Here is a 55,125-nt window from a genome sequence, read left to right on the forward strand (position 1 = left end):
CGTTGTGAACAGACGCTCGAGGTCCGCGTCGAGAGCGTCGAATCCGCCTCGGACGGTGCGCACCGCGAACATCAACCGCGCCAGCGGGTTGCGTTTGCCACGCGCCGCCCGTGCGTCCTCCGACGACCAGGCCGCATCGGAGTCGAGGCCTATCTCACGGACGTCGCCCACCCCGGTCGCGCGCGCGAGGCCCGACAGGTTCGGCGGGACGAGCACACTGACGCGGTGACCCCGCTTCTGGAGTTCGAGGGCCAGGCAGATGCCGGGCTGGATGTCGCCCCGGCTGCCGTACAGGACGATCGAGACGTGTCGGGCGGTCACCAGAATCGATGCCCGATCCGCCACGCGGTCAACTCGTCCGCGATGAGCGTGCGCAATCCGTCGGGGTCGCCGAAGTCGTCGGGGTCGATGCCGAAGAAGGTGAGCGTGACGGTGTCGCCGTAGGTGACCGCCCACGCGGCGATCGCCGGCCCGCGGACGCGCCGCTCCTGCGCCGGCATCCCCTGCATCACCGCGCGGATGGCGAACCCGGACGCCGTCCGACCCCCGATGCGCAACGCCGAATCCGGAGTCGTCCCCAGATTCGACACAGTCGTGTCGGGTCCGGGGATCCCGCGCATCAGCCGGCCGATGAGTCGCCGGGGCAGCATCCGGACGATCGGCTGCAGGTTGTCGGCGACCTGATCGGCCCCGGAGTCGGCATAGTCGACGAAGGCCCGCTTGCTCGATGACCGGATGGTGGTCAGGTCGGTGTCCGGTTCGACGGGGTCGGCGAGCCGGATCCACACCCCGCCCGACGCGTTGGCCCGGTTGTCGTCCTCACCGTCACGCGTGCTGACCGCGAGACACACCTTCATCGGACCGGTGATCGGACGGCCCGAGCGATGCACGATACCGGCGAGCAACGCAGTGAACAGCGAGTTCCCGGTGCCACCGTGCTCGGCGGCGCGCGCCGCCCACTCGGTTGCCGAGACGTCGACAGTCGCCAGCGTCGTGTCCGGGTCGGGCCCGGACCGAGGCCGCCCCGAACCGGTGGTGTGCGACGCGCGCGGAGCGGATCCGGTATCGGCGGGCTTCGACGCCCGGGCCTCGCGGATCAGGATCCGCACGGATCGCGCCGCCGCACGCACCGAGGCCGCGGCGTCGGCGGCGTCGATGCGGACCACGTCCCAGAAGGGTCCACCGTCGGCGGCGGCGGGAAGGCTCGCGGTCCGGCCCGCCGCGGCGTCGGCCACCAACCGGTACAGACCGTGGCCGTCGGTGATCATGTGGGAGGCGAGCAACGACACCGCGCGACCGCCGCCGCGGATCCGCGCCGAGTCCAGCTGCCAGCCGATTCCTCGCACCGGATCGAGACGACTCGCCCGGAGCACCGCGTCGGCCCACTGTCCGACGCCGTCCGCGTCGACGACCTCCACGGGCGCGGTAGGGACGGGCAGTGGCGACCGTACCCAGCGGTGCCGGGCGAAGGGGACCCGACGGCGGGACACGGCCCGGTGCAGCGGCCCGGCCGCCAGTCCTGCGCGCAGCGAGTCGATCGCCGCGTCCCCCGGGTCGTCGTCGAAGACCCAGGTGATCTGGATGGGGGCACCCATCCCGAACAGTTCGGCGACGAGCAGATAGGACTCGTCGGGCCCGGTGACACGAAGGACCTCGGCGGGCCGGGTCTCGATTGCAGTTGTCGTCACGTCTTCTCCTCGGCTTCACCAGATCTCATGAGGCAACCCCCATGCCGTCAGTTCCCGGTCGAGCAGGTCGGCGACCACGGCGTCGGAGGAGAAACTCGTCTCGTCGCACCCGAGCACGGTGAACGTCACCTGATCCCGGGTGCGGACCAGCCACGATTGGACGCCGTCGCCGAAGCGCTGCCCCGCCGAGGCGTCGACCCCCTGCGCCATGCCGCGAAAGGCGACCTTGCGCGCCGACCTGCCACCGAGCACCGTCGCCTCCGGCGGTACGTCGCCGAGGTTGGAGATCACCGCGTCGGGAATGCCGTTGCCCGCACTGACGATCTTGACGATCACCGCCGGCGGCAGGAACCAGGCCAGCGGACGCAGGTGGATGTGTGGCGCCCGGCGGCCCTCCGACAGACGGACGAAGGCCGCCTTGCACGCGGACCGGATACCGCCGAGATCGCCGCCCGCGACCGGCTCGTCGGTGAGATACACCGACACGCCCGCGATCGGGTTGGACCTGGTGTCGTCCTCGCTCTCCCGACGGTCGACCGGCACCCCGACCTTGATCGGATCTGGCAGCGGCGCATGGCCACTCGAGCGGAGCAGACCGCTGACGACCGCGATGAACAGGGTGTTGGCGGTGCCGTCGTGTTCGGTGGCGACCCGGTCGAAGTCGGTTGCCGGGATGGTCGCCGTCGCCCACGTGAAGTCTGCGGCCGGCGAGCGTTCGGCGATCGGTGCGCGGACCGGCCGCGGGTCGGGTTCGGCTCCACCGCTCTTGCGCCGTTCGAGTGCCGCCCGCGCGATCCCGGTGACGACCGCGACGGCCTGCGATCCGGCGTCCACGACGTCGCCGGCCCGCCGGCGACGCCACGAGACCGTCGGGAAGGGGGTCTGGCCGGCCGCTGCGGTTCCGGAACCGGACTCCGGGTCGAGCGGTACCTCCGATGCCGCAGCGGCCTCGGCCGCGGCCGCCAGCATGCCGCGGCCGTCGGTGACCACGTGCAGGGCACACAACGACACCACCGTGCCGCCCGACGCGGTGGGAACCGTTCGCAACCGCCAGCACCGCCCGCCCTCGGCGTCGAGGGGAACCGAGGACATCTCGCCGGTCGCCCAGTCGTCGATCTCCGCCTCCGACACCGGCCGGCTGTCGGCTGCCAGCCCCGGGGCATCGGGCGCGGCGACCCACCGCGGTCGCGCCCCGACGACCCCCGGCACGACGAGCATGCGGTTCAGACGCCCCCGTGCGAGGGCCGCGTTCATCGACGCCAGGGCGTCGACGGAGACCTCGTCGTCGAACACCCAGACCAGCTGGAGCACGACCGACCAGCCCAGCGCCGGCGTGACGAACCAGAACGGCGCGTCCTCAGAGGTCAACCGCTCTCCCCGGAACGCCGACCCCCGGGCGCGCAGCCGCGCCGCGACGCCTCGCAGACCCTGACCCGCCCCCGGCTGCCCGGCGTCGGGTTGCTCTGCCATGCGCGACCCCATCGTCGTCATACGTCCACCTTTGTTCCGCTGTGCACCTGTGGGCTCCGCGAGTGCGGCTCCCCCGTGCTCGACCTTCTCACCGAACCCTCGATCTCGCGCACGGCATGCCCGAGGGCAGCGTCCTCGTCGACCAGGACAGCACGTAGCCGTCCCGCCCGACGGGCGACCGACGGGTCGAGCATCGATCGAACGGCACCGCACAACCGATCGACGTCCAGGCCATCCCGCGCGCGGGCCATCGGCATGGACACGCCGACTCCCAGTCGTTCGAGTTCGGCGCCCCAGAACGGCTGATCGGCGCCGTACCAGCAGATCACCGAGGGCCGGCCCGCGCGGAGAACGGCCGCGGTGGTGCCGGCGCCGCCGTGATGGACCACGACCGCGCACCTGCCGAAGACGGCCCGATGATCGACCTGCGACTCGATGCGCACCGCGGCCGACTCCACCCCCGCCCGCACGTCCGCATCCAACTCGGTCCAGCCCGCACACATCAGCACACGGCGACCGAGCCGGCGACCGAGTTCGGCGACTGCCTCGAGTGTGGCCTTCTGCCCCCGCAGCGGCATGCTGCCGAAGCCGACGTAGATCGGGGCGTCGCCGGCATCGAGCCACTCCGTCAGCGCCACCGCCCGCGCCTCCGCACGAGCCGCCGGCGTAGCGGACCCGGAACCACCGATCCCGCGGCGTACCCCGGGGGATCCGAGAAACCCGACCGAGGGCCGGGGACGCCTTCTGCTGTCGGATGCCCACCCCGGTTCCGAATCGACTCCGAAGAGCGGATCATAGGCCTGCAACTCCACACCCGGCGCGGCGCGCAGGCGCGCGAGGAAACATCTCGACGTCGCCGGCAGCCCGAGTCGGGTTCGCAATCGGGCGTCCCGCCCACGGGTCAGGAGGGTGAACGCGGCGTCGTACACGGCCCATTGGATCCGGATGGAACGCGAGCCGCCGCCGACGTGACCCGGCACCGGACCGACCTTTCTGTTGCGCCGGACCGGCGCGTGATGCACCGACACCAGGGGCACCCCCGCCCCCTCGGCGAACGCCAGGGCCGGCTGTTCGGTGACCAGCCCGGTGACGATCACATCGGCACCGGCGACAACCTCGGCCATGTCCGTGACGAGCTGGTCCCATCCCACGTTCCGTAAGGACAGCACCGCGCGGAACCGTCGGATCGGATTGCGTCCGGCGCTCGTACGCGCGCTGGTGACCGTCTCGATATGAGCGCGCGTGTCCATTCCCAGGGCCATCACGTCGACGCCGCCGACACCGCTCGTCCACCCCTTCGCGGAATCGGCGAGGTTGGGCGGAACCCCCAGACAGACGTCGTGCCCGCGTCGGGCGAGTGCCCGCGCCAGGATCGTCGCCGGTTGTACGTCCCCGCGGGTTCCGTTGATCACGAACGCGATTCTCATGCCGAGCACCTCGTGATCCGGGTCTCCGACCCCGCACTGATCCGCGTCTCCGACCCCACCATGATCCGGGTCTCCGACCCCGCGCCCCGATGACCGAGCGTGTCTAGAATCGGTCCCGATCCACCGGCGACGCGGCGGTGACGAGTTGTTCCATCCGGCCAGACAGACACGTGAGGGGTCCGACGTTGAGGTTCGTGATCGCGGTCAACGGCAGTCGCGGCGATGCCCAGCCGGCTGTCGCTCTCGCCGCGGAGTTGCTGGGCCGCGGTCACCAGGTCACCCTGGCGGTGCCGCCCGATCTGGTCGAGTTCGGCAGCGGCGCAGGGATTCCCACCACGACCTACGGTGAGAGCACCCGCGCACTGCTCGACTCCGGGCTGGTCCGGGCGGACATGCGGTCGAAGAACCCGCGCACCCGGTTGCGTGCGGTGTCGGCGATGTCGGTGCGCGGCGGCCGGATGATGCAGCAACGGTTGCTCGAGCTCGCCGACGGAGCCGATGCGATCATCGCGACCAGCGCCGGCCAGGAACGTGCCCACAACGTCTCGACGGTTCTCGGCATCCCACATATTCCGTTGCACTACTGCCCTATTCGACGCAACAGCGCTGTCTCCCTGCTGGCGCATCTCGGATTCGACGCGCCCGCGGTGATCAACGACCTCAGCTGGCGTGCCGCCGAACGTGCGCTGTGGCTGGCCACCCGATCGGCGGAGAACACCCTTCGCGCCGATCTGGGCCTGTCCCCACTGACCGTGCCGTACGCGCATCTCGTCGCCCGCACCGGCGTTCCGGAGATCCAGGCCTACGACGCGGCCCTCTTCGACGGGCTCGCACATCAGTGGGGGCGGCGCCGACCGCTCGTCGGATTCTTCACTCTCGCTGCGGCACAACGCGCCGGAGTGGGCGACGCCGGCCTCGACGGGGCATCGGGGGGCGGAACACTCACCGACTGGCTCGACGCGGGCGACGCTCCGGTGTACGTCGGCTTCGGCAGCATGCTCCCCGCGGACCCGACGGCTCTCGCGGATGCATTCCGAACCGCCGCCGACCGCCTCGGCGTCCGATTGCTCGTGGCGGGCGGATGGAGCGGATTCATGTCCGACGCAACCACATCCGATGAATCCGTCCGAGTCGTCGGGCACGTCGACCACGACACCGTGCTCCCACGTTGCCGTGCCGCGGTCCACCACGGTGGCGCGGGTTCGGTCGCCGCCGGCCTGCGCGCGGGCCTGCCCACCCTGGTCACCTGGGTCGGGGCAGATCAGCCGATCTGGGGACGGGTGCTCACCAATGCCCGGGTGGGCGCCGCCTTGCCGATGGCGCGGGTGACGGCGGAGTCCCTGGTACCCGCGCTCACCCGGATCCTGGATGCGGACATGGGCCTGCGGTCCGCCGACCTCCGCCGCCGCCTCACACCACCTGGTGTGGCCGTGGGCTCGGCGGCCGACATCGTCGAGGAGACGGTCGCCGATCCGATGATGCGCGGCCGCGCCGGTTGACGCGGGTGCGACTCCGGCCGGACCGCGACTAGGGAAGAACTCGACCGGGACCACCGCCCCGCAACAGATTCCGCGGGTGCAATCGCCCCGTCCGGGAGTCGTAGGACCGCAGGAGCACGAGCCGTAGCGCGTGCGCGACCGTGATCGCGGGCACGTACACCGCCACCGATCCCGCCGCCAGCCCGAATCGACGGTGCAGCAGAAACGTTCTGGGCAAGAAACTCATGTAGCGCACGAACGGCACCATCGGGGTCTCCATCCGGCGCGGCGAGACCCCCACGGTCAGCGAGCGGAGAAACGCGTTGCGTCCGCCCGCGTCACCGACACACAGCCCCATGTCCACATCCTCGAAGATGTTGCGACGCATGCTGACCCGATCCCGAATCGCCGCCCAGGTCGCCCGACGCAGCACCATGTTCGATCCGTAGAGCACGGGCACCTCGGTCACCGGCCGCTCACCCCGTGATCTGTTCAGCGGATGCAGACGCGTCTTCCATCGATCGAACCTGCCGGCGAGGGGCACGTCATAGGCCTCTCCCCGCCCGCACAGAGCGGCCCACTCACCCACGTCGTCCGCGGCGAAGAACTCCACGATCGTCCGGGCCCAGTCCGGCGGCACCCGGGTGTCGGCGTCGATGCGGGCGATGAGTTCGCCGGTGGCGGCGTCGAGTCCGCAGTTGCGTGCGTACACCAGGCCCTGGCGCGTCTCACCGATCACCCGAACCCGGTGGTCAGCCGAACACCATGCGTCGATCACCGCCCTGCTGCCGTCGGTCGAATTGTTGTCCACGACCACGATCTCGGTGATCCGATCGAACTGGGCGGACAGGCGGGCAAGGCACTCGCCGATCGTGTCCTCCTCGTTGTAGACCGGGACCACCACCGAGAAGGTGATCGACGGGACGGCCGTCGGCGTATCGGCGCCCGGGACGAAACCCGGCTGCGGAGAACCCAGGTGGGCCGGCGCACTCAAGATGTCTGCTCCTTACGATCGGTTCGGCATCGGCGTCGAACGCTCACGTCCGCCGCATATAGGTGCGCAGGGTCACCGGCACCACCACGGCGAGGACCGCTGCCGCGCCCGCGAGCGTGTAGACGATGTCGGTCCCGACGTTCTCGCCGGCGGCCAGTCCGCGGGCCGCCGTGACCAGATGGGACACCGGGTTCGCCGACGCGCAGACCTGCATCCACCCGGGCATGGTGTCGATCGGGACGAGTGCGTTGGACACGAACGTGATAGGCATCAGCACCAGCATCGAGACGCCCTGAACGGTCGACGCCTTGTCGAGCAGGACGCCGAGGAGCGCGAAGATCCAGCTCAGCGAGAACGCCACCACGACGATCAGGACGCAGGCGAGGGCGACACCCACGGGGCTGGCCGGCCGGTACCCCATGATCACCCCGACGCACACCGTGATGGCCGAGGCCACCACGTAGCGCAGCGTGTTGGCCACCAGTGCACCGGCAAGCGGTGCGATGCGGGCGATCGGCAGCGACTTGAACCGGTCGAAGACCCCCCGATCGAGGTCCTCGCGCAACTGCACACCGGTCACCACCGACGCCGCGACACACACCTGAACCAGTACGCCGGGTATCAGCAGCGGCAGGTAGCCGACAACGTTCCCGGCGATCGCGCCGCCGAAGATCGACGAGAACATGACCGTGAACACGATGGGGAGCACGATGACGTCGAACAACTGTTGCGGGTTGTGCTTGATCTTGAGCAGGCCCCGGTGGGTCATCGTCAGCGACTGCATCACCGCGGCGGTCGGCCGAACCCGGTCCTGGGGGTCCGGCGGGGCGTCGCCGGCGGCGAGTGCGTTCGGTTGCAGTGAGCCCGTGGTCATCCCAGCGCTCCTGTCGTATCCAGCCGACCCGCAGCGCCCGGCCCCGCTCGCGAGGGGTCACCCCCGTCGGTCAGCGCGAAGAACACCTCGTCGAGGGTCGGACGCACGACGTTGACCGCAGTCAGCGCGATCCCGCGCCCGCGGAGCGCGCCGAGGATGTCGGCGAGCGGGTCGATGTCGGACATCGGCAGCACGACGACCCCCTCGTGCCGTGCGATCGTCGCCTCGCCGCCGGAGGCGAACGGCGCACACACCTGGGCCGCCTCCCCCAGATCGTCCGCCCGGGCCGGTTGCAGTCTCACACTCATGTCGCCGACGCCGGCTTTCAGTTCGTCCGCGGTTCCGTCGGCGACCACTCGGCCGCGATCCATGACCGCGATGTGATCAGCGAGTTCATCTGCCTCGTCGAGGTATTGGGTGGTCAGCAGGACGGTCGACCCGCGTGCCACCATCTCGCGCACCGTCTGCCACATCTGCGCCCGCGTGCGGGGATCGAGTCCGGTGGTGGGCTCGTCCAGGAACAGCAGTCGGGGTCGTGTGATCAACGACGCCGCCAGATCGAGGCGCCGGCGCATCCCGCCGGAGAAATGCCCCACCCGCCGGGTGGCGACCGCGCCGAGCCCGAACTCTTCGAGGAGTTCGTCTGCGCGCAGGCGGGCACGGCGCCGTGACGACCCGACCAGTCGACCGAAGATCATCAGGTTCTCGCGGGCAGTGAGATCTTCGTCCACAGAGGCGTATTGGCCGGTGACACCGATGAGCGACCGGACCGCCGTCGCCTCCGCGACGACGTCGTGCCCGAAGATCCGCGCGTCGCCGCCATCGGGACGCAACAGCGTCGCGAGCATGCGCACGGTGGTGGTCTTGCCGGCGCCGTTGGTTCCCAGCAGGGCGAACACACCACCGGAGGGCACCAGGAGATCGACCGCGTCGACAGCGCGCGTGCCGCCGAACTGCTTGGTCAGACCGTGGGCCTCGATGGCCGGGACGGTCGTGGACATGGCACCCCCGATGCGTGTGGTCGACTTCGGCCCCACGGTAGGTGAGCTCGGCAGGCGCCGCAACGTGACCGGCACCGATATTCCGTGCTGCCCGGCAACGGTTTTCGTCGTCACCTGCGTCTGCCTTCGCATTCCCGCGGACGACGCCCGGCCGAGGCGACTCCGTGTCATCAGTTCTTTACATGAACGCAACGAATCCCGGCCGCGCGCGATGGCAAACACCCAACCCGATGCGAAACATGCAGCCACACACCCGACTTCCCCTCATCCGGATTCGACGACCGACGCCACCTCGCCGGCCTCGGTGATGAAGGTCACGCGCTGCTGCCACTGCACGTGTCCGTTGTGGGCACTTAGGCTCGCTACAGACACAGGCGGCTGCGATGCGATCCGTTCGACCGGTGAACCTCACCGACATCATCGGACAAGTCGTGTGCGTGCATCGGGGTACGCACGTTTCCTGTTGTCTCAGATCAGAACTCATGGGGCCGGGGGGCCATGTCAGCGAGATTCCTGGCATGGTGTCGCGGCCCGGGAACGGATGACCGACGCAATGGACGACCGCCGATGAAGTTCACCGAACTGTCCGACTACCCCGTACCGGCTGGGACGGTGACGATCTGGACGCCCACCACCGGTGCGGATTCCTCGGGCTGGCAACCCGATCCACGACCGTTCACCTATGACCAGTCCGCGTCCATACGGCGTTCGAGCACGGGCGAGGTGGATGAGAACTCCTGGCTGGGAGCGATTTTCGAGATCGACGACGAACTCGACGACGACCACTTCGAATCCTGCCTGCGTCAGTGGCTCACCCGTCACGAAGCCCTCCTCTCGACAGCCGATCCCGCGGCCGACGAGCTGCATGGAGGTCGCCGCACCTACCGCGGTGCCCACCTCGACGTGAACGCCGAGGAGGCCGGTGGATTCGACTCGGGTGACGACATCCGCGAGCTGCTGACCGAGATCTTCGACGCCCGACTCGCGCCGACACGCTGGCCACACTGCGTCGTGGCCACCGTCGACTCCTCACGCAAGGGCTTCACCGTGGTCTTCGCCGCCGACCACGTGGTGATGGATGCCTACTCGATCCTGTTGAGCATCAGCGAGATCCGCCGCCTCTACACCTCCACGCGGCACGGCGTGGCCGCCGAGATGGCCGACGTCGGAAGCCATCTCGACTTCAGCGTGCACGACCGGGCGGTCGGGCTCGGACTCACCGGCGAACACCCCGCCGTGTCGCGGTGGCGCGCCTTCCTGGACAGTTCCGCGGATGCTCCGGGATTCGACCTCCCGCTGGTCCGTCCGCACCTCGAGACCCGGGACCGTGCGCGCACACCGCGCCAGCGCGGCATCTCCGAGTACGTCGCCACCGATCACCAGGCGACCTTCATGAGTTCGGCGGCCCGAGCGAGCGGACACGGCACACAGACGGCGGTGTTCGCCGCCCTCGCGGTCACCCTCCGCGCTCTCACCGGCCACGACACCCTGCGACTCACGATGCCGATGCACACGCGATCGGAGGCGCGGTACGCGGGATCGGTGGGCTGGTATGTCGGGCTCGCCCCTCTCGAGGTCGACCTCGCCGGCTCCCAGACCTTCGACGACGCCCTCACCGCGACCGCGGGCGCCATCGATGCGGTTCGTCACCTACCGTTCTTCCCCTATCAGCGCATCGTCGAATTACTCGGCACCGGAGGAGAACCCGAGTTCGTCGTGTCGTACCTGGACATCCGCCACGTTCCCGGAGCCGCCGAATGGGACGCGGCGCACGCGCAGATCCTGCGGGGCGGATCGCGTTCGGATCGTGAGGTCTACCTCTGGATAGCTCGGGTGCCGGGCGGGATCACGGTGTCGGCGCGCCATCCCGGCCACGACCCCGCCGACGCGAGCATGCGCGACCTCGTCGCGACCTATGCGTCCGTCCTGCGGGCGATCGCGACCGAGGGCACCGGGCACCCCCTGGCCTCCTACACCCACGCGACCTTCGCCGGCGCCACCGCCATCGACGATGCCCGCCCCGCATGATCGACGAGAGGACCCGATGAGAATCACGGCAATGGGCAACTGGCGCCCACAACCGGGAACCGCCGTGCGCTTCGACCCGACCGCGAGATGCCGTGCGGCCGCCGTGGCCACGCCCGCCCAGGCGGCTCCGGTGACCTTTCTGGCGCAGAATCATGTCCGCGGAGCCGCGGTGGCCCGAGCCGCGGGGCGTACCCATCGCGGGTACCTGGGATCGGGCACCGAGATCGACGGCGACCTCGACACCGCTGCGCTCGGCCGCGCCCTGACCCTCTTCGTCCGGCGACACGAGGTGCTGCGCACCTGGTTCGAATGCCACGACGCAGAGGTGACCGCGCATCTCCTCGACCCGGCCGACATCGAGTTCGCGGGGCACGTCGACCGCGAGCTGGCGACCGCCGACGACGTACACCCCTATCTCATCGATCGATTCGACCGTGAGACCCCGAGCGATGCCTTTCCCGGTTTCGCTTTCGGCGCGATCAGCCGCCCCGGAGGTTTCGCCATCTTCCTGGCGTGCGACCACGCCCTCTCCGACGGCGCGTCGCAGGCCCTCGCCCTCGACGAGATCGCGCAGATCTACGACGAACTGACCCGGACCGACGAGCACGACCACCCCGCGACGAACACCGCGGCGCCGACTGCCGGAGGCTACTTCGCCTACGCCGCAGCCGAGGCAGAGTCGACCGCCGCGCATCTCGCCGGATCTCCCCAGACCCGGGCCTGGCAGGACATCTTCCGCCGGCATGACCTGCAGATGCCGCGCTTCCCCCTGGACCTGGGCTTGGGCCCCGGTGAGACCGCACAGGTCACCGGCGTCGAGGTCTCGCTGCTCGATCGGCCCGGGATCGTCGCCTTCGATGCCGCATGCCGCGCGGCGGGTGGGCGCTTCGTCGACGGCATCTACGCAGCCATCGCCATCGCCGATCGAGAGTTGGCCGGCAACGACGACTACTACGGCATGACGGTGTTCAACACCCGTGCCGCGCTCGACGGATACGCCACCGCTCAGGGATGGTTCTGCACCTTCGCACCGGTCGAGTTCTCCGTCACGGGCGCATCGACCTTCGCCGAACTCATCCCGGCGGCACACGCGGCCCGCCGGCGCGCGCGCGACCTCGCCACCGTCCCGGTCGCAGCCGCGCTCGCCGCCATCGCCGCCGCCGGAGCCACCCCGGACGAGATCATCACCGCTCCGAATCTGCTGTCGTACATCGACTTCCGATGGTTCCCCGGAACGTCACGGGAAGCCTTCCGGCGCGGCGCGCTGTTCACCGGGGAGGGGCGGACCGCGAACGCATCGGCATGGATCAACCGCGACCACGACGAGCTGTACCTCGGCAGTCAGATCCCGGGCACGCCGTTCGCGAAGTCGGTGGCGCGTCGCTACTACGACCATCTGCGTGAGATCGTGACCGACATCGCCCGCGCAGGCGACCGTCGGATCGGCGGACCGGCGGCGGGTCCGCGGCCCGGTCCCGCCGCGGCGACGACGCTACGACGGGGAGCGTGAGCCGGCGTGCACGTCACCACCATCGATCGCTACTTCCCGGCTGCGGGCGAGCTGCTGTCCTGGACCGTGGACATCTCGGCCGCCAGGCCCGCGATCTCCGACGTCCCACCGTCGTTCAATCAGGCCGTACACCTGGCCGCCGCCGGGGAGTCGAGCACCTGGCTGGCGGCCGCGTTCACCGTCCGCGGACGTGTGGACCGGACGGCCCTCGGGGCCGCCTACCACGCCCTCATCACCCGACACGGCACCTTGCACTCGGCGTTCTCGCCGGGACCCGGGGGCGTCCGGCGACATTCGTACGATCCGCGCGACCTCGTCCTGCGTATCGACACCGTGATCGACACGACCTCCGGCGCCGCCCTGCGTGAACGACTCCGCGACAGCCTCGACCGCGCATGTCACCCCTTCGGCCATCCCGCGTACCTGTTCGCGGCGATCGACCGCGACGACGCGTCCACGATCATCTGCGGATTCGACCACTGCCACGTGGATGCCTACTCGATCTCCATCGTGATCGACGACCTGCACCGCCTGTACGACGAGTGCCGTCGCGACGGGGACGCCATCGATTCTGCGCGGCCGGCGATGAGCGGCAACTTCGTCGATTTCTGCGCCGCCGAGTCGCAGGCACCCCCGGTCGCACCGGCCGATCCCCGGATGCGTCAATGGCTCCGGTTCTTCGACGACCGCGACGGCGCCCTGCCCACCTTCCCCCTGGATCTCGGCGTCGCGCCCGGTGCGACCGCCGCGCAGGCCACCGAGGTGCGGGCGCTCCTGGGACCGGCGGCGACGGAACGCTTCGCCGCTCTGTGCCGACGCAACGGCGCGAGCGTGTTCGGCGGGACGCTGGCCGCGATGGCCGACTCGGTACGCCGCCTCGGTGGCGGACCCGAACTGCCCCTACTGTTCCCGATGCACACGCGGCGGGAAGAGAAGTGGCGCGATGCCGTCGGCTGGTTCACCACCAATGCTCCTCTGCGGGTGGTGGGTACCGGCGATCTGGTGGACACGATCCGGCGTACCGGACCCGAGTTGCGCCGGGCGGTGGCGCTCGGCGAGGTGCCCGTTCCGCAGGTCATCGAGGCGATGGGCGGGCTCCGTCGTACCCGGGCCGACATCTTCATGGTGTCCTATGTCGACTACCGCGCGCTTCCAGGCGCGGAGCGGCACCAGGCCATCGAGGCCCACCACATCTCGAATGCGACCACGGCCGACGACGCCCAGTTCTGGATCTCGCGGACCGGCGACGGACTCGCGCTGCGCGCCCGGCACCCCGACACGCTGACTGCCCACCGCACCATTCGGGCGTTCGCCGACGAGCTGGTGCGGACGATGCGCGCGGGCGTCGAACTCGCGGATCCCGCAGACGGCGACGTCGTCGGCCTCTGAGCGCCTAGCGGATGGTCGCCGCTGCGAGAGCCGGCAGCGCGGCGGTGATCAGGGCGAGCAGTTCGTCCCGGGTGAGGGTCTCCGCGCTCGTCGTCTCGGCGGTGAGCCAGCGGATCGTCGTCTCCTCGACGAAGGCGATCCAGCCGTGCACACTCATCACCACGATCGGGGTCACCTCGACCCCGAAGACGGGTGCATGGTCGAGAACCCGGCCGACCATCACCTCGCGGGTGCGGTCGAAGACCTCCCGCATCGCGGCGTCCGAACTCGACGCACCGCGGATCAGCGCGGTGTATGCGGTGCGATTCTCGCTCACGTAGTCGACGAATGCTGCCATCGACGCCGACAGGATCGCGATCGGATCGCCCAGGGATCCGTCCGGCTCGGTGCGGGCGAGCATCCGGTCCGCCTGGGCCTGGGCGATCGCGACGTGGAACTCCTGCTTGGAGGCGAAGTAGTGGAACAGCAGCGCCCGCGACACGCCCGCGGCATCGGCGATCGCGTCTATCGTGATCTCCTCGAGCGGCCGGTCGCCGACCATGGCCAGGCCATACTCGATGAGCTGGTCGCGACGCGCCTCGGGACTCATGCGGGTGCGCTTGTGCCCGGCGCGCCGGTCACCGCCATCGCCGCTGGTCGTCTTGTCGCTGATCGTTTTGTCGCTGATCGTCTTGTCGCTGATCGTCTTGTCGTTGGTCACCGACACTGTGCACTTCCTCGTCCGCTGGCCACCGGCCCAGACTACTCCTATTGAGTGTCGTTCAATAGCTATTGACACGTGTTCAGTACCACCTTATGGTGACACCATGACAACGAACGATGTAGAGATCGCCATCATCGGTGCCGGCTTCTCGGGTCTGGGCGCCGCGGTCCGCCTCAAGCAGAACGGTTTCGACGACTTCGTCCTCCTCGATCGCGGCCGCGACTTCGGCGGGACCTGGCGCGACAACACCTACCCCGGAGCAGCCTGCGACGTGCCCTCGCAGCTCTACTCCTTCTCGTTCGCGAAGAACCCCACCTGGTCGCGCTCGTACTCTCACCAGCCCGAGATCCACGACTACATCAACGGGGTCGCCGACAAGTTCGACATCGCCGCCAAGGCCCGCTTCGGTACCGAGGTCACCCGGACCGAATGGAACGAGGAGGAGGGCCGGTGGATCATCGACACCCTGCAGGACGGGAAGACCGACCAGGTGCGTGCACGGGTCCTCGTCGGCGGCGTCGGGCCACTGTGTGAGCCCAACCTCCCCGACATCGAGGGCATCGAGTCCTTCGAGGGCAAGATCGTGCACTCCGCCCGCTGGGACAACGACCACGACTTCGGCGGCCAGCGAGTCGCGGTCATCGGCACCGGTGCGTCGGCCATCCAGCTGGTCCCCCAGGTCGCCAAGGTCGCCGGCCGCCTGGACGTGTACCAGCGCACCGCACCCTGGATCGTCCCGCGCACCGAGCGCGCCTACAGCTCGGTCGAGCACTGGGCCTACAAGAACGTCCCGGGGTACCAGTCCGCGGTCCGCGGCGGGATCTACGCCGCCAACGAGGTCGTCGCGTTCGGCCTCACCTACTCACCCAAGGCGCTCAAGCCGGTCGAGATGCTCTGCCGCGCCAACATCCTGCGCGGGATCGGCCGCGACACCGAACTGCGCCGCAAGGCGACCCCGACGTTCCAGGTGGGCTGCAAGCGCATCCTCCGTTCCAACGACTGGTACCCGGCACTCGCCCGGCCCAATGTCGACCTCGTGACCGACGGCATCGACCGCATCACCCCGACCGGGGTCGTGGCCAAGGACGGCACCGTCCGCGAGGTCGACGTGATCGTCGTCGCCACCGGATTCCACGTCACCGACTCCCCCGTGTTCGAGAAGATCATCGGCAAGGACGGCCGCAGCCTCGCACAGGTGTGGAGCGAAATCGGCATGCAGGGCTACAAGGGTTCGTTCGTCCACGGTTTCCCGAACATGATGCTCATGGTCGGCCCGTCGACCGGCCTGGGGCACACCTCGATGGTGTACATGATCGAGTCGCAGCTGAACTACCTCGTCGACTACCTGAAAACCTCTCGCGCACTGGGTATCACCCGAACCGAGGTGAAGCTCGACGCCCAGCGGGAGTTCAATGCGGGCATCCAGCACAAGCTGCGCAACAGCGTGTGGGTGAACGGCGGCTGCGCCTCCTGGTACAAGGACGCCAACGGGAACATCACGACGCTGTGGCCCGGCTTCACCTTCGCGTTCCGCCAGACCACCCGTTCGTTCGACGTCGCCGCCTACGATGTGACCCGAGGCGCCCGGCGCCCCGTCGCCTCCGCTGCGCCGGCCGGATCCGCCGCCGGCGAGGGTCTCGATCAGCCCGCCACCGCACACGCCTGACCGTACCCACCCACAGGAGACAAGACATGAAGGACTTTCGCGGCAAGGTCGTCGTGATCACCGGAGCCGGTTCGGGAATGGGCCGTGACATCGCGGTCAAGCTCGCGCGCCGAGGTGCGCGGCTGGCCATCTCCGACGTCACCCCCGACGGCCTGGCCGTCACCGAGAAACTGGTGAAAGAGACCGGCGCAGAGGTGCATTCGCAGCTGCTCAATGTCGCCGAGCGCGAAGCCGTGCTCACCTACGCCGACACCGTCGCCGGACATTTCGGCGTCGTCAACGTCGTCTTCAACAACGCAGGCATCGCCCACCACGGTGAGATCGAACGCACCGAGTTCAAGGACATCGAACGGGTGATGGATGTCGACTACTGGGGAGTCGTCAACGGGACCAAGGCATTTCTGCCGCACGTGATCGCCTCCGGTGACGGACACATCGTGAACACGTCGTCGTTGTTCGGGTTGCTTGCCGAACCGGGGCAGGCCGCCTACAACTCTGCGAAGTTCGCGGTGCGCGGCTTCACCGAGGCGCTGCGTCAGGAGATGATCATCGCCAAGTACCCGGTGCAGGTCTCATGCGTGCACCCCGGTGGCATCAAGACGGCGATCGCGCGCAACGCCACCATGTCCGGGGACCATGACCAGAAGGCCACGGCGGCATTCTTCGATCGTTATCTCGCCCGCATGAGCAGCGAGGACGCCGCGGACGTGATCATCTCGGGCGTGCGCAAGAACAAGGCTCGCATCCTGGTCGGCGCCGATGCCAAGATCCTCGACCTCGCGGTGCGCCTCGTCGCATCGAAATACCAGGGTGTCTCGGCGAGGATCACCGGTTGGGTGATGTCGAAGGCGGGCTGACCGCTCGGATGTGACGTCACGGGTGACGCCGTGGCACCAACACGCGGTCGGGGCGTGTTGGCGCCACGGCGCCGGGAGCGGGTCAGAGCCCGTGCTCGCCCAGCCAGGCCAGAGCCACATCGCGCGGGTCCGCCCCGGTCTCGACGTCGGCGGCCATGGTGGCGAGGTCGGCTGTGGTGATCTCGCCGGCCACCTTGTTCATCGCCTTGACCTGGTCCCGGTTGAGTGCCGCGGAGCGGAACACCGGCACCAGTACCTCCGCCCGCGGGCCCGACTGGTCTGCCTGTTCGGCGCGGGTGGGTTCGGCGCCGGCTGCTCGGGCGTCGGGGCCTTCCGCGGTGTCCCCGGCACCCGGCGCTGTCCGCAGTGCCTGCACCTCCGACGACGCCCCGTCGGCGTCCTCTCCGGCGATCTCGAGGGGTGTGAGCAGTCCGACCGCAGTGCCGCCGGCCACGCGCTCGAGGACCTCCTCGGACGTGGCGGCGACTTCGACCGGTCCGAACACGCATCCCGCGTCGGCGAAGGCCCGCACGGTGATCTCGTCTGGTTCGGCGGTGGCCACGACCGGGAGCCCCGACGGCAGTCGCGCACAATCGTCGAGACCGGTGGCGCCGACGTCCCCGGCCAGGGTCGTCGACACGAAGATCTGCGGCGCGGCCGACACCGGCGTCTCGTCGCCGACCGAAACCCCCTGCGGCAGTGAACTATTCAGGTCGCGGTAAACGTCTTCGGCGCCGATCGCGGTGGACGATGGGGAGAGCATCGTGAGCAGATCCCCGGTGAAGGCCGGGAAGAGGTCGAGTTCGGCACGGTCCATCTCGTCGAGCAGGACGGGCGCGTCGCCGCGAAGCTGGTCGCCGGACACCACGGAGCCTGAATTGCGCAGCGCCCCGGCGTACACCTCGGCCATCACCCGCATGGCCGGTTCGTCCGACGAGCCGATCACCAGGCCACGCGGCGGGGACGAGGAATCATCGGCGCATCCCGCGATCACCACCGCCAGGACGAGGATCAGACCGGCCACCGTGACGAGACGTTTGCGGACACGACGTTCAGGCACCCAGCCACCGTATCCCCAGCAGAGCTTCGGGCCCGAACGAGGCCGCGAGTAGCATCGGCACTCGTGCCCTCGATGCCCCGGCCTGGTCCGCGCGGGTTGTCGCCCCGCCGCGACCGCCGCCCCCTTCCCAAGATCCGCGTCCCGGTGGCACGCGCGATCGTCGACTGCGCCGTCTACATCGACGGACGCAGGCAGCCCGGCCGGGTCAGCTACACCGAAGGTCTTGCCCGGGTCCGCGCCGCCGGCGAGGGCTTCGTGTGGGTCGGCCTGCATGCCCCCGACGACGCGCAGATGGCCGATGTCGGTGCCACGTTCGGCTTGCACGAGCTCGTCGTCGAGGACGCCGTACACGCGCACCAGCGACCCAAACTCGAGGTGTACGACGACACCCAGTTCCTGGTGCTCCGGACCGTGCAGTACATCGAACACGAGACGATGGCCAAGGCCAGCGAGGTGGTCGAGACCGGCGAGATCATGGTCTTCGCTGGGCCGGACTTCGTGCTGACGGTGCGGCACGGCGAGCACACCGAACTGTCGGAACTGCGGCGGTATCTGGAATCCCATCCCGAGCGCCTCGCCCTCGGCCCCACCGCGGTGCTGCACGCCGTCGCCGACAAGGTCGTCGACAGCTACCTGGCGGTCACCGACCGGATGGACTCCGATGTCGCAGCCATCGAGGAGGTCGTCTTCGGCAGGCAGGGTCACTCACTCGACATCGACCCGGTCTACCTCCTGCGCCGTGAGGTCCTCGAGCTACGTCGGGCGGTGACGCCGCTCGCGGCACCACTGCAGGGCTTGACGGCCAGCGGCAACCCGTTGGTGCCCAAGGAGATCCGTCGCCAGTTCCGAGATGTCGCCGATCACCTCACCACCGTCATCGACCGCGTCCTCGAGTACGACGACCTGCTCACCTCCCTCCTACAGGCCGCGGCGGCGAAGGTCGGCATCCAGCAGTCGACCGACATGCGCAAGATCTCGGCATGGGTCGCGATCGCCGCGGTGCCCACCATGGTCGCCGGCATCTACGGCATGAACTTCGACCACATGCCCGAGCTCCACCAGGAATGGGGTTACCCCGTGGTGCTCGCCTGCCTCGTCGCGCTCTGTGGCGCACTCTTCGTGGTTTTCCGGCGCAGTCACTGGTTGTGACAGCCGATCCCCACGGTTTGTTCTCGACGGTTGTTCTCGACGGTCGATCTCGACGGCGGACGACCCCACGGCAGGCGGCCTAAGCTGGGACTGCGGTCACAACCGCGCCGTCGTGTCATCGGCCCGCTCGCTCCGCGCCGGGCACCGGTGGTTTGCGCGGTGCCCGTTTCGGTTACCCCGGACCGTCGGTATGCGCAGCACAGCGGCGCGCCGGACGGTTCGGGAGACGACAGGAGGACTCACAGGTGTCAACTGACGCGATGATCGACGTTTCGACGGTGGACGGCACGGTCTTCCGACGCCCCTCGTTGCCGAGCGCGCGCGGTCCGCTGTCGGGCCTGGTGATCGATCTTCTGCGTGGCGATCCGGCCTCCGCCTCGATTCCCGAGGTGTCGGTCGACGATGCCGACCCCTACGGCGACGATCTTCAGCTGGCCCTCTACCTCTGCTACGAGATGCACTACGTGGGGTTCGTGGACGCGGACACCGCCTGGGAATGGAATCCCGCCCTGCTCACGGTGCGGGCCGCTCTCGAGCGACGATTTCTCGCGGCCCTGCACCGGGATGTGCCCGCCGCGACGGCCGCCGACTCCGCCGAGCACGAGATGGACGAACTCTGCATCGAGAACCCGGACGGCGACGGCGCCTCGTACCGGCTGCGCGATGCGGGTACGTGGGAGCAGTACCGGCAGGTCTTCGCGCTGCGGTCGCTCTATCACCTCAAAGAGGCCGATCCACATGCATGGGCGATCCCGCGCCTGCGCGGTCACGCCAAAGCCGCCTACGTCGCGGTCGAGTTCGACGAGTTCGGCGGCGGTCGCGGCGACGCCGTGCACCAGGAACTGTTCGCCGACCTGCTCCGCGCCGCGGATCTTCGCGCCGACTATCTCGGATACCTCGAGACCGTCCCCGGTGTCGCACTGACGCCGGTCAACCTGATGTCGCTGTTCGGTCTCCACCGGCGCTATCGGGGAGCGGCCGTCGGCCACCTCGCGGCCACCGAGATCACCTCGCCTCCCGGGTCGCAGCGCCTGCTCGCGGGCCTCGAACAGGTCGACGCACCCGAAGCCTGCCGCCGGTTCTATCGCGAACACGTCGAGGCCGACGCGGTGCACGAGCAGATCCTGCGCACCGACGTCGTCGGCAATCTCATCCGCACCGAGCCGGAGACCGAGGCCGACGTGATCTTCGGGATCCGCGCCTTCCTGTTCGTCGAAGACGCGCTCGATCGACATGTCTTGTCCGCCTGGGAGAACGGCGAGAGCGCCTTCCCGGGAATCTGACACCCGGAGAGGCGCTCGTCGGACGGGCGGCGGCCCCGAATCAGTTCGTCCGGCGACGCTTCTTCCGGTGGCTGGTGTCGCACAGCGGATAGGTCTTGCTCCGGCCACAGGCGCAGACCGCGACCATGAACCGGTCGGACTGCACCCGGGCGCCGTCGGGCAGCTCGATGTCGACCGGACCGGACACCAGGACAGGACCGCCGCGGGTCACCCGTACGGTGTTGCGTGCGCCGTCTCCGCTCACGCCCGACCTCCGGCCGGGCCGGAGTCACCCGGCGCGACGGCGACGATCGCGACCAGCCGTTCGACGCGGCGGTTACGTTCGAGCAGTCCGCGCTGTTCCATCCAGCCCGCCCGAGCGGTGAGCACCGGGCCGAACGGAATGACACGTTCGGCGACCACCTCGGCGGTCAGTCCGCCGGCACGCAGAGCGCGGAGCGAGGCGTCCTCGTCCGCGAACTCCGAGTGGACCAGCAGGAAGATGCCGCCGGGGATCACGAGATCCGGGACGTGCGCGCACAGCGGATCGAGGACGGCACGGCCGTCGAGGCCGGCGTCCCATGCATGTGACGGTCCGGCCGGATGCAACTCCGCCTCCGACTCGGGGGGCGTCGGAACATACGGGGGATTACAGGTGACGACGTCGTAGCGGCCCCGGTGTCGCCGGAGGTCTCCGTGCGCCACCTCGATCCGGACCCCCGCGTCGGCTGCGGCGCGCCGCGCGTAGGCGACCGCGTCCGCCGACGCGTCCACCGCCGTGACCTCGGCCGCACCCGCCCGGGCCGCCGCGATCGCGATGGCGCCGCTGCCGGTGCACAGGTCGAGCACCCGCGCCCCCGATACGCCGCGGGCTCGCAGGGTGTCGATCAGCAACTGTGTGTCCTGCTGCGGCAGATACACATCGAGGTCGGATCGCGCGGCGGTCGCCGTGCGGAGCGACGATGAGGTGAGTGTCACGCCGGGCACCGCCCGTCCGCCGTGCCGATGGTCCCTGCTCCCCGTGACTCCATGCACCCTCACCTTCCACAGACCGACCGTGCTGTCGTGCTCAGAGGTTCCCTCTCCCATTCGTTCCGAAACCTCGCCACGGATGGGTTCGCCGGGGTCCGCCCCGCGGTCAAGCCGGGGTTGCCGACGCCCGGTCCGGTCGCCTCACGTCGATGGCCGCCTCACGCCACGCCTCCCGCAGCGCGTCGGCGCCCTTCAGTCGGACCCACGCGGCTTCGTTGGCGGTGATGGGCACCGCCCGCAGCATGCTGACCGGGTCCATCGGCTCGGGCAGTTCGACGTCGCCGAGTTCGTCCGTCTCGAGCAGCACCGCGGTGAACGGGGCACCGTCCCACAGCGGTTCTCCGAGGTCGACCAGCGCATCCGCTGCGACGATCAGGCCCTCGACGGCCGGTGCGGCCGCCAGCGTCGCCATCCGTTTGTGAAGACCCGGCAACGGCGTCCCCGCCGACATGCGGACGACGAGTTCGGCGCGGGGCCCACGGACCGGATCCGCGTGCAGGTCGGTGGGATCGGACATCGGGTGCCGCGCACACCCGGAGGTCACATAGACGACCTCGTCGCGGTCGTCGGTGTCGCCGCCGGCGAAGCGCAGGACGTCGATCGGCTCGACGCCGAGGAACGTCACCGACGCGCGCTGCGGTTTCGCCCCCAGCCGGTCTTCCAGGAATCGTCCGACGACCTCTGTCACGGCTTCGCTCACACCCGACAGGCTACCGACCGGCCGCGGGAGTCGGCCGGGCTCCATTAGCCTGAAGCAATGGTCCGGATTCTGGCGGTCGCCGACGAGGTGGTGGATTCCCTCACCTTCGGGGTGGGCATCGAGTCCCGGCCCGACCTCATCCTCGGCGCCGGTGACCTCCCGTTCGAGTACCTGGAGATCCTCGCGTCGCTGTGCGACGCGCCGTGTGTGTTCGTGCCCGGCAACCACGACCGGGACCTCCGGGGTTACCGTCGCGGCCGCACCGGTTGGACGCGTGCCGGGCTCCCCGCCGAGGATCCGGGACCATGCGGCGCGATCAACGCCGACGGCCGGACCGTCACGGTCGCCGGACTGCGTATCAGCGGCCTCGGCGGCAGCCGGCGCTACAACGGGGGCACCAACCAGTACACCGACACCCAGCAGCGGATGCGCTCCCTCCGACTGCGCTGCACCGCCGCACTGTCACCACCCCGCGGTGCCGACATCCTGCTCACGCACAGCCCGGCACGCGGCGTCGGTGATCGCGACGACCTCCCCCACCGCGGTTTCGACTGCTTCCATCCGCTGGTGCGGTCGCTGCAGCCGGCACTGCTGATACACGGGCACGTACACCCGTACGGCGAACAACCGTCGGATCTACCCATCGGATCATCGACGACGTCGATGAACGTCGTCGGCTACTGCCAGTTCGACATCGATCCCATGACCCGGAAGGTCGAGATCGTGAGGCGCAGACATGGTGCGTGACACCGGGTTTCCCGACGCGGACGCCGAGAACGACTTCACCCGGCTGCGACGTCAGGCCGAACGAGCACGTCTGGCGCAGTGGTTCATGCGTCAGCCTGCCGACGTCAACACCATCCTCCCGTTCGACGAGGTCGTCGCCGCACTCGGCCGAACCGGGGAGACAGCGCTGGGGCTGCAGGTGGTCGAGGTGTCCTCGATCGTCGGGAGTGTCGACCGGACCAAGGACTTCGATCGGTACTTCCGTCCCACGTCGTCCCGCGGCCGCGAACGTTGGCAACGACTGGCGGCCGCGCAACGACGCGGCGAGTCGGTGCCACCGGTACAGCTGTACCGGATCGGCTCGATGCACTTCGTCATCGACGGTCACCATCGGGTCTCCATCGCGATCGCGCGGAACTGGGCAACGATCGACGCCTACGTCACCCTCATCCACACGCGGATCTCGCCCGACGGCATCACCGCGACCTCGGACCTCGTCCTCAAGGACCACCGCAGGCTCTTCCTGTCCCGCGTACCGCTCGAGGGCGCTCAGGCGGAGGCCATCCGGCTCAGCTTCCCGTTCGACTACGCCGAACTCGCCGAGAACGTCGAGGCCTGGGGCTTCCGACTGAGCCAGGAGATCGGCGAGTTCCTCAACCGCACCGAGACCGCGCGGCGCTGGTTCGGCGAGGAGTTCCTGCCGGTCGTGCGGATGGCCCGCCGCGCGGGCATCCGTCCCGATCTCGAGAGCGACGCCGAACTCTACATGTGGGTGGCCTGCGAGCGATATCGCCTCGTGCGCAGACACATCTGGGACGAACACGTCTTCGACGAACTGCTCGACCACTCCCGCAGGCGTCGGCGCTGAGCCGACGCCTGCCGGGGCAGCGCGCCGCCTAGCGGACGCGCAGCGATGCTCCCGAGCTCTGGTCGAACACCGCGATCTTCGAGGCGTCGTAGAAGAGTTCGGCCGAACCTCCGCGGGTCACCTTCGAGTCCGGGGACAGTCGCGCGATGAACTGGTTGCCGCCGAAATCGGCTCCGGAGTCGGCGGACAGCTCCGCGAGGGCGTCGCTCGACGCCCGGCTCGACCCGACGCCGAAGTAGGCGTAGATGTCCGACCCCATCGACTCGAGGACATCGATGTTCGCGGTGAACGTCCCGCCATGGCCGCGGGTCGTCGAATCGACGAGGGACGCGTCCTCGAGGTGCTCCGGGCGGATACCGATCAGCACGTCGCCACTGCTGCCGACATCACCGGCCCGGGACACCACCGCACGATGGTCGTCGAGTGCGATCGTGCCGATCGCGGTCTCGATGCCGTCGGAGCCGAGGCGACCGGACAGGAAGTTCATCGCGGGCGAACCGATGAAGCCGGCCACGAACACGTTGGTCGGATTGTTGTAGAGCTCTTGCGGGGTACCGATCTGCTGCACGTACCCACCACGCAGCACGACGACCCGATCGCCGAGGGTCATCGCCTCGGTCTGGTCGTGGGTCACATAGACCGTCGTGGTGCCCAGTCGCTGCTGCAACTGCGAGATCTCGGTCCGCATCTGCACGCGCAGCTTCGCGTCGAGGTTCGAGAGCGGCTCGTCCATCAGGAATGCCTTGGGAGACCGCACGATCGCGCGCCCCATCGCGACACGCTGCCGCTGACCGCCCGAGAGGTTGGCCGGCTTGCGGTCGAGGTACTGGCCGAGATCGAGGATGCGTGCCGCCTCGTCGACCTTCGCCGCGACCTCGTCCTTGGACAGTTTGGCGAGGGTGAGCGGGAACGCGATGTTCTCGCGCACCGACATATGCGGATAGAGCGCGTAACTCTGGAACACCATCGCGATGTCGCGGTCCTTGGGTGCACGTTCGTTGACCCGCTCGCCGCCGATCCGCAGTTCACCCCCGGAGATGTCCTCGAGCCCGGCGATCATGTTGAGCGTGGTCGACTTACCGCAGCCCGACGGTCCCACCAGGATCACGAACTCGCCGTCGGCGATCTCGATGTCGACCCCGTGTACGGCGGTCGAGCCGTCGGGATATTGCTTGGAGACGTTGTCCAGAACGATGTCTGCCATGGGTTATCCCTTCACGGCGCCGGAGGTGAGACCGGCCACGATTCGACGTTGGAAGAAGAGCACGAAGATGATGATGGGAATGGTGATGACCACCGCGGCGGCCGAGATCGACCCGGTCGGTTCTTCGAATTGTGAACTGCCGGTGAAGTTCGCGATCGCCACCGGGGCGGTGATCGCCCGTTCGGTCGAGGTCAGCGACAACGCGAGGAGCAGGTCGTTCCAGGCGAAGATGAACACCAGGATCGCGGCCGTCACGACACCGGGTGCTGCGAGCGGTGCGATGACCTTGCGGAAGGCCTGCCACGGCGTGGCGCCGTCCATCTTCGCGGCCTTCTCCAGTTCCCACGGGATCTCGCGGAAGAACGCGGAAAGGGTGTAGATCGCGAGCGGCAACGCGAAGGTGATGTAGGGCAGGATCAGGCCGGGCCACGTGTCGAACAGACCGAGGCGCCGCTCGATGTTGAACAGCGGTGTGACCAGCGAGATCTGCGGGAACATCGCGATCAGCAGAGCGGCACCGATCAGGAGCTTCTTGCCCGGGAAGTCCAGGCGCGCCACAGCGTAGGCCGCCATCGTCCCGAGCAGCACCGCGATGACCGTGGTGATGAGTCCGACACCGATCGAATTGATCAGCGCCGAGGTGAACGCGCTCGTCTCGAAGATGTTCTTGTAGTTGTCGAGAGTGAACTCACTCGGCCAGAACTTCCCGTCGGTCACGCTGCCTGCCGGCTTGAACGACAGACTGATGATCCACAGCAGCGGGATGAGCGCGTACAGGAACACCAGGATGTTGGCGATCGACCACCAGGCCTTGGACTTTCCGCTCGCATTCAACGGCTTACCTCCCCTCGTCGTCGGAACCCGGTGCGGCGGTGCCGAACCCCTTGATGAATACGAACGCGATGATCGCGACACAGATGAAGATCAGGATCGAGATCGCCGAACCGACGCCCAGATTGAACGCGCCGAACAGATTGTCATAACCCAGCATCGACACCGAGTAGGTGTTGTTGGACCCGCTGGTGAGGATGTAGATGTTGTCGAACACGCGGAACGCGTCGAGGGTGCGGAACAGCAGGGCCACCAGGATCGCCGGCTTCATCAGCGGAAGGATGATGCGCCACAGCCTCGTCCACGCTCCGGCACCGTCCACCTGGGCCGCCTTGAGCAGATCGTCCGGCACGAGGGCCAGACCCGCCAGCAGCAGCAGGGCCATGAACGGTGTCGTCTTCCACACCTCGGCGAGAACGATGATCGCCAGCGACGGCCACTGCTCGGTGAGCGGCGCACTGCCGTCGGGTAGCAAGTTGGCGAGATAGCCGGTGCCCGGAGTCCATGCGTAGTACCACGAGAACGCCGCCGCCACGGTCACGATGCCGTACGGGATCAGGACGACGGTGCGAACGGTGCCGCGCCCGAAGATGGTTCGGTGCATGACGAGCGCGATGGCCATACCCAGCACGAGTTCGATGATCACCGAGACGACCGTGATGCCGACCGTGACCCCGAAGGCCGTCCACCAGTAGTTGTCGGTGAGGACGGTCGCATAGTTGGCGAACCACACGAACTCTCGCTCGCCCGGTGCGGAGAGGCTCATCTTGTTCAGCGACAACCAGACCGCGTAGACGATCGGGTAACCGGTGACCAGGAGCATCATCAGTGCGGCCGGCGCGACGAGCCAGAAGGCCAGCCGGCGCTCGGCCGCCTTTCCCTCGCTTCGCTTGCGCGGAGCGGCCGCCGGCGCGTCGGCCCGGGGCCGGTCGATCACCGCGGTGCCACCTCCCGCCCCGGCCGTCGGCTTCGACAACGACGCGGGATCGTGAGACGGCACCTCGGAGTGTGCCGACTCGGCGGTCACCTCGTGACTGCCACCCGCCGGGGCGGTCCACACCTGATCGGACTGCACCGGTGGTGTGTCGCCGACGATCGGGATCGGCCCGGTTTGGGGCGGGGCGTCATCGGGGAGGGCGTGGCGGCCGGCGCGGAACCGCGCGTCGTTGCCCGAAAGATCACGGCCCGGCTGATCGCGGCCGGTCCGCTCGTTGTCTCCGGGTGTCGTGTCGTCGCTCACGGGACCAGCCCTTCACCGTCGATGGCCTTCTGTACCGCTTCGGCGAGCTCGTCGACCAGGGCCTCGGGCTCCCAGGCCCCGACCGGACTCAACTTCGCCTGCAGCAGCGTCGAGATCGCCTGATAGTCGGGCGACTTCGGGCGCAGCGCGGCGTGCTCGGGCTCGAGCTGCCGCTTGATCTCGTCGGCCATCGGATACGCGAGGCGGAATTCGGCGTCGTCGTAGATGGACTCGATCACCGGCGGCGGACCCGCACTGAGCGAGAACGCCTTCTGCGACGCCTCACTCGTGATGCACTCGGCGGCCTGGTAGGCGAGGTCCGGCTGCTCGGAGGTGCTCGCGACGGCGATGTTGATACCGCCCAGGGTCGTCTTGGTGGGGAGACCTTCGAATCCCGGGTAGGGCGCGAAGTCGAAGACGCGGCGCATCTCCCGGTTGAGTGGGACCACCTGAGTCGAGGTCGGCGGGTTCGCGCTGTCCGCGTACAGGTTCGCGTACTCCGACAGGTCGAGGAAGGCGACACTGCCGGCCACGGCGTTCTCGCGCATGCCGGCGAAGACGAACGGCCAGTTCACCTGGTACAGGGCCTCACCGCTCTCCATGCCGAGTCGGGCCGCGCCCTCATCGGAGTTGGTCAGCGACGGGTCGGCGCCGGGTGCGGTGGCGACCCGCTTGAGCGTCTCCAGCGCGCGCACCGTGGCGGCGCGGTGTTCGGGTGTGTCGTTCAGCGTGACCTTGTCGGGGTCGTCCGGGTCGACGACCTGGCCACCGGCACTGGCGAGTACCGAGTTGAACCACACCATCAGGCCCTCGTACTGCCTGCCCTGCACCATGATGTAAGTGGGTCCGCCGTTGCGTCCGCTGACGAGCGCGTCTTCGAGCATGCCGTTCCACGTCGAAGCCGGGCGCCGGCGGTCGACGTCCTCGGCGAGGACATCCGGTCGGTACCAGAGCAATTGGGTGTTCGTGGAGAACGGGATGGCATAGAGGCGTTCGCGCTCGTCGTCGTCGGTCTTCCACACCGCGGTGTCCAGCGGACCGCCCAGCGTGCGCGCCGACACCTCGGCCGCCATCGCGTCGGGTACCGGCACCATCCAGCCGGCGTCGGCGAACTCGGCCGTCCACACGACGTCCATGCCCATCAGGTCCAGACCGCTGTCGTTGCCCGCGAGGCGTCGCGCGAGCTGCAGACGCTGATCGTCGGCACCCTTGGGCAACGGAGTGGTCACGACCTTGTATGCGCCACCGGAATCGGCCGAACACTTGTCGCCGATCTCGGCGAAGGTGTCCGCGCCGTCGGCGGGCGGATAGAAATTGAGTACGCCCGCTTCATATCCCGAGCCACAGGCCGACAGCACGGGCAGCATGGCCGCCGCTGCCACCGCCGCGGCGAGGACCTTCCGTCTCACACGCCTGGTAGATCCGTCAGTCCTGACCCTGCTCCGCACGCAGCCTCCTCGATGTCGTACGCGGCGGGCGCACCAGGTGCTCCGCCGTGAGCGTCCGAAGTGCAACGCTATACGTGAGGATTCGTGACATGCAACACATTCGGCATGGGCGTGCCACTCCGGGAGCGATTGTGATCGCTCCGTGTCCGACCCCGGGACGTGGCGTCAGAAGGTCAACCGGCTGAGCATGTCGCGCGCTTTCTCTGCGCTTTTCGGGTCGCACAGCACGTCATAGCGACCGGCGACCAGCTGCATCGTCGACGCGAAGTCGCGCTGACCGCGAGTCGCCGCATACGGAATGGTCGCGGAGATCACACCGAAGACCATGCCGCCGACGATGCCGACGAGGATGGGTGCGATGGGCGAGCCGGTGAACACCAGCGCCACCAGACATCCGAAGAAGAAGCCGAGCCAGGCACCGGACACCAGCCCGCCGCCGATCACCTTGCCCCACGTGAGCCGGCCGATGACCCGCTCGACCTGCATGAGATCGACGCCCACGATGGTGACGTCCTGGACGGTGAAGTTCTCGTCGGACAGGTGGTCCACCGCTCGCTGGGCCTCGGCGTAGGTTCCGTAGGAACCGATCGGCCAGCCCTTGGGCGGGGTGGGCAGGCCCGGCGTCTCGCGGCTCGGGCGCATGGGATTGGTCATGACGGGTGCCTTCCCTGTTGTGGGCCTCCACCGGGGGGACTCGACGTCCACCGGTGGGCGGTTGCGTGTCTGCCTGCCGTCGGCCTCCGGTGCACCGATGGCACTACCCTTACTCCCATGTCGTCGGTGAGCAAGGTGTTCGTGGCCAGATTAGTCGGGTTGGCCGTCCTTGGTCCCGACGGCGAATCCATCGGACGCGTCCGCGACGTGGTGATCTCGATCCGGCTGTCCGGGCAGCAACCGCGAGTCCTCGGACTGGCGGTCGAATTGACCACTCGCCGTAGAATTTTCGTGCCCATGCTGCGGGTGACCGCGATCGAACCGCAGGCTGTGGCCCTCAACACCGGCACCGTCAGCCTCCGCCGCCTGCACCTGCGCCCCGGCGAGGCGCTCGCCATCGGGCAAGTCCTCGACACCCACGTCCGGGTCGTCGATCCCGATCTGCCCGAACTGGCCGACGCCGATGTGACGGTGATCGACCTCGGCATCGAGCGAACCCGAACCCGGGACTGGGTCGTGTCACGCGTCGCGATCCGTGCCGGTCGACGCGGCCTGCGCCGGCGTCACGAGACCCAGGTCGTGGAGTGGTCGAGCGTGCAGGGCATCAACCAGAGCGCACTGAACCTCCCGGGCCAGGGAGTCGCACAGGCGCTGCTGCAGTTCGAAGGCATGCGCGCGGCCGACGTTGCCAACGCCCTGCGGGAACTGCCCGCGAAACGGCGCGACGAGATCGCGTCCGCGCTCGACGACGAACGACTCGCCGACGTTCTGCAGGAACTGCCGCCCGCCGACCAGAAGGACGTGCTCTCCGCACTCGGACGCGACCGCGCCGTCGACATCCTCGAGGCGATGGACCCCGACGATGCCGCCGACCTCCTCGGCGAGCTGCCCGACACCGAGGCCGAGGCCTTCCTCGAAGAGATGGACCCCGTCGAGTCCGAGCCCCTCCGGCGGCTCCTTCTCCACTCCCCCGACACCGCGGGCGGTGTGATGACCTCGGAACCCATCGTGGTCACTCCGTCGACCACGATCGCCGAGGCCCTGGCCCGGGTTCGCAACCCCGACCTGACACCGGCCGCGGCGAGCATAGTGTTCGTCGTCCGTCCACCCACCGCGACGCCGACCGGGAAGTACCTCGGGTGCGTGCACCTGCAGGCGCTGCTGCGGGAACCGCCCGCGCACCTCGTCGGCGGAATCCTGGACACCGACCTCGCCCGACTCCACCCCGAGGATTCCCTGGAGACGATGACGAGATACTTCGCGACCTACAACCTGGTCTGTGGACCCGTCGTGGACGAGTCCGGCCACCTGCTCGGCGCGGTGAGCGTCGACGACCTGCTCGACGAGATCCTGCCGCGCGACTGGCGTGAGACCGAGCCCGAGGACATCGCCGACCCGATCGGGAACATCATCCGATGAGCGAACCGGGCCGCAAACTCGACACCCCCAGTACCCGCCGCACGATCTCGTTCAACCTCGATTCCGACGTCGTCGGGATGTACAGCGAACGGGTCGCCCGGTTCCTGGGCACCGGGCGGTATCTGGCGATCCAGACCATCATCGTCATCGTGTGGATCGCGCTGAACCTGGTCGCGGTGTCGATTCGGTGGGATCCCTATCCGTTCATCCTGCTCAATCTTGCGTTCTCCACCCAGGCGGCGTACGCGGCCCCGCTGATCCTGCTGGCCCAGAACCGTCAGGAGAACCGCGACCGGGTCTCCCTCGAGGAGGACCGCCTGCGGTCGGCGCAGACGAAGGCCGACACCGAGTTCCTCGCGCGCGAGCTCGCGGCAGTCCGCCTCGCGGTCGGCGACACCGTCACGCGCGACTACCTGCGCAAGGAACTCGACGACCTGCTCGACGAACTCACCGAACGCCTCGGCTCGCAGGCCGACGACGAGCCGTCCGGCGGCACGGGTTCACGCGACCGCGCGCGCTGAGTGCTAGAGCCCGGGGGTGCCGGCGTAACCCTGGCCGATGTCGTGGCGATTCGATCACTGACACCAAAAGTGGAGTTCGTGTCTGGGACGTCAGACCCATATGTATGGTGGGTCACAGTTCGGACCGGATCCCGGTGTCGACCACGACCAGACGGATTCGTCCGGTGCATCCACGCGAGCGGCTCTCGACCTGGGCCGCAGGTGGTGATCGCCGCGTTCTCGGGGGCAGATGTGTGTGCTGACAACGGAGTGAACATGACCGGACCTCGTCATGGGGTCGTGCCGCGCGACCGGAGCCGTCGATGAGGCCCTTCGACATCGTCCGTCGTCGCCGCGGCCCGCGCCGTCCGTCCGCCTTCCCACGACGAGCAGCGACGCTTGCCGTGGGTGGCGGCCTGGTCGGTGCGCTGGTCCTGGGGACCGCGACGTCGAGCGCATCCGGTGGCACCGTCGCCACGCCTGTAACCGGGACGGTCGCCCCCACGGTGGTGGCCGAGGTCGTCGCCGGTTCTCCGGTCGCACTACTCGGCTTCGCACCACCGCCGGAGAAGCCCGCGAGCGCGCTGCCGGCACCACAGTTCCGGCTCGCGAACGACCTCCCGTCGGGCCCGCTGGGAATCCCCGGCGTGGTTCTGCAGGCCTACAAGCTGGCCGCCAACCGCGTCGCCGCCGAGAGCCCGCAGTGCAAGCTCCCCTGGTTCCTGCTGGCCGGCATCGGACGGATCGAGTCCAACCACGCGAGCAACGGCTCGGTCGATCAGTACGGCACGACGATCAATCCGATCGCCGGTCCGGTCCTGGACGGGTCCCTGGCCGGGAACGCGGTCATCAAGGACACCGACGGCGGACGCATCGACGGCGACGCCGGCCACGACCGCGCGATGGGTCCGATGCAGTTCATCCCCAGCACCTGGGCCGCCTGGGGTTCCGACGCCAACGGCGACGGGAAACCCGACCCGAACAACATCTTCGACGCCACCTACTCGGCGGGCCGGTACCTGTGCGCCGGTGTCACCGACATCATGAACGAGCGCACGCGCGTGTCGGCGGTGCTGCGATACAACCGCTCGATGGAGTACGTGGCGAACGTGCTCGGCTGGGCCGGGGCCTACGCGACGGGCGTGATGCCGACGAACCCCATCCCGGAGATGAAGCGCAAGCCGTCGAGCAGTTCGAGCAAGTCCAGCAAGCCGAGCACGCCGGAGTCCGGGTCGTCCTCGTCGTCGTCCTCCACCTCGCGCCGGCCCAGTGCCCCGCCGCCGCCGTGCATCATCGTCTGTCTGCCGTCGATCCCGCCGCTGTTCCCCGGTCAGCCCGCGCCCCCGCCGACCAAGAAGGACGCTCCGGCCACCAAGCAGGCACCGGCGGGCAATGCCGGCCCGAACCGACCCGGCGCGGCGAGTACCCCCGTTCCGGTTCGCTGACACCGCGACCGGAGGACCTCCGCCGGGACTCCTGAGCGCCGCCGGTAGTCTGGATCAGATGACAACAGGAGTCGCGCCCACGGAATCGGCAGTTCGCGCCGCTCTGGGCAAGGTCAAGGATCCCGAGATCGGCAAGCCGATCACCGACATCGGAATGGTCAAGTCGGTCACCATCAACGACGACGCGAGTGTCGATGTCGGCGTGTACCTCACGACATCGGGCTGTCCGATGCGCACCGAGATCTCTCAACGCGTGGAGACGGCCGTGGCCGATGTCCCAGGGGTCGGTGCCATCCGCGTCGAACTCGACGTGATGGACGACGAGCAGCGCACCGAGCTCCGCAAGAAGCTGCGTGGCGACAAGGCCGAACCGGTCATCCCGTTCGCGCAGCCCGGGTCGCTGACCCGCGTGTACGCGGTCGCGTCCGGGAAGGGTGGCGTCGGCAAGTCGAGCGTGACCGTGAACCTGGCCACGGCCCTCGCCGAGCGGGGGCTCACCGTCGGTGTCCTCGACGCCGACATCTACGGCCACTCGGTTCCGCGCATGCTCGGCAGCGACGCCAAACCCACCCAGGTCGAGCGCATGATCATGCCGCCGATGAACCATGGGGTCCGCTTCATCTCCATCGGACAGTTCACCGATGGCAACACACCGGTGACCTGGCGCGGCCCGATGCTGCACCGAGCTCTCCAGCAGTTCCTCGTGGACGTGTACTGGGGCGACCTCGACGTGTTGCTCCTCGACCTGCCGCCGGGCACCGGCGACGTCGCCATCTCCATCGCCCAGCTCATCCCGGGCGCGGAGATCCTGGTTGTGACGACACCGCAGCAGGCCGCTGCCGAGGTCGCCGAGCGAGCCGGGGCCATCGCCCTGCAGACGCGCCAGAAGATCCTCGGTGTCGTCGAGAACATGTCGTGGCTGGAACTGCCCGACGGCAGCCGGATGGAACCCTTCGGGTCCGGCGGTGGCGAGCAGGTGGCACAACGCCTCACGCGTGCTGTGGGCTCGCAGGTCGACCTACTCGGTCAGGTGCCGCTCGAGACCGCGTTGCGTGAGGGTGGCGATGCCGGTGTGCCGGTGGTGCTGTCGGCGCCGGAGTCGGCGTCGGGCTCTGCACTACGCGCGATCGCCGGCAAGCTCGCGGCGCGCAAGCGTGGGCTGGCCGGGATGAGTCTGGGACTCGACACCATCCGGAATTCCTGAGGCGTCAGGTCGCATCCCAGTCGGCCGCGGCGGGCCGTGACCCGGAGCGCGGGGTCCGATCGGGCGTGGTGGGACTCGCAGAGGTGTCGGGCTTGTCGAACGACAACGGCGCCGAGACTGGCTTGATCTCGGGCGCCGCCGGAGTGGTGTTCCGATCGACGGTCGTGGCGCTCTCGTTCAGGCGGAACAGCGAATCATCGCCGTCGAGAAGGTGTTTCGTGACGATGGACCGCGGCGTCATACCCCGCAACTCGTTGAGATCGGCGAGCGGCTTGCGCAGGTCGTCGAACTCGGGGCCGAGTTCGTCCTTCAGCTGATTGCTCGCGCCCGTCGCGTAGTCGCGGACCTTCTTGACCGATTGCATCGTCCAGGACACTGCACCGGGAAGACGTTCGGGACCGAGGATGACGAGTGCGGCTACCACCAGGATCGCGATCTCGCCCCATCCGATGCTGCTGAACATGTACCTCGTCCTGACCTGTGCGGTGGTGTGCTTAGTCGCTCGCGGGAGTGATGGTACCGCTGAACGTACGGCCGGCCCGCCAGTACTGGAACGGGACCGCCTCGCCGATGTCCGCGGTGCGGATCGCGACATTCAACTCGTCGGCGCTCTCGATGGGGCGATTGTTGAACGACGTGATCACGTCGTTCTCCCGGACGCCCGCGCGTTCGGCGGGACTACCGGCCACGACGTTGCGCACCTGCGCGCCGAGCACACGCTCGTTGCGCACCGAACTCGCGTTGACACCGATCTGTGGGTGATTGACCCGGCCGTCGCGGATCAGCGCCTCCGCGATCGGCCTGGCCTCGTCGATCGGGATGGCGAAACCGAGCCCGATGTTGCCGCCTCCGGCGCCGAGGCGTCCCGCGGTGTTGATCCCGACCACCTGGGCCTCGGCGTTGACCAACGGCCCACCGGAGTTGCCCGGGTTGATGGCGGCGTCGGTCTGGATGGCGTCGATCACCGCGTCGGTGTCGGATTCCGCGTCGGGGGTGAGGGCGACGGCTCTATCCGTCGCGCTGACGATGCCGCTGGTCACGGTTCGGTTGAGTCCGAGCGGCGATCCGAAGGCGACGACCTCCTCGCCGATCTGCAGGTCGCCCGAGCTGCCGAGAACCGACACCGTCGGGTTCTCGACGTTGTCGACCTTCAGCACCGCAAGATCGGTCTTGGGGTCGCGCCCGACGATGCGCGCCGGGACGCGCTGGCGGTCGAAGAAGACGACCTCGAGTTTGGCGCTCTTGTCGTTGGCAGCCATCGAGATCACGTGATTGTTGGTGAGGATGTAACCCTCTTTGTCGATGACGAATCCCGATCCGGTGGCATAGGCGCCCGCGGCGCGGACGTCGATGGCGACAACGGATTTCTCCACGGCCTGGGCGACCTCGGCCACGGACGACCGGGGGCCGGTGTCGCCGCCCGTGTCCTCGGTGGACAACTCGACGGTGTCGCTGGTGAGCGGCGCGGCAACCTCCGCGGTGTACCGGCCCATCAACCCGCCGACGAGACCGATGAGCAACGCGATCACCGTCAGCGTCGCGAGGGCGACCCAGCTCAGGCGGTTGCCGAGCAGGATGTCGCGGACGCCGAGCTTGGGGCCGGCCTCGGTGGGGGTGTCCGACGACCCGGACGCCAGCGCGGGCGCGTCCAGGCGGGCCAGGCTTTCGGGGTCACGCCACGGATCGTCCGGCGTCGTGGGCTGTTCGGTCTGCCCGTATGTCGCGAGCGGATCCCGCTGCAGGGTGTCGGTCGATCCCGCCGGGCGGCCGAAGGCCTCGGCGAGTACCGGGTCCGGGGCGGCCACCTGTGGCTCGGGCGTCCGGTTGTCGGCGGACGTGGCGAACGAGCCGCGTACTCCGGACGGGCGGCCGAACACCTGTGCGGTCGAGGGCGACACGGGTGAGTGTCGAGACCTCGACGGCGTCAGTCGCTGCGACTCGGGCGGCTCGGCGCGACGGGCGAACGCGTCGTCGGCCGGGCGCGGTGTTCCGGCATCGTCGGCCACGTTCACCGGCCCCGGCGGCGGAAGGCTCGACCGCGAACGGCGGGGATGCCGTCGGTCGGCGCGTCCGGCGACACGGTCGGCCCGAACCCGGCCGGGCGGGGCCGCTCGGAGGTCAGGTCGATCTCACGCGTGGGGATCTGGGAGAGCTGACCGAGGAGTGAGTCGGGGATGGAGACCCGACCGGACTCGCGGAGTCGGGTGCGGGCGAGAGACTGTGCCTCGACGGCGGCGACGCACTCGGGGCACAGGGCGAGGTGGTGAGCGGCCCGCGCATGCGCGGACATTCCGAGCTCACCGTCCACGAACGCCGCGACCGCCTCGGGCGCCAGGTGCTCGGTGGGTGCGAAACCGCGTCCACCGGCCGTACCGGGCGCGCGATAGCCCCGATTGGGGAGGAACGACGACGGAGCCGGGCTCCAGGTGTTCGGATTCCACCTGGCGGGGGTCCAGGCGGACCGCCGGCGACGGAGGTTGGGAGTAGGTGGTTCGACACCGCCACCCCCGGTCGGACGCCCGCGATCACCGTCCATCATCGTCGTTCACCCCTCTCCACGACGAAACCGCCGCACGATGAAATCCTGTGTTGCCACTGGGCCCTGCTGCTCTTCTGCCACGGTACCGATCGACGGCATCCGATGCCGTCCGCCGAACGCGCGGTGTCCGGCGAACCACGGACATCGGTCGCGTCACGCGCCGTGACACAACGTCTCAGCTTATCCGAGACCCACAACGAAGCTCGGCGGAGAAGGGTTCCCGGGATGCGCCACACCGTCACCGGCGGCGACACGGGAGGTCAGGCGCGCGAGCCGATCGCCACCGAGCGGCTGCTGGTGTGTCCCTGGGCCGCCAGGGCGTCGCGGATGCTCTGCCGGCCGCGGTGGATACGGCTGCGAACCGTGCCCAGCTTGACGCCGAGCGTCGCGGAGATCTCCTCGTAGGACAGACCTTCGATGTCGCACAGCACCACGGCCGCGCGGAAGTCGGGCGCCAGCGAGTCCAGGGCGCGCTGCAGATCGGGATCCAGATTGGTCGCGTCGAAGATCTGTTGCGGATCGGGGGTGTCTGCCGGCACGCGGTCGTACTCCTCGGGCAGCGCCTCCATGCGGATCTTGCTGCGGCGGCGGACCATGTCCAGGAAGAGGTTGGTGGTGATGCGGTGCAGCCACCCCTCGAAGGTTCCGGGGCGGTAGTTCGACAGCGACCGGAAGACGCGGATGAAGGTCTCCTGCGTGAGGTCCTCGGCGTCGTGCTGGTTCCCCGACAGGCGGTAGGCCAGTCGGTAGACGCGGTCGGCGTGCTCGCGGACCAGGTCGTCCCAGGACGGCATGAGCAGTTCGTCGCCGGTGGCGTCGAAACCTGCGGTGCCCGCCGGAACGGCGGGCACGGCGTCGACGGGATCGCGGAGATCGGTCATGGTGGGTGGTCGGTTCCTCTCTGGTGAACACGGCCCGGTGACCCAAGCACTCACCGAAATCGAACGGATGACCCCGGTTGGGTATTCCCGAACTGCCGGGGGTTCACACCGACCTCCCGGGAACTGTCCCAACCGGAACAGCCCTAACCCTCTCCTATCGGAGTGTGCCCGCCGTATGAGACGCCTGAGTGTTGCCTGAGGATGCATCAGCGATCTGGCGGCGTCCGGATTCGCGCAGGTCTGGCGTGCCGCATCCGGTTCCCCCGCGGGCTGGGACTAACCTCGACGCGTGACCGAGTCAACGCCGTCCGCGCGCCCCGACCTGATCGCCTACGCCGAGTCGGCCATCGTCGAGGACGAGGCCGTCATCGCCGCCCGCGCCCGCGCCGAAGAACTCGGCGCGACGCCGGTCTCCCCCGCGGTCGGCGCGCTGCTCGCGCTACTGGCCCGCGCGGCCGATGCGCGCAACGTCGTCGAGATCGGGACCGGTACCGGCGTGAGCGGCCTGTGGCTGCTCAACGGCATGTCGGCCGACGGTGTGCTGACCACCATCGACCCCGAGCCCGAGCATCACCGGGCCGCCCGCGCGTCGTTCGCCGGTGCCGACATCGCGCCCGGCCGCACACGACTCATCAACGGCACCCCCGTCGAGGTCCTGCCGCGATTGTCCGACGCGTCCTACGATCTGGTCTTCGTCGACGGACCTCTCCTCGATCAGCCCCGATTCGTCGGCGAGGCGGTCCGCATGCTGCGGCCGGGCGGTGTGGTCGTCGTCCACAACGCCACCGCGGACGGCACGGTCGGTGATCCGGCACGTACCGAACCACCGACGGCGGCCGCCCGCGAGGCGGCCCTGCTGATCGCCGACGACGAGCAGTTGCTGCCTGTCGTCATCCCGCTCGGACCGGGAGTGCTCGCCGCCGCGAAGATCCGCTGAGTCGGGCGGTCCGTGACGCTAGACGTCGGTCGAGAACCGAACCCCGTTGTCGGGGATCTCGATACCCGGCCACACCCGGGCGCCGCGTAGCAGCTCGCACCGCGCGCCGATGTCGGCGCCGTCGCCGATGACGGTGTCCCGGATCAGGGCGCGGGGCCCGATGCGGGCACCGAAGCCGATGATCGACCGTTCCACCACAGCTCCGGCCTCGATCACGGCGCCGTCGAAGACGACCGCACCGTCGAGGCGGGCCCGCGGGCCGATCTCGGCGCCGCGGCCGACCACGGTGCCACCGATGAGCAGGGCACCCGGGCCCACGCCCGCACCCTCGTGGACGAGGGATTCACCGCGCCGGTCACCCAGTGCCGGGGACGGCGCGATCCCGCGCACGAGGTCCGCCGAGCCGCGGACGAAGTCCTCGGGTGTACCCATGTCCCGCCAGTAGGCGTGATCGACGTGCGCATGGACGTGTTTGCCCTCGGTGAGCAGTCGGGGGAAGACCTCGCGCTCGACCGAGACCGGCAGCCCGGATGGGATGGACTCGATGATCTCGCGCTTGAAGACGTATGTGCCGGCGTTGATCTGGTCGGTCGGCGGGTCCTGCGTCTTCTCCAGGAAGGCGGTGACCCGACCGTCGCCGTCGGTCGGTACGCAGCCGAAGGCGCGCGGGTCGCTGACGCGCACGAGATGAATCGTGACGTCGGCATCGGCGGCGCGATGACTGTCGATGACGTCGCCGACGTCGGTGCCGCCGAGGACGTCACCGTTGAACACCACGACCGTGCTCGCCGTCAGTTCGTCGAGCACGTTGCGGATACCGCCACCGGTGCCCAGCGGCTCGTCCTCGGTGACGTAGCGCATCCGCAGGCCCAGTTTCGAACCGTCGCCGTAGTACTCGCTGAAGACCTCGGCCTTGAACGAGGTACTCAGCACGATGTCGCGAATCCCCGCCGCGCGGATGCGCGACAGCAGATGGGTGAGAAACGGCAGGCCTGCGGTCGGCAACATCGGCTTGGGCGCCGACAGGGTGAGCGGACGCAGGCGGGTTCCCTTGCCGCCGACGAGGATGACGGCCTCGACGTCCTCCCTGATGTCGTCCGATCCCCCCACGGACTGTCTTTCCACCGACTCACGCACGGTGTAGTTGTCCACTGGATCGGTTCCTTCCTCGAGGTGAATGCTCTTCACTTCAGCACTCATCGGGCGTTTTCGCTCGCCGACGCGCGGCGCGCCGCCCGGACTGCCAGTCGGGATCGCACGCCCAGCCCGACGCGCAGGGCCAGGCGCAGTGGTGCGCGCCACGGGCCGGGGTTGCGGTCTGCCTGGAACCGGTAGGCACTGCGGTGGTGGGCGGGCAGCATCTTCTCCGGATGCCGACCTGCACTGTGCCCCTTGGTGTGTACGACCTCTGCAGTCGGCACGTAGATGTTCTGCCAGCCGGCCTTGCCGAGGCGATCGCCGAGGTCCACGTCCTCCATGTACATGAAGTAGCGGGCGTCGAATCCGCCGATGGCGTCGAAGGCCTCCCGCCGCACCAGCAGGCAGGAGCCCGAGAGCCACCCCACCGGACGTTCCGACGGTGTCTCGTCGTCGGCGCGGTACGCCGCCGTCCACGGGTTGGACTTCCAGACGGTGCCGAGGATCGCGTGTCCGGTGCCCGACACGAGGTCGGGGACGCGGCGTGCCGACGGGTAGACCGACCCGTCGGGTTCGCGGATCAGCGGACCGAGCGAGCCCGCACGCGGCCAGCGCTGCGCGGCGGCCATCAGCTCGTCGATGGCGCCGGGCTTCCACTCGACATCCGGATTGGAGATGAGGATGAACTCGACGTCGGGGTCGATCTCGGCGACGCCGCGGTTCATAGCGCCGCCGTAGCCGATGTTGCCGCCGGTCCGGACGAGCGTGACGGTGTCGTACTCCTGCTCGGCCCGTTCGGGCGCTCCGTCTTCGGAACCGTTGTCGGCGATGACGACCTGTGGCATGACGTCGGTGACGGCGTCGAGGCTACGCAGGAAGGTCGCGAGGTGATCGCCGGAGAAATAGGTCACCGTCACCACGGCTGGCTGAACAGGCACGCCGCTCAGGGTAACGAACGGGCGCCGGCGTCCGACGCGGCGATCGCCGCGTGCAGCGCGTGTCGCCACGGCCGGAGCGGGGTGAGCCCCGCTGCCTCCCAGGAGTGCCCGGACAGCACCGAGTAGGCCGGCCGCGGTGCCGGGCGCGGGAAATCGGCTGTCGTCGTGGCCAGAACCCGGTCGGGCTGCGCCCCGATCTCCTCGAAGACCCCTCGGGCCACCTCGAACCAGGTCGCACGGCCCGCATTCGTCGCGTGCAGGACCGAGCCACCGACCTGCGGGCGTCTCCCGGCTGCGACCAGTTCCCACAGCCCGTCGGCGAGGTCGTGCGAGTAGGTGGGCGAACCGAGCTGGTCGTCGACGACCGACACCGTCTCGCGCGACTGCTCGAGGCGCCGCATGGTGCCGACGAAGTCGCGACTCTCGGGTCCGCCCGTGTACACCCACGCCGTCCGGACGATGGTCGCTCGCGGGTCGACGGACAGGGCCGCGCGTTCGCCGTCGAGTTTGGTCCGGCCGTAAACGGTGGCCGGAGTACCGCTCACGTCATCGGGCTCGTATCCGTCGCAGTCGGCCGGGCGGGAGCCCTCCTCGGAAGTCCCCGGGAACACGTAGTCGGTCGACACGTGGATCAGCCACGCCCCGGCGTCGGCCGTCCGGGCGGCGAGGACCTCGGGCCCGGCGGTGTTGACCCGGCGCGCGCCCTCCGCGTCGGCCTCGGCCCCGTCCACGTCGGTATAGGCCGCACAGTTCACCACGACATCGTCAGGGCCGAGGTCCCCGAGGGCGGCGGCCACGGAGGTCGGGTCGGTGATGTCGATGTCGGCCGAGGTGAGCGGGCGCACCACGGCGTCGCACACCCCCTCCGATCTCGCTTGCAATGCGGTCCCGAGCTGACCGCCGGCGCCGACGATGTACACGGTGGGGCCGCTGGGAGTGACACGCATGGGCACCATCGTGCCGGAGATCGACGGTGCCCACCCGGCGACGCGCGCACCGGCACACGTGACGACGGCTACTCGCCCGCCCGGCGTTGCGTTCTCGAATTTCCGAATCACTTCAGTAGCCTGACGACAGCACACAACAGCTGACCCGCCTTGCACATCAGCATCGACACCCTCAGGCGTAACCCGTACCAACGTCGCCGTCGGACACGATGTCTCGACCTCGAAAGGGACCGCTCACCAGTGGATTCACCATCCGACGGCCCGCGCCGGCGCTCGCAGTCGCGCCGTCCGGCACGGCCGGGTCCGGACGGGCGTCAGCCGATGCCCGGTGATCGACGCGCCCCCGAGCCCGGTGCCCGTCGACGCCCCGCCCGGCCCCCACACGACGGTGGACCCGACGGCCGCGGCGCCCCTCGCGGTGCCGCTCAGTACCCAGGTGACCAGGGCCCTCCGCCACCCCGCGCGCGTCGCCAGCCCCCACCGGACCCGCGACGTCGTGCCGCCGATCCCCGCGACCCACGGCGCCGGGCCGCCGACCCGCGCGATCCGGGCCGCCGGACATCCGGTGACCGCCGTGCCGCGCCGGAGGCCGTGGAACCGGCGCCGACCCGCCCGCGTCGCCCCGGTGAACCGCGACCGGTCCGACGGTCCTCCGGCGAAATCCACACCCGCCCGGCCCCGGCCGCGAAGAAGAAGACGGGCGACCGGAAGCCCCGCGCCCAGCCGGCAGACGCCAGGGAGCCCGCCGGCCCGAAGACCGGCGCCCGCCGTAAGCCGGCAAAGCCGGCACCACCACCCCCTCCACCGGCCACTCCGCCCGACGACAGTCCGCGTGCGGGCGGTTGGGCTCCGGGCGCGGGATGGGGTCGTGCACTCATCGCCGTCGCCTCCGTCGCGGTGCTGCTCTGTACCGGGTACGCGTGGAACACCATGTCGGACCTGCAGACCCGCATCACCCAGCTCGGCGGGCTCGACCTCGGTGGCGCCGAGGACGGCGCCGTCGACATCCTCCTCGTCGGCACCGACTCCCGGACCGATGCGAAGGGCAATCCGCTGTCCCCGGAGGAACTCCGACTCCTGCGCTCGGGGAACGAGATCGCGACCAACACCGACACCATCCTGCTCATCCGCATCCCCGACGACGGCTCGTCGGCGACCGCGATCTCGATCCCGCGTGACTCGTATGTCGACGTGCCCGGAATCGGGATGAGCAAGATCAACGCCGCCTACGGCACGACTCGCGAAACCGTCCGCGCCCAGGCGGTCGGCGAGGGCAAGTCCGAGGGTGAGGCCGAGTCCGAGGGCACACTGGCAGGCCGGAAAGCGTTGGTGGACACCGTCGCCAACCTGACCGGTGTGCAGGTCGACCATTACGCGGAGGTGGGTCTGCTCGGCTTCGTGCTGCTGACGAACGCGGCGGGCGGGATCGACGTCTGCCTGAACGACGCGGTCCGGGATCCGTTCACCGGCGCGCGGTTCCGCGCCGGACGTCAGACACTCGACGGCCCCAAGGCGCTCAGCTTCGTGCGGCAGCGTCACGGGCTCCCGCGCGGGGACCTCGACCGGATCACCCGCCAGCAGGCGTTCATGGCGTCACTGACACAGAAGATCATCTCCGCGAAAACCCTGACCGACCCGGGCAAGCTGTCGGAGCTGCAGAACGCGGTGTCGCGGTCGGTGGTCATCGACGACGACTGGGACATCATCCGGTTCGCCGAGCAGTTCAAGGATCTCAGCGGCGGCCGGGTCAAGTTCGCGACCATCCCGATCGTGACCGAGCAGGGCTGGAGTGAGGACGGTCAGCAGAGCGTCGTGGAGGTGAACCCGCGCGAGGTCCAGACCTTCACCGGCGACCTGCTCACACCGAAGGAGTCGCAGGGTGTCCAGCGCGGCGACTACAAGGTCGACGTGGTCAACGCGGGAACCATCGACGGTCTCGCATCGAATGTGGCGAACATCCTCACCAACAAGGGTTTCCGGGGTGGCGCCACGTCGAGCGGCAAGGCCGACACCAAGGACTCGATCGTGTACGCCAAGGAGAACAACGACGCCGCACGGCTTCTCGCCAAGGATCTGGGAGGTGCCGAGATCAAGGCCGATCCCGCCCTCGGCGACGATCAGCTCAAGGTGGTCCTCACCAACACCTACGCCGGACCCGGCTCGATCAGCGACACCGGCGACCAGACCGACAACACCCCGGCGAGCGAGCGCGTCGGCAACAAGCGTCCGCCGATCACCGCGGGCAACGAGGGGCCGATGTGCGTGAACTGAACGAGCCGAAGACGATCACCGACGCGGTCTTCGCCGCGGTCGCCGACCATTCGCGTCCGCTGCTGACCTTCTACGACGACTCGACCGGCGAACGCACCGAGCTGTCGGGGGCGACGCTCGGCAACTGGGCGGCGAAGACCGCCAACTACCTGGTCGACGAGATCGGCGTCGTGGCGGGCGACGTCGTCGCGGTCGACCTCCCGGAGCACTGGCAGACGGCCGGAATCCTGCTGGGAGCGCTCTGGGCGGGCGCCGAGGTGCATTTCGACACCACCGACGACGCGATGGTCCTGTTCACCAGCCGGGATCGTCTCGACGGTCACCCGGACGTCGAAGAGGTCGTGGTCGCCTCGTTGGATCCGTTCGCGTTGCCGCTTCGCGATCTACCGCCCGGCGTCGGCGACTACGGCAGCGTCGTGCGCGTCCACGGTGATCAGTACTCGTCCCGCCACCCGGCGTCGGCCACCCTGGAGGGCACCCCCATCGGCGAGGTGCTCGACGACGCTCGGGCGATCGCGGAACGCGACGGGATCGGACCGGGCACCCGTGTGGTGTCCACCCGGCCGTGGCCTACGGCCGATCGGGTCATCGCCCATCTCCTGACGCCGTTCTTGGTGGGCGGCAGCCTCGTTCACGTCTCGGCGGCTTCGCCGGAACGGGTCGCGGCGATCGCCGAGATGGAGAAGGCCACGCTCGTCCTCTCGTGAACCCCGGCGGGCACGCCGCCGATCGGGCACAGTGGGGACATGCGAATCCCCCGCGCGGTGGCCCGGCTCAACAAGCGAGTGACGAACCCCATCCAGCGACAGTGGGCACCCCGGCTGGCGCCGTACGCGATGGTCGAGCACGTCGGCCGCAAGTCCGGCGAGCACTACTCCATCCCGGTACTCGCGTGGGTCGACGGGGACCGGCTCACGATCATCCTCACCTATGGACGTCACACCGACTGGGTCCGCAATGTGCAGGCCGCGGGCCACTTCGGTCTGATCCGGAAGAACCAGCACTACCGGGTCACGGGTCCGCGGGTGGTGCCGTCGGACTCGCCGGACATCGCACGTGGTGCGCGCATCCCGGCGCGGCTGTTCGAGTCCGCGCTCCTCGGCACCCTGCAGCCGGTGTGATCTCATGGCCGACGACCCCCTCGAGGACTTCGACGCCGAGGACGTGACCCTGTGCGGGACCACCCGCCGCGTCCACCGACTCGGTAGCGGCCCGGCGGTCATCGTCATCGCCGAGATGCCGGGAATCGGCCCCAAGGTGGCCGACGTCGCCCGCCGAGTCGCCGGAGCCGGGGCAACGGCGGTGCTGCCGTCGTTGTTCGGCGTCGACGGTCGCGACCCCCGGCCGGACAACCTCGGCGCCCTCGGTTCGGCGACCAACATGCTGGGCACCATCGCCCGGGCCTGCGTCACCCGCGAGTTCACCATTCTGGCCACCGGTAAGACGTCACCGGTCGCATCGTGGTTGCGAGCGCTGGCCGCGCGCGAACACGACCGGTGTGGCGGCCCCGGGGTCGGCGCGGTCGGGATGTGTTTCACCGGCGGGTTCGCGCTGGCGATGGCCACCGACGACCGAATGCTGGCACCGGTGCTGTCTCAGCCCTCACTGCCGTTCGCGGTGCTGCCGGGACGCGCACGCGCCATCGACGTGAGCGAGTCGGATCTCGCTCTGGTACAGGCACGATGCGCACGCGGCCTGGAGGTGATGGGACTCCGGTTCCGTGGCGACCGCCTCGTGCCCGAGGCCCGATTCGCCTACCTGCGCGAGATTCTCGGCGACGCCTTCATCGGCATCGAACTCCCGGACGAGTCCGCGAACCCGGATTCGATGCTGCCCCGGCCACATTCGGTGCTCACCGAGGACCTGCGGGACGAACCCGGCCAGCCCACGCGGGAGGCCTACGACCGGGTCATCGCCTTCTTCACCGAGAAACTCGGCCTGCAGCCGACAACCTGACCTGACCTGACCGTCGACCTGATCTGACCTGACGACCTGACCGAGGCGAGAGCCCTACTCTCCCAGCAGTTCCTGCTGCAGCGCCGCATCCTTGTCGAGAACCATCTGCTCGAGTCCCTGCTGGAACTCGACCATCCGGGCACGCAGGTCGGCGTCGGCGGCCGCGAGAATGCGGACCGCGAGCAATCCGGCGTTGCGGGCCCCACCGACCGAGACAGTCGCGACCGGCACACCCGCGGGCATCTGCACTATCGACAGCAGCGAATCCAGTCCGTCGAGGTGCCGCAGCGGTACCGGCACGCCGATCACCGGCAACGGCGTGGCGGAGGCGACCATTCCCGGAAGATGAGCTGCGCCACCGGCTCCCGCGATGATCACCTCGATACCGTGACCGGCGGCACCGGCCGCGTAGTCGAGCATGCGCTGCGGTGTGCGATGCGCCGAGACGACACCCACCTGGAACGGCACGTCGAACTCGGCGAGCGCCTCGGCAGCCGCCTTCATCGTCGGCCAGTCCGAATCGCTGCCCATGATCAGGCCCACCCGGGGGCCGTGCGTCTCACTCATGAATGTTCATCCCATCCGTCGGTCCACGTCGCCCGCGACATCCACTGGGCCGCCCGCTCGGCACGTTCACGTACCGATTCCGGCGAATCCCCTTCGCGCCCCACGATGTTCACATGCCCGATCTTGCGATCGGGTCGCTCACCCTTGCCATACAGGTGCACCTTGGCCTCGGGCATCCGGGCCATCAGGTGGTGCAACCGCTCGTCCATCGACATCGCCGGGGCCTCCGATGCCCCCAGGATGTTGGCCATCACCGTGAGCGGCGCGGTCGGCGCGGTGCTCCCGAGCGGATAGTCGAGGACCGCGCGCAGGTGCTGCTCGAACTGGGAGGTCACCGCCCCGTCCATCGTCCAGTGGCCGCTGTTGTGCGGGCGCATCGCGAGCTCGTTGACGACCAGTTCGCCGTCGACGGTCTCGAAGAGTTCCATCGCCATCACGCCGACCACACCGAGTTCGTCGGCCAGTCGCAGGGCCATCTGCTGCGCGCGTGCGGCGACCTCGTCGTCGAGCCCGGGCGCCGGGGCCAGGACGACCGCGCACTGGCCGTGACGCTGGATGGTCTCGACCACTGGCCACGCACCACCCTGGCCGAACGGCGACCGGGCGATCATCGCCGACAACTCCCGCCGCATCGGCACCTTCTGTTCGGCGAGCAGGGCCGGCGCGTCCTCGGGATAGTCGTCGAAGACCGCGAGTGCCTCCTGCGCTCCGTCGACGAGCCACACGCCGCGCCCGTCGTAGCCACCGCGCACCGCCTTCACGACGATGGCCCAGTCGTTGGCCTCGCCGAACTCGATCAGCCGCGACCGGGCGGCGGCGCGCTCCCCGGACAGGTCGGCGAAATCGGGCACGGGCAGGCCCAGCTCGGCCAGCCGGACACGCATCGCGAGCTTGTCCTGCGCGAAGTGCAATGCCTTCGACGGCGGGAGCACGGCGACGCCCTCGGCCTCGAGCGCGCGGAGATGAGCCAGTGGGACGCCTTCGTGGTCGAAGGTCAGGGCGACGGACCCGGCCGCAGCGCGGCGCAGATCGTCGAGTTCGTCATGCGACCCCAGGACGACGTCAGCGCTGATCCGAGCCGCCGGATCGGACTCGGAGGCGGCGAGGACCCGCAGGCACTGACCGAGGGCGATGGCGGCCTGGTGGGTCATCCGTGCGAGCTGGCCGCCGCCGATCATCGTGACGGTCGGCATCCCCGAGGACCGGCCGTCCGTGCGCCCGGACTCGGGGACCGGCGGCACCTGGGACGACGGGGACACGGCGCCGCCGACCTGCTCGCGTGGATTCACGCGAACCATCGTGGCATGTGGGCGGCGTCATTCGCACAACCGCCCGGCAGGTGACCCGGCAGTTCTGTTTCGTACACTCGGATCTTGTGCCATTGATCGACGAGATGATCGCCCGCCTTCCCGCGCCGGTCCGTCGGCTCGTGATGCGGCACCACGAACTGATCAAGTTCGCGATGGTGGGCGGAACCACCTTCGTCTTCGACATGGCGATCTTCTACAGCCTGAGCCTCACGGTCCTCGAGACGAAGCCGGTGATCGCCAAGGTCATCGCCGGCGTGCTGGCCACGATCCTGAGCTACATCCTCAACCGCGAGTGGGCGTTCAAGAACCGCGGCGGCCGGGAGCGGCACCACGAGGCGATGCTGTTCTTCGCCATCAGCGGCATCGGCGTGATCCTGCAGGCAGCGCCGCTGTTCGTCGCGAACAACGTCTTCGACATGCGCTCCAACCTGAGCGTGTCCGAGATCGTGGTCATCGACTTCGTGCTCGGCTACATCATCGGCAATCTCATGCAGATGGCGTTCCGGTTCTGGGCGTTGCGGAAGTTCGCGTTCCCCGAGGAGCAACTGCGCGGCGGCGACGCCGGGTCCACCGACCTGCATCCCTCGCTCGCCGAACTCAACGATGAGGAACTCGGTCACGCCTGACACCGGGCTTCGGTGATCTCCCGGTTTTCTCGTCGATGTCGTCGGCGAGTTCGGTGTCGCCGCGGTCGGTGCCGAGCCGCTCGCGTCCGGTGACCAGCCGGGCGGGCACGACGATCGCGAACACCGGCGGCCGACGGACGGTGAGTTCCAGCCGGCCCCCGTCGGATTCGATCAGTGCCCGGGCCAGTGAGAGTCCGACACCGCTCCGGCCCGCACCGGGGCGGTGCCCGGCCGAGAAGCCCCGGCGGAAGATGTGGGCGGCGATCTCGTCGGCGACCCCGTCACCCTCGTCCGCCACGGTGATGCGCACGAGGTCGCCCGCGGGCAGGGTGCCCACGTGGATCCGGCAGGTCCCGCGGCCGTGCTGCAAGGCGTTGTCGACGAGCACGCTGACCGCCTCCCGGAGCCGGCCCGGGTTCGACGTCAGCGCGTGGGGCACACCGTCGAAGGCGGCGACCAGCTCGCGACCGCGAGCCTCGAAGGCTTGCCGGAAGTCGCCGACCAGGGTGGTGAGCATGCCCGACATGTCGACGAATTCCGGGGCGGGCTCGTCGGCGCGGGACGCCTCGACCAGGTCGTCGAGTTCGGTGGCGAGCCGCTCGACCTGATCGAGCGCGGCTTCGGCCTCGGTGACCACGGCGGGATCATCGTGGAGGGTCAACTCCTCCAGACGCAGCTGGATCGCGGTGAGGCGACTGCGCAGTTGGTGCGAGGCGTCCCCGGCGACCTCCCGCTCACGTTCGAGGCGCAGCGCGAGTTCGGCGTTCGCGTCGGCCAGCGCCCGCGAGACGCGGTCGAGTTCGGTGATGCCGTACATCTTCCACTGCGTGCGGAAGTCGCCCCGGCCCATGGTCGCGGCCCGGTTCGCGAGATCGGTGAGGGGGTCGACGATCCGCCCCGCGGTGACCGCCGCGACCAGCGTGCCGCCGATGACGGACGCGACGACGATGATGGCCACGATCGAGGCCGCGGTGAACTGGTCGTTGCGCACCTCGTCCCGGGGTATCGAGAGGGTCAGTGTCCCCGCGGCACCCAGGGCTATCGACTCCGAGAGTCGGGAACCGCCGATCTCGGCACCCACGACGGTGCGCTGCTCGGACCCGGACAGGTCGGGAAAGGTGACGGTCAGGCGACCGTTCGGCGGCAGGAGCAGCTGGAAGGCCTCGCGGTCGAGCGCCTCCGGCGGGATCCGGCCGTCGGCCCCCTCCTGCCGGATCAGCTGATCGGCGATGACCTTGAGCCGGTTGTCGAGGTCCTGGTGGGCGTTGTCGGCCACCCACCACCACGCGACGACGCTCAACGGGATGCCCAGCAGGCCACCGACCGCCAGCAGGACGGCGATCATGGTCGTGAGCAGGCGGCGGCGCATGGCGGACTACGGGTCGAACCGGAAACCGACTCCGCGCACGGTCACGATGTGGCGGGGACGATCGTGGCGGTCGTCGCCGATCTTGCGGCGCAACCAGGAGATGTGCATGTCGAGCGTCTTCGACGACCGAAGGTCGGCCGAGCCCCACACCTCGGTGAGGATCTCCTCGCGGGTCACCACCTCGCCGGCGCGTTCCATGAGGAAGCGCAGGAGGTCGAACTCGCGGTTCGCGAGGGTGAGGTCGTGTCCGTTCACCAGAACCCGGCGCGCCCGCGCGTCCAGGCGCAGGGCACCACCCTCGAGCACCACGTCGCCGGGCTGGCGACGCCGCAGCAGGGCGCGCACCCGGGCCAGCAGTTCGGCCAACCGGAACGGTTTGCCGACGTAGTCGTCGGCACCGGCATCGAGTCCGACGACGAAGTCCACCTCGTCGGTGCGCGCGGTCAGCATCAGGACGGCGAGCGCCGGACGTTGGGCGCGTACCCGGCGGCACACCTCGAGGCCGTCGAGTACCGGCAGGCCGAGATCGAGGATGAGCAGTTCGTAGCGGGTGTCGAGGGCTTTCTCGAGGGCGTCGGCCCCGGTCGAGACGACCTCGCAGCCGTATCCCTCCCGCGACAGCGCCCGCGCGAGCGGTTCGGCGATCGCGGCGTCGTCCTCGGCGAGCAGCACGGTGGTCATCGGTCGCGGCCCCCGCCGTGTTCGGACCGGTCCCCGGGGTGACCGCTACCGGTGACGGACTGGTCGTACGAGTCGCGTCGGCGTCCGTCCGGCGGATGATCCTCGTCGTCGTGGACGTCGAGCACCTCGTGGTAGAGCAGCGCGTGCACCCGCTCGACCTGCGGGATGTCGTCGAAGGACAGCGGTTCGTCGGACGCCGACTCGATGACCAGCGTGCCGGTGCGCAGCATCCGGTCGACGAGGCCGTGCCGGAACTCGACGGTGTTGATCCGACGGATCGGGATGTCGATGCCCGACCGGGTGACGATCCCGTTGCGGAACATCACCCGCCGGTCGGTGAGCACGAAATGTGTTGTCTTCCAGGCCAACAACGGGCGCACGAAATACCAGCAGAACCCAGCAGCCCAGACCACCGCGACGACGATGAGTAGGACGGTCTGCGGTGTGGACCGCAGCGCCGACGAGGTGATGACGCCGATCAACACTCCCGCGGCGGCCGTCACGAGCCCGAACAGCAGGAACGGACCCAGCAAGCACTTCCAGTGCGGATGCCGGTGGAGGACGACACGCTCTCCCGGCGCCAGGTTCTCCCGCGGATAGGCCATGCGGCTCAGCATAAACGCCTGGGTGCCGCAGTAGACTGCCAACCACAGGACCGCCTGCCGTCCTCGTGCAGTGAGCATGCCAGGGCCCCGACACCAGATCCGACCATCGGCTTCGACGAACGGTCGGCGAGGAGAACGCCATGAGCTACCAGGATCCCCGTGACCCGCGGACCGCGCGCTACGAGTCCGGCTACACCCCCGAGTCACGCGCCTACAGCAGTCAGAACGACCCGTACGCGCGCGATCCCTACGCGGCCGACCCGTACGCGGGCCAGGGCGGATACGGGCAGGGCGGATACGACCAGCCCGGATACGACAGGGGCCGGCCGGTGAAGCCACGCCGTGGCCCCGACATCAACCCCGTCACCTTCGCCGGCGGCGTGGTGATGACCGGTGTGGTCACCGGCCTCGCCGCATGGCTCGTGGCCTGGATCATCTCCGCATTCGTCGAGAAGGTGAACGAGTCGGGCAAGCTCGGCGTCTGGAATCCGGTCGCCGCCAGCGAACTCTGGTTCGGGGTCGTCGGCTTCCTGTGCGCCCTCGCCGCCGGTGCCCTCTGGTACGTCCTGCATCTGATCACGCCGTCGCCCGATCAGTTCTACCGATGGATCGTCGGCCTGCTGCTCGTCGCCGCCGTGCTGATCCCCATCCTCACCTACAACCAGATCTCGGTGGGCATCGAGACGGCGATCGTGCACCTGGTGATCGGCCTACCGTCACTGACGATCATCCCGGCGATGGCCGGCAAGAGCCTGCAGCGCACCGCCGGCTGAGCCGTCGAGGAGCGCAGCCGCCGGGCCGAGCAAGCGACGAAGGAGCGCGTCGAGGTCGACGAGCCGAGTCGAAGTCACTCCGGCCGCAGATGGGTGACGTCGCCCGCTGCGGCCACCACCTGCTGACCATCGGCGTCGACGACGAGCCGGCCGGAGGAGTCGACACCGGTTGCGGTGCCGACGACTTCGCGATCCCCGGGTAGCACCAGCCGGACGCGACGACCGATGGTGTCGCTGTTGTCGCGATACCGCGCCGCCAGCCCGTCCAGGTCGTGCGGCCACAGGTCGAGCAGTTCCGAGAGCGCCCGCAGGTACGACGCGGCGAGTTCGGTCAGCGGCACGTCGCCGCCGGTGGCGAGTCGCAGTGAGGTGGCGGTCGGGACCGGCAGCTGGTCCTCGCCCATGGTGGTGTTGAGTCCGGTGCCGATCACCGCGACACCGCCCGGTCCGGCGGGACCGTGGTCGGTGCGGGTGTATTCCGAGAGGATGCCCGCGACCTTCTTGCCGTCGATCAGGACGTCGTTGGGCCACTTGAGCGTCGGACGCAGTCCCATCGCGTCGTCGACCCCCTGCACCGCGGCGAGTCCGGCCAGCAGCGACAGCCAGCCCAGGTCCTCGGTGTGGTCGGCGACATCGAGGGCGGCCGACATGGCCAGTTGCGTGCCGGCGGGTGCCGTCCAGGTCCGGGCGTGACGCCCGCGTCCGGCGGTCTGGTCGGTGGTGATCCGCACGGTGCCCCCGACCGATTCGGTGGCGGCACGCGACACGAGGTCGGCGTTGGTCGAGCCGGTCGCCTCGACCACCTCGATCCGGTGCCAGCGTGTGCCGGCCAGACGGGTACGGAGCAGATCTGCGTCGAGGCTCATGGACAACGAACCTACTGTCCGTCGCCGTGGAACGGTCGGGTACCGCCTGTTTCGACGACCCGGGGGCACCGCACCGACCGATCGCTCGGAAACCTGAGGGATATCTCACGTTGATCCGGTTGACGTGGCTCACACCCGGGTAGTTAGCATCGTCAGTCATGACCACTGCTTCTCGCGACGACGCCGCCGCTCCCGACATCCACACCACGGCGGGAAAGCTCGCCGATCTGCGCAATCGTCTCGAGGAGACGAAGCATCCGGTGGGTGAGGCCGCCGTCGAGAAGACACACGCCAAGGGCAAGCTGACCGCGCGGGAGCGCATCACACATCTGCTCGACGAGGGATCATTCGTGGAGCTCGACGCCCTCGCGCGGCACCGCAGCACCAACTTCGGACTCGCGGAGCGCCGTCCGCTCGGCGACGGCGTCGTCTCGGGGTACGGCACCATCGACGGCCGCGAGGTCTGCGTCTTCTCGCAGGACTCCACGGTCTTCGGCGGCAGCCTCGGCGAGGTCTACGGCGAGAAGATCGTCAAGGTCATGGATCTCGCGATCAAGACCGGCCGGCCGCTGATCGGCATCAACGACGGCGCCGGCGCCCGTATCCAGGAGGGCGTGGTCTCGCTCGGTCTGTACGGCGAGATCTTCCACCGCAACGTGCGCGCATCCGGCGTGATCCCGCAGATCTCGCTGATCCTCGGTGCCGCGGCCGGCGGGCACGTGTACTCCCCCGCCCTCACCGACTTCGTGGTCATGGTCGACCAGACCAGCCAGATGTTCATCACCGGCCCGGACGTGATCAAGACGGTCACCGGCGAAGAGGTGACGATGGAGGAGCTCGGCGGCGCACACACGCACATGTCGAAGTCGGGCACCGCCCACTACGTCGCCTCCGACGAGGAGGACGCCCTCGAGTACGTCAAGGAACTCCTCGGCTACCTGCCGAGCAACAACCGCGCCGACGCACCGCGACTGCCCGTCGCACAGCCGGCCGCCGGTTCCATCGAGGACACCCTCACCGAGGAGGACCTCGAGCTCGACACGCTGATCCCGGATTCGCCGAATCAGCCCTACGACATGCACGAGGTCATCCGTCGCATCCTCGACGACGACGAGTTCCTCGAGGTGCAGGCCGAGTACGCGACCAACATCATCATCGGCTACGGACGCGTCGACGGCCGCAGCGTCGGCATCGTCGCCAACCAGCCGACCCAGTTCGCCGGCTGCCTCGACATCGACGCCTCGGAGAAGGCCGCACGCTTCGTCCGGACCTGCGACGCCTTCAACATTCCGATCGTCACCCTCGTCGACGTCCCGGGCTTCCTCCCGGGCACCGACCAGGAGTACCGCGGCATCATCCGCCGCGGCGCCAAGCTGCTCTACGCCTACGGCGAGGCGACGGTCGGCAAGATCACCGTCATCACCCGTAAGGCCTACGGCGGCGCGTACGACGTCATGGGCTCCAAGCACATGGGTGCCGACGTGAACCTGGCCTGGCCGACCGCTCAGATCGCCGTCATGGGCGCCTCGGGTGCGGTCGGGTTCGTCTACCGCAGCCAGCTCAAGGATGCGGCGGCCAAGGGCGAGGACGTCGACGCGCTGCGCCTGCAGCTGCAGGAGGAGTACGAGGACACCCTCGTCAACCCGTATGTCGCGGCCGCCCGCGGATACGTCGACGCGGTGATCCCGCCGAGTCACACCCGCGGCCAGATCGCCACCGCGCTCAAGCTGCTCGAGCGCAAGATGGTCAACCTGCCGCCCAAGAAGCACGGCAACATCCCCCTGTGACATCAGCCGGCAGTCCCGAGAGCGAGAATCCCGTGAGCGAAGACTCGACGAAGTCCGAGCGTCCGTTCCTGACCGTCGTCGGCGGCAATCCGACCGACGAGGACCTCGCCGTGCTGGTGACCGTCCTCGCCGGTGCCGGTTCGGGTGGCGGCGCCGCAGAGCCCGAGACCCGCGACGACTGGGGTCATCCCCTCGACCGGCTGCGTCCGCAGTGGGGCGGCCCGGGGAGCTACACCAACCTGCGCTACTGACGGTGACACGCGCATCCGAGATCGGGCCGGGTCCGACCGGCCCGATCTTCGTCCTCGGGTCGGCCTCCCCGGCCCGACTTCGCATCTTGCGGGCCGCCGGTGTCGCGCCGGTCGTGCGAGTGTCGGACGTCGACGAGGACGCACTCCTCGCCGAGCTCGCGACCACCACGCCGGCCGACGTGGTGGTCGCCGAACTGGCCCGGGCCAAGGCGGAGGCTGTCGCTGCTCTACCCGAGGTCGCCGAACTCGCCGGCTCGGGCAAGCCGGTCGCGGTCATCGGCTGCGATTCGATGCTCCACCTGGGCGATCAGCTGCTCGGTAAGCCACACACCCCGGAACGCGCGGTCGCGCAGTGGTCGGAGATGCGTGGCCGCAGCGCCGACCTGCTGACCGGCCATCACCTGATCCGCCTGGACCGCCCCGCCACCGCCGGCGGGACCAGTTCCACGACGATCCATTTCGCCGACGCCGACGACGACGTGATCGCGCGGTACGTCGCCAGTGGTGAACCGCTACAGGTCGCCGGTGCCTTCACGTTGGACGGCCTCGGCGGCTGGCTGGTCGAGCGCATCGAGGGTGACCCGTCGTCGGTCATCGGCATCGGCCTGCCGCTGGTCCGAACGCTCCTGCACGACGTCGGGCTGTCGGTCACCGACTTCTGGGGACCCTGACCCTGTTCCCGTAGGGCGCGAGCACCGCGCCCCTCCCCTCTGGCTCCCTGATCCGAAAGTACCGACCCACCCCTGCTCCCAAATCCGAAAGAACCGCATAACCCCTGCTCCCTGAGGTGCGAGGAGCGAAACGACGAGCCACGAAGGGCCTGGTGAGACACGTTGCGAGACCCTTCGTGGCTCGCT

55 protein-coding genes (1 of these 55 cut by a window edge) are annotated in these 55,125 nt (G+C 69.1%); 24 read left to right on the top strand and 31 right to left on the bottom strand.

The annotated features are described in order from the left end of the window. The 4 genes in view from ACFW3F_RS13015 to ACFW3F_RS13030 are tightly spaced (at most 17 nt apart) and all read right to left on the bottom strand, a layout consistent with a single transcriptional unit that may run on beyond the window. Positions 1–321: the start of a glycosyltransferase gene (locus ACFW3F_RS13015; RefSeq protein WP_388057987.1), read on the bottom strand. The gene continues 978 nt to the left of window position 1, outside the view; only the first 321 of its 1,299 coding nucleotides appear in the window; the start codon lies at positions 319–321; the stop codon falls past the left edge of the window. Further along, the gene (locus ACFW3F_RS13020) at positions 318–1,688 is read right to left on the bottom strand and encodes a hypothetical protein (protein WP_388057896.1); all 1,371 of its coding nucleotides are present in this window, start codon (positions 1,686–1,688) and stop codon (positions 318–320) included. Before ACFW3F_RS13020 ends, ACFW3F_RS13015 begins: the two co-directional genes overlap by 4 nt. Positions 1,689–1,703: 15 nt before the next feature. Beyond that, the gene (locus ACFW3F_RS13025; RefSeq protein ID WP_388057898.1) at positions 1,704–3,158 is read right to left on the bottom strand and encodes a hypothetical protein; all 1,455 of its coding nucleotides are present in this window, start codon (positions 3,156–3,158) and stop codon (positions 1,704–1,706) included. 17 nt (positions 3,159–3,175) lie between these two features. Continuing rightward, positions 3,176–4,585 carry a glycosyltransferase gene (locus tag ACFW3F_RS13030; protein WP_388057900.1) on the bottom strand — a complete coding sequence of 470 codons (1,410 nt, stop codon included), beginning with the start codon at positions 4,583–4,585 and terminating at the stop codon, positions 3,176–3,178. A gap of 194 nt (positions 4,586–4,779) precedes the next feature. Here ACFW3F_RS13030 and ACFW3F_RS13035 point away from each other — a divergent pair, with 194 nt between their 5' ends. After that, positions 4,780–6,084 carry a glycosyltransferase gene (locus ACFW3F_RS13035; RefSeq protein ID WP_388057902.1) on the top strand — a complete coding sequence of 435 codons (1,305 nt, stop codon included), beginning with the start codon at positions 4,780–4,782 and terminating at the stop codon, positions 6,082–6,084. A gap of 28 nt (positions 6,085–6,112) precedes the next feature. Here the strand turns inward: ACFW3F_RS13035 and ACFW3F_RS13040 are convergent, their stop codons facing one another. The 3 genes from ACFW3F_RS13040 to ACFW3F_RS13050 are packed head-to-tail and all read right to left on the bottom strand — an operon-like array spanning position 6,113 to position 8,932. Continuing rightward, positions 6,113–7,057, bottom strand: a complete 945-nt coding sequence (locus ACFW3F_RS13040) for a glycosyltransferase family 2 protein (RefSeq protein WP_388057904.1) — start codon at positions 7,055–7,057, stop codon at positions 6,113–6,115. A gap of 43 nt (positions 7,058–7,100) precedes the next feature. Further along, entirely contained in the window at positions 7,101–7,931 is an 831-nt protein-coding gene (locus ACFW3F_RS13045; RefSeq protein WP_388057906.1) for an ABC transporter permease, read from the bottom strand. Continuing rightward, a complete protein-coding gene (locus tag ACFW3F_RS13050) occupies positions 7,928–8,932 on the bottom strand; it encodes an ATP-binding cassette domain-containing protein (RefSeq protein ID WP_388057907.1) in 1,005 nt (334 codons plus the stop codon). The genes ACFW3F_RS13045 and ACFW3F_RS13050 overlap by 4 nt, the downstream gene beginning before the upstream one ends. 567 nt (positions 8,933–9,499) lie before the next feature. On the opposite strand from ACFW3F_RS13050, the gene ACFW3F_RS13055 reads away from it, so the two are divergent. From ACFW3F_RS13055 to ACFW3F_RS13065, 3 genes are read left to right on the top strand one after another with little or no spacing between them, the layout of a single operon-like run. Further along, a complete protein-coding gene (locus ACFW3F_RS13055) occupies positions 9,500–10,960 on the top strand; it encodes a condensation domain-containing protein (protein ID WP_388057909.1) in 1,461 nt (486 codons plus the stop codon). A gap of 16 nt (positions 10,961–10,976) precedes the next feature. After that, positions 10,977–12,470 carry a condensation domain-containing protein gene (locus tag ACFW3F_RS13060; protein WP_388057911.1) on the top strand — a complete coding sequence of 498 codons (1,494 nt, stop codon included), beginning with the start codon at positions 10,977–10,979 and terminating at the stop codon, positions 12,468–12,470. A gap of 6 nt (positions 12,471–12,476) precedes the next feature. Next, positions 12,477–13,859, top strand: coding sequence for a condensation domain-containing protein (locus ACFW3F_RS13065; protein WP_388057913.1), 1,383 nt, complete (start codon positions 12,477–12,479; stop codon positions 13,857–13,859). Positions 13,860–13,863: 4 nt separating this feature from the next. On the opposite strand, the gene ACFW3F_RS13070 is transcribed toward ACFW3F_RS13065, so the two are convergent. Next, positions 13,864–14,448 carry a TetR/AcrR family transcriptional regulator gene (locus ACFW3F_RS13070; protein WP_388057989.1) on the bottom strand — a complete coding sequence of 195 codons (585 nt, stop codon included), beginning with the start codon at positions 14,446–14,448 and terminating at the stop codon, positions 13,864–13,866. A 217-nt stretch (positions 14,449–14,665) separates the two neighbouring features. Here ACFW3F_RS13070 and ACFW3F_RS13075 point away from each other — a divergent pair, with 217 nt between their 5' ends. Next, the gene (locus ACFW3F_RS13075; RefSeq protein WP_388057915.1) at positions 14,666–16,228 is read left to right on the top strand and encodes a flavin-containing monooxygenase; all 1,563 of its coding nucleotides are present in this window, start codon (positions 14,666–14,668) and stop codon (positions 16,226–16,228) included. Positions 16,229–16,254: 26 nt separating this feature from the next. Further along, positions 16,255–17,085 (top strand): SDR family NAD(P)-dependent oxidoreductase, encoded by an 831-nt coding sequence (locus tag ACFW3F_RS13080; RefSeq protein ID WP_388057917.1) that lies wholly within the window; start codon positions 16,255–16,257, stop codon positions 17,083–17,085. 82 nt (positions 17,086–17,167) lie between these two features. Here ACFW3F_RS13080 and ACFW3F_RS13085 read toward each other — a convergent pair whose 3' ends face one another. Next, the gene (locus ACFW3F_RS13085; protein ID WP_388057919.1) at positions 17,168–18,145 is read right to left on the bottom strand and encodes a glycine/betaine ABC transporter substrate-binding protein; all 978 of its coding nucleotides are present in this window, start codon (positions 18,143–18,145) and stop codon (positions 17,168–17,170) included. A 72-nt stretch (positions 18,146–18,217) separates the two neighbouring features. On the opposite strand from ACFW3F_RS13085, the gene ACFW3F_RS13090 reads away from it, so the two are divergent. Both ACFW3F_RS13090 and ACFW3F_RS13095 read left to right on the top strand, forming a co-directional pair. Next, entirely contained in the window at positions 18,218–19,294 is a 1,077-nt protein-coding gene (locus ACFW3F_RS13090) for a magnesium and cobalt transport protein CorA (RefSeq protein ID WP_388057991.1), read from the top strand. A 260-nt stretch (positions 19,295–19,554) separates the two neighbouring features. Further along, positions 19,555–20,577, top strand: a complete 1,023-nt coding sequence (locus tag ACFW3F_RS13095; RefSeq protein WP_388057921.1) for an iron-containing redox enzyme family protein — start codon at positions 19,555–19,557, stop codon at positions 20,575–20,577. A 40-nt stretch (positions 20,578–20,617) separates the two neighbouring features. On the opposite strand, the gene ACFW3F_RS13100 is transcribed toward ACFW3F_RS13095, so the two are convergent. From ACFW3F_RS13100 to ACFW3F_RS13110, 3 genes are all read right to left on the bottom strand, one after another. After that, a complete protein-coding gene (locus ACFW3F_RS13100; RefSeq protein ID WP_388057923.1) occupies positions 20,618–20,821 on the bottom strand; it encodes a CDGSH iron-sulfur domain-containing protein in 204 nt (67 codons plus the stop codon). Beyond that, the gene (locus ACFW3F_RS13105) at positions 20,818–21,534 is read right to left on the bottom strand and encodes a HemK2/MTQ2 family protein methyltransferase (protein ID WP_388057925.1); all 717 of its coding nucleotides are present in this window, start codon (positions 21,532–21,534) and stop codon (positions 20,818–20,820) included. The genes ACFW3F_RS13100 and ACFW3F_RS13105 overlap by 4 nt, the downstream gene beginning before the upstream one ends. Before the next feature lie 160 nt (positions 21,535–21,694). Next, positions 21,695–22,288 carry a suppressor of fused domain protein gene (locus ACFW3F_RS13110; RefSeq protein WP_388057927.1) on the bottom strand — a complete coding sequence of 198 codons (594 nt, stop codon included), beginning with the start codon at positions 22,286–22,288 and terminating at the stop codon, positions 21,695–21,697. A 57-nt stretch (positions 22,289–22,345) separates the two neighbouring features. Between ACFW3F_RS13110 and ACFW3F_RS13115 the strand changes: the two genes are divergently transcribed. Together ACFW3F_RS13115 and ACFW3F_RS13120 are read left to right on the top strand one after the other, a co-directional pair. Continuing rightward, on the top strand, positions 22,346–23,035 hold the full coding sequence (locus tag ACFW3F_RS13115) for a metallophosphoesterase (protein WP_388057929.1): 690 nt from the start codon (positions 22,346–22,348) through the stop codon (positions 23,033–23,035). After that, positions 23,025–23,882, top strand: coding sequence for a chromosome partitioning protein ParB (locus ACFW3F_RS13120; RefSeq protein WP_388057931.1), 858 nt, complete (start codon positions 23,025–23,027; stop codon positions 23,880–23,882). The genes ACFW3F_RS13115 and ACFW3F_RS13120 overlap by 11 nt, the downstream gene beginning before the upstream one ends. Positions 23,883–23,910: 28 nt before the next feature. Here ACFW3F_RS13120 and ACFW3F_RS13125 read toward each other — a convergent pair whose 3' ends face one another. From ACFW3F_RS13125 to ACFW3F_RS13145, 5 genes are all read right to left on the bottom strand, one after another. Then, positions 23,911–25,086, bottom strand: a complete 1,176-nt coding sequence (locus ACFW3F_RS13125; RefSeq protein WP_388057933.1) for an ABC transporter ATP-binding protein — start codon at positions 25,084–25,086, stop codon at positions 23,911–23,913. 3 nt (positions 25,087–25,089) lie between these two features. Continuing rightward, positions 25,090–25,920, bottom strand: coding sequence for a carbohydrate ABC transporter permease (locus ACFW3F_RS13130; RefSeq protein ID WP_388057935.1), 831 nt, complete (start codon positions 25,918–25,920; stop codon positions 25,090–25,092). Positions 25,921–25,924: 4 nt separating this feature from the next. Further along, positions 25,925–27,157: an ABC transporter permease subunit gene (locus tag ACFW3F_RS13135; RefSeq protein WP_388057937.1), complete on the bottom strand. Its 1,233-nt coding sequence runs from the start codon at positions 27,155–27,157 to the stop codon at positions 25,925–25,927. Beyond that, positions 27,154–28,566 (bottom strand): extracellular solute-binding protein, encoded by a 1,413-nt coding sequence (locus ACFW3F_RS13140; RefSeq protein WP_388057939.1) that lies wholly within the window; start codon positions 28,564–28,566, stop codon positions 27,154–27,156. Before ACFW3F_RS13140 ends, ACFW3F_RS13135 begins: the two co-directional genes overlap by 4 nt. Before the next feature lie 204 nt (positions 28,567–28,770). Beyond that, positions 28,771–29,259, bottom strand: coding sequence for a general stress protein (locus tag ACFW3F_RS13145; protein WP_388057940.1), 489 nt, complete (start codon positions 29,257–29,259; stop codon positions 28,771–28,773). A 117-nt stretch (positions 29,260–29,376) separates the two neighbouring features. Here ACFW3F_RS13145 and ACFW3F_RS13150 point away from each other — a divergent pair, with 117 nt between their 5' ends. The 4 genes from ACFW3F_RS13150 to ACFW3F_RS13165 all read left to right on the top strand — a co-directional run bounded on the left by ACFW3F_RS13150 (position 29,377) and on the right by ACFW3F_RS13165 (position 33,827). Further along, on the top strand, positions 29,377–30,678 hold the full coding sequence (locus tag ACFW3F_RS13150) for a magnesium transporter MgtE N-terminal domain-containing protein (protein WP_388057942.1): 1,302 nt from the start codon (positions 29,377–29,379) through the stop codon (positions 30,676–30,678). Continuing rightward, positions 30,675–31,199: a DUF1003 domain-containing protein gene (locus ACFW3F_RS13155; RefSeq protein ID WP_388057944.1), complete on the top strand. Its 525-nt coding sequence runs from the start codon at positions 30,675–30,677 to the stop codon at positions 31,197–31,199. The genes ACFW3F_RS13150 and ACFW3F_RS13155 overlap by 4 nt, the downstream gene beginning before the upstream one ends. 302 nt (positions 31,200–31,501) lie before the next feature. Further along, positions 31,502–32,623 (top strand): lytic transglycosylase domain-containing protein, encoded by a 1,122-nt coding sequence (locus tag ACFW3F_RS13160; protein ID WP_388057946.1) that lies wholly within the window; start codon positions 31,502–31,504, stop codon positions 32,621–32,623. A gap of 58 nt (positions 32,624–32,681) precedes the next feature. After that, on the top strand, positions 32,682–33,827 hold the full coding sequence (locus ACFW3F_RS13165) for an Mrp/NBP35 family ATP-binding protein (protein WP_388057948.1): 1,146 nt from the start codon (positions 32,682–32,684) through the stop codon (positions 33,825–33,827). 4 nt (positions 33,828–33,831) lie between these two features. On the opposite strand, the gene tatB is transcribed toward ACFW3F_RS13165, so the two are convergent. From tatB to sigE, 4 genes are all read right to left on the bottom strand, one after another. After that, entirely contained in the window at positions 33,832–34,290 is a 459-nt protein-coding gene (gene tatB, locus ACFW3F_RS13170; RefSeq protein WP_388057950.1) for a Sec-independent protein translocase protein TatB, read from the bottom strand. 31 nt (positions 34,291–34,321) lie between these two features. After that, positions 34,322–35,839 (bottom strand): S1C family serine protease, encoded by a 1,518-nt coding sequence (locus tag ACFW3F_RS13175; protein WP_388057952.1) that lies wholly within the window; start codon positions 35,837–35,839, stop codon positions 34,322–34,324. Beyond that, positions 35,836–36,366: a hypothetical protein gene (locus tag ACFW3F_RS13180; RefSeq protein ID WP_388057954.1), complete on the bottom strand. Its 531-nt coding sequence runs from the start codon at positions 36,364–36,366 to the stop codon at positions 35,836–35,838. The genes ACFW3F_RS13175 and ACFW3F_RS13180 overlap by 4 nt, the downstream gene beginning before the upstream one ends. Positions 36,367–36,626: 260 nt before the next feature. Next, a complete protein-coding gene (sigE, locus tag ACFW3F_RS13185) occupies positions 36,627–37,247 on the bottom strand; it encodes an RNA polymerase sigma factor SigE (protein ID WP_388057956.1) in 621 nt (206 codons plus the stop codon). A 289-nt stretch (positions 37,248–37,536) separates the two neighbouring features. On the opposite strand from sigE, the gene ACFW3F_RS13190 reads away from it, so the two are divergent. Then, complete coding sequence (locus tag ACFW3F_RS13190; RefSeq protein ID WP_388057958.1) at positions 37,537–38,184, top strand: O-methyltransferase; 648 nt, start codon at positions 37,537–37,539, stop codon at positions 38,182–38,184. An 18-nt stretch (positions 38,185–38,202) separates the two neighbouring features. On the opposite strand, the gene ACFW3F_RS13195 is transcribed toward ACFW3F_RS13190, so the two are convergent. From ACFW3F_RS13195 to ACFW3F_RS13210, 4 genes are all read right to left on the bottom strand, one after another. Then, positions 38,203–39,336, bottom strand: a complete 1,134-nt coding sequence (locus ACFW3F_RS13195) for a sugar phosphate nucleotidyltransferase (RefSeq protein ID WP_388057993.1) — start codon at positions 39,334–39,336, stop codon at positions 38,203–38,205. A gap of 44 nt (positions 39,337–39,380) precedes the next feature. Then, positions 39,381–40,259, bottom strand: coding sequence for a glycosyltransferase family 2 protein (locus ACFW3F_RS13200; protein WP_388057960.1), 879 nt, complete (start codon positions 40,257–40,259; stop codon positions 39,381–39,383). Positions 40,260–40,264: 5 nt separating this feature from the next. Next, positions 40,265–41,215 carry a dTDP-4-dehydrorhamnose reductase gene (gene rfbD / locus ACFW3F_RS13205; protein WP_388057995.1) on the bottom strand — a complete coding sequence of 317 codons (951 nt, stop codon included), beginning with the start codon at positions 41,213–41,215 and terminating at the stop codon, positions 40,265–40,267. Between the two features lie 237 nt (positions 41,216–41,452). After that, a complete protein-coding gene (locus ACFW3F_RS13210) occupies positions 41,453–41,872 on the bottom strand; it encodes a hypothetical protein (protein ID WP_388057999.1) in 420 nt (139 codons plus the stop codon). On the opposite strand from ACFW3F_RS13210, the gene ACFW3F_RS13215 reads away from it, so the two are divergent. From ACFW3F_RS13215 to ACFW3F_RS13230, 4 genes are read left to right on the top strand one after another with little or no spacing between them, the layout of a single operon-like run. Continuing rightward, entirely contained in the window at positions 41,798–43,477 is a 1,680-nt protein-coding gene (locus ACFW3F_RS13215; protein WP_388057997.1) for an LCP family protein, read from the top strand. The two genes, ACFW3F_RS13210 and ACFW3F_RS13215, sit on opposite strands and share 75 nt — an antisense overlap. Next, positions 43,465–44,184: a TIGR03089 family protein gene (locus tag ACFW3F_RS13220; RefSeq protein WP_388057962.1), complete on the top strand. Its 720-nt coding sequence runs from the start codon at positions 43,465–43,467 to the stop codon at positions 44,182–44,184. The genes ACFW3F_RS13215 and ACFW3F_RS13220 overlap by 13 nt, the downstream gene beginning before the upstream one ends. A 39-nt stretch (positions 44,185–44,223) precedes the next feature. After that, positions 44,224–44,598, top strand: a complete 375-nt coding sequence (locus ACFW3F_RS13225) for a nitroreductase family deazaflavin-dependent oxidoreductase (protein WP_388057964.1) — start codon at positions 44,224–44,226, stop codon at positions 44,596–44,598. 4 nt (positions 44,599–44,602) lie between these two features. Next, positions 44,603–45,433 carry a dienelactone hydrolase family protein gene (locus ACFW3F_RS13230; protein ID WP_388057966.1) on the top strand — a complete coding sequence of 277 codons (831 nt, stop codon included), beginning with the start codon at positions 44,603–44,605 and terminating at the stop codon, positions 45,431–45,433. A gap of 54 nt (positions 45,434–45,487) precedes the next feature. Here the strand turns inward: ACFW3F_RS13230 and purE are convergent, their stop codons facing one another. After that, complete coding sequence (purE, locus tag ACFW3F_RS13235; RefSeq protein WP_055475043.1) at positions 45,488–46,000, bottom strand: 5-(carboxyamino)imidazole ribonucleotide mutase; 513 nt, start codon at positions 45,998–46,000, stop codon at positions 45,488–45,490. Further along, complete coding sequence (locus ACFW3F_RS13240) at positions 45,997–47,298, bottom strand: 5-(carboxyamino)imidazole ribonucleotide synthase (protein ID WP_388057968.1); 1,302 nt, start codon at positions 47,296–47,298, stop codon at positions 45,997–45,999. Before ACFW3F_RS13240 ends, purE begins: the two co-directional genes overlap by 4 nt. Before the next feature lie 77 nt (positions 47,299–47,375). Between ACFW3F_RS13240 and ACFW3F_RS13245 the strand changes: the two genes are divergently transcribed. After that, positions 47,376–47,936 carry a GtrA family protein gene (locus tag ACFW3F_RS13245; RefSeq protein WP_388057970.1) on the top strand — a complete coding sequence of 187 codons (561 nt, stop codon included), beginning with the start codon at positions 47,376–47,378 and terminating at the stop codon, positions 47,934–47,936. On the opposite strand, the gene ACFW3F_RS13250 is transcribed toward ACFW3F_RS13245, so the two are convergent. From ACFW3F_RS13250 to ACFW3F_RS13260, 3 genes are read right to left on the bottom strand one after another with little or no spacing between them, the layout of a single operon-like run. Continuing rightward, the gene (locus ACFW3F_RS13250; RefSeq protein WP_388057972.1) at positions 47,908–49,305 is read right to left on the bottom strand and encodes a sensor histidine kinase; all 1,398 of its coding nucleotides are present in this window, start codon (positions 49,303–49,305) and stop codon (positions 47,908–47,910) included. The genes ACFW3F_RS13245 and ACFW3F_RS13250 overlap by 29 nt on opposite strands. A 6-nt stretch (positions 49,306–49,311) precedes the next feature. Next, complete coding sequence (locus tag ACFW3F_RS13255; protein WP_004572230.1) at positions 49,312–49,986, bottom strand: response regulator transcription factor; 675 nt, start codon at positions 49,984–49,986, stop codon at positions 49,312–49,314. Then, positions 49,983–50,591, bottom strand: a complete 609-nt coding sequence (locus ACFW3F_RS13260) for a PH domain-containing protein (protein WP_388057974.1) — start codon at positions 50,589–50,591, stop codon at positions 49,983–49,985. The genes ACFW3F_RS13255 and ACFW3F_RS13260 overlap by 4 nt, the downstream gene beginning before the upstream one ends. A gap of 140 nt (positions 50,592–50,731) precedes the next feature. Between ACFW3F_RS13260 and ACFW3F_RS13265 the strand changes: the two genes are divergently transcribed. Then, entirely contained in the window at positions 50,732–51,364 is a 633-nt protein-coding gene (locus ACFW3F_RS13265) for a hypothetical protein (protein ID WP_388057975.1), read from the top strand. Positions 51,365–51,438: 74 nt separating this feature from the next. Here the strand turns inward: ACFW3F_RS13265 and ACFW3F_RS13270 are convergent, their stop codons facing one another. Then, positions 51,439–52,230 (bottom strand): biotin--[acetyl-CoA-carboxylase] ligase, encoded by a 792-nt coding sequence (locus tag ACFW3F_RS13270; RefSeq protein ID WP_388057977.1) that lies wholly within the window; start codon positions 52,228–52,230, stop codon positions 51,439–51,441. 158 nt (positions 52,231–52,388) lie between these two features. Here ACFW3F_RS13270 and ACFW3F_RS13275 point away from each other — a divergent pair, with 158 nt between their 5' ends. From ACFW3F_RS13275 to ACFW3F_RS13285, 3 genes are read left to right on the top strand one after another with little or no spacing between them, the layout of a single operon-like run. Further along, on the top strand, positions 52,389–54,017 hold the full coding sequence (locus tag ACFW3F_RS13275) for an acyl-CoA carboxylase subunit beta (RefSeq protein WP_388057979.1): 1,629 nt from the start codon (positions 52,389–52,391) through the stop codon (positions 54,015–54,017). Positions 54,018–54,049: 32 nt separating this feature from the next. Then, positions 54,050–54,268, top strand: a complete 219-nt coding sequence (locus ACFW3F_RS13280; protein ID WP_388057981.1) for an acyl-CoA carboxylase subunit epsilon — start codon at positions 54,050–54,052, stop codon at positions 54,266–54,268. Positions 54,269–54,270: 2 nt separating this feature from the next. Further along, positions 54,271–54,939 carry a Maf family protein gene (locus tag ACFW3F_RS13285; protein WP_388057983.1) on the top strand — a complete coding sequence of 223 codons (669 nt, stop codon included), beginning with the start codon at positions 54,271–54,273 and terminating at the stop codon, positions 54,937–54,939. Positions 54,940–55,125: the final 186 nt, after the last annotated feature.

This window comes from Gordonia sp. NPDC058843, from assembly GCF_042743165.1.
In the GTDB taxonomy this organism is placed as follows: domain Bacteria; phylum Actinomycetota; class Actinomycetes; order Mycobacteriales; family Mycobacteriaceae; genus Gordonia.

Excerpts from the sequence above, each read along its gene's own strand:
- ACFW3F_RS13155 (WP_388057944.1), top strand. The coding sequence starts at position 30,675 with ATGAGCGAACCGGGCCGCAAACTCGACACCCCCAGTACCCGCCGCACG.
- ACFW3F_RS13070 (WP_388057989.1), bottom strand. The coding sequence starts at position 14,448 with ATGAGTCCCGAGGCGCGTCGCGACCAGCTCATCGAGTATGGCCTGGCC.
- tatB (WP_388057950.1), bottom strand. The coding sequence starts at position 34,290 with ATGTTCAGCAGCATCGGATGGGGCGAGATCGCGATCCTGGTGGTAGCC.
- ACFW3F_RS13090 (WP_388057991.1), top strand. The coding sequence starts at position 18,218 with ATGCCCCGGCCTGGTCCGCGCGGGTTGTCGCCCCGCCGCGACCGCCGC.
- ACFW3F_RS13260 (WP_388057974.1), bottom strand. The coding sequence starts at position 50,591 with ATGGCCTATCCGCGGGAGAACCTGGCGCCGGGAGAGCGTGTCGTCCTC.
- ACFW3F_RS13080 (WP_388057917.1), top strand. The coding sequence starts at position 16,255 with ATGAAGGACTTTCGCGGCAAGGTCGTCGTGATCACCGGAGCCGGTTCG.
- ACFW3F_RS13230 (WP_388057966.1), top strand. The coding sequence starts at position 44,603 with ATGGCCGACGACCCCCTCGAGGACTTCGACGCCGAGGACGTGACCCTG.
- ACFW3F_RS13275 (WP_388057979.1), top strand. The coding sequence starts at position 52,389 with ATGACCACTGCTTCTCGCGACGACGCCGCCGCTCCCGACATCCACACC.
- ACFW3F_RS13115 (WP_388057929.1), top strand. The coding sequence starts at position 22,346 with ATGGTCCGGATTCTGGCGGTCGCCGACGAGGTGGTGGATTCCCTCACC.
- ACFW3F_RS13045 (WP_388057906.1), bottom strand. The coding sequence starts at position 7,931 with ATGACCACGGGCTCACTGCAACCGAACGCACTCGCCGCCGGCGACGCC.
- sigE (WP_388057956.1), bottom strand. The coding sequence starts at position 37,247 with ATGACCGATCTCCGCGATCCCGTCGACGCCGTGCCCGCCGTTCCGGCG.
- ACFW3F_RS13250 (WP_388057972.1), bottom strand. The coding sequence starts at position 49,305 with ATGCGCCGCCGCCTGCTCACGACCATGATCGCCGTCCTGCTGGCGGTC.
- ACFW3F_RS13270 (WP_388057977.1), bottom strand. The coding sequence starts at position 52,230 with ATGAGCCTCGACGCAGATCTGCTCCGTACCCGTCTGGCCGGCACACGC.
- ACFW3F_RS13120 (WP_388057931.1), top strand. The coding sequence starts at position 23,025 with ATGGTGCGTGACACCGGGTTTCCCGACGCGGACGCCGAGAACGACTTC.
- ACFW3F_RS13160 (WP_388057946.1), top strand. The coding sequence starts at position 31,502 with ATGAGGCCCTTCGACATCGTCCGTCGTCGCCGCGGCCCGCGCCGTCCG.
- purE (WP_055475043.1), bottom strand. The coding sequence starts at position 46,000 with ATGAGTGAGACGCACGGCCCCCGGGTGGGCCTGATCATGGGCAGCGAT.
- ACFW3F_RS13125 (WP_388057933.1), bottom strand. The coding sequence starts at position 25,086 with ATGGCAGACATCGTTCTGGACAACGTCTCCAAGCAATATCCCGACGGC.
- ACFW3F_RS13180 (WP_388057954.1), bottom strand. The coding sequence starts at position 36,366 with ATGATGGACGGTGATCGCGGGCGTCCGACCGGGGGTGGCGGTGTCGAA.
- ACFW3F_RS13055 (WP_388057909.1), top strand. The coding sequence starts at position 9,500 with ATGAAGTTCACCGAACTGTCCGACTACCCCGTACCGGCTGGGACGGTG.
- ACFW3F_RS13240 (WP_388057968.1), bottom strand. The coding sequence starts at position 47,298 with ATGGTTCGCGTGAATCCACGCGAGCAGGTCGGCGGCGCCGTGTCCCCG.
- ACFW3F_RS13025 (WP_388057898.1), bottom strand. The coding sequence starts at position 3,158 with ATGGCAGAGCAACCCGACGCCGGGCAGCCGGGGGCGGGTCAGGGTCTG.
- ACFW3F_RS13145 (WP_388057940.1), bottom strand. The coding sequence starts at position 29,259 with ATGACCAATCCCATGCGCCCGAGCCGCGAGACGCCGGGCCTGCCCACC.
- ACFW3F_RS13075 (WP_388057915.1), top strand. The coding sequence starts at position 14,666 with ATGACAACGAACGATGTAGAGATCGCCATCATCGGTGCCGGCTTCTCG.
- ACFW3F_RS13050 (WP_388057907.1), bottom strand. The coding sequence starts at position 8,932 with ATGTCCACGACCGTCCCGGCCATCGAGGCCCACGGTCTGACCAAGCAG.
- ACFW3F_RS13165 (WP_388057948.1), top strand. The coding sequence starts at position 32,682 with ATGACAACAGGAGTCGCGCCCACGGAATCGGCAGTTCGCGCCGCTCTG.
- ACFW3F_RS13265 (WP_388057975.1), top strand. The coding sequence starts at position 50,732 with ATGAGCTACCAGGATCCCCGTGACCCGCGGACCGCGCGCTACGAGTCC.
- ACFW3F_RS13060 (WP_388057911.1), top strand. The coding sequence starts at position 10,977 with ATGAGAATCACGGCAATGGGCAACTGGCGCCCACAACCGGGAACCGCC.
- ACFW3F_RS13150 (WP_388057942.1), top strand. The coding sequence starts at position 29,377 with ATGTCGTCGGTGAGCAAGGTGTTCGTGGCCAGATTAGTCGGGTTGGCC.
- ACFW3F_RS13255 (WP_004572230.1), bottom strand. The coding sequence starts at position 49,986 with ATGACCACCGTGCTGCTCGCCGAGGACGACGCCGCGATCGCCGAACCG.
- ACFW3F_RS13225 (WP_388057964.1), top strand. The coding sequence starts at position 44,224 with ATGCGAATCCCCCGCGCGGTGGCCCGGCTCAACAAGCGAGTGACGAAC.
- ACFW3F_RS13030 (WP_388057900.1), bottom strand. The coding sequence starts at position 4,585 with ATGAGAATCGCGTTCGTGATCAACGGAACCCGCGGGGACGTACAACCG.
- rfbD (WP_388057995.1), bottom strand. The coding sequence starts at position 41,215 with ATGGTGCCCATGCGTGTCACTCCCAGCGGCCCCACCGTGTACATCGTC.
- ACFW3F_RS13095 (WP_388057921.1), top strand. The coding sequence starts at position 19,555 with ATGATCGACGTTTCGACGGTGGACGGCACGGTCTTCCGACGCCCCTCG.